We start from the raw sequence: 56,988 nt of genomic DNA on the forward strand, positions 1-56,988 counted from the left end.
GACGGGCACTGCCGGCATTCGGGCGTATAGAGCGGGATGACATGGTCGCCCTTCCTGACCGAGGTCACGCCCTTGCCAACATCGACCACGATGCCGGCGCCCTCATGGCCGAGGATGGCCGGGAACAGCCCTTCCGGATCGGCGCCCGACAGCGTGAACTCGTCCGTATGGCAGATGCCGGTCGCCTTGACCTCGACCAGGACCTCGCCGTCGCGCGGCCCTTCGAGGTCCACCTCCATGATCTCGAGCGGCTTTCCGGCGGCGACGGCAACGGCGGCACGCGTTTTCATGAGGCACTCCTCCCAGGGCAATCTGTAAGTTTCAGCTAACGGCAAGCTGTTCGTGGCGAATGGCAGCCTGCCATCCGTTCGGCGTCACGGGCAAGCTTAGCGAGTTCCGCGCTGGCGGCCAACGTCTGTTGCGACGTTTTTCGGCGCGGTTCCTGCAATCGGTGCCAGCCGTGGGAGCCGGCCCGCGGGCACTTGAGGCGGGCCGGAATTGTCCATAGAACAGGACCGCTTCGCCGGAGGAACGACATCCGAATGTTCAAGAAAATCCTGATCGCCAATCGCGGCGAGATCGCCTGCCGTGTGATCAAGACGGCGCGAAAGATGGGGATCGCCACCGTCGCGGTCTATTCGGACGCCGACCGCGATGCCGTGCATGTCGAAATGGCCGACGAAGCGGTGCATATCGGACCTTCGCCGGCGGCGCAGAGCTATCTGGTCCCTGAGAAGATCATCTCCGCCTGCAAGGAGACCGGCGCGGAAGCCGTGCATCCGGGTTATGGCTTCCTGTCCGAGCGTGCCTCCTTCTGCGAGGCGCTGGAGAAGGAAGGCATCGTTTTCATCGGACCGAAGCCCAAGGCCATCAAGGCGATGGGCGACAAGATCGAATCGAAGAAGTTCGCCAGCGAGGCCAAGGTCTCGACCGTGCCTGGATGGCTGGGCGTCATCGAAGACGCCGACCATGCCGAACGGATCGCCGGCGAGATCGGCTATCCGGTCATGATCAAGGCCTCCGCCGGCGGCGGCGGCAAGGGCATGCGCATCGCCTGGAGCAAGGCGGAGGTGCGCGACGGTTTCGACCGGGCGCGTTCGGAAGCGAAAAGCTCCTTTGGCGACGACCGCGTCTTCATCGAGAAGTTCGTCGTCGACCCGCGCCATATCGAGATCCAGGTGCTGGCAGACGCGCATGGCACCGCGCTCTATCTCGGCGAGCGCGAATGCTCGATCCAGCGCCGCAACCAGAAAGTGGTCGAAGAGGCGCCGTCGCCATTCCTCGATGCCAAGACCAGAAAGGCGATGGGCGAGCAGGCGGTGGCACTGGCCAAGGCCGTCGACTACCAGAGCGCCGGCACGGTCGAGTTCATCGTCGACAAGGACAAGAACTTCTATTTCCTTGAAATGAATACGCGATTGCAGGTCGAGCACCCGGTGACCGAGCTCGTGACCGGCATCGACCTGGTCGAACAGATGATCCGCGTCGCCGCCGGCGAGAAGCTCGACATCAAGCAGAGCGACGTGAAGCTCAACGGCTGGGCGGTGGAAAGCCGCCTTTACGCTGAGGATCCTTTCCGCAACTTCCTGCCCTCGATCGGCCGGCTGACCCGTTACCGGCCGCCGGAGGAGGGCACGTTCGGCGATGTCGTGGTCCGCAACGATACCGGCGTCGCCGAAGGGTCGGAAATCTCGATGTTCTACGACCCCATGGTGGCCAAGCTCTGCACCTGGGCGCCGACCAGGCTTGAGGCGATCGACGCCATGTCGGAGGCGCTGGACAGTTTCGTCGTCGACGGCATCGAACACAACATCCCTTTCCTTTCGGCGCTGATGCAGCACCCGCGCTGGCGCGAGGGGAGGCTGTCGACCGGCTTCATCGCGGAGGAATATCCGGACGGCTTCGCGCCGGTCGAGCCGGATGGCGGGGAGAGGGCGGTGTTCGCCGCCGTCGCAACCGCGATCGAACTGCTGCGCCGCGACCGGCTCGACCGCCTGAGCGGCCGGCTGGCGCCGCATTCCGGCCATCTCAAGCGCGACTGGGTGGCGAAGATCGACGCTGACTATCTTCCGGTCGAAATCGTCGACGGCATGGTTTCCATCCCGATGGAGGTCGATCTGTCGATCGATGGCGGCAGGCCGCTGACCGTCGCTTCGGACTGGCGGCCGGGCGACGCGATCTGGCAGGGCACGGTTGGCGGCAAGAACATCGCCGCCCAGATCCGCCCGATGCTGAACGGTTTGCGCATCGCCTGGAAAGGCATGTCGGTGACGGCGCAAGCCATGCCGCCGCGCACCGCGGAGCTCGAAAGGCTGATGCCGGAAAAGCTACCCCCCGACACCTCGAAGATGCTGCTCTGCCCGATGCCTGGGCTGGTCGTCTCGATCGCCGTAGCCGAGGGCCAGGAGGTCAAGGCCGGCGAGACGCTGGCCGTGGTCGAGGCCATGAAAATGGAGAACGTGCTGCGCGCCGAACGCGACCTCACCATTGCCAAGCTCAACGCCAAGCCGGGCGACAGCCTGGCGGTCGATGCGGTGATCATGGAGTTCGCCTGAGACGAGGCGATACGGGGCCGCAAGCCTGTGGTCTGTGGGTCGATTGTGCTGGACTGGCATGGCCCCGTCCGGGACAATACATCTGCATGTATTTGAGTCTTTGGGACGGCGCGAAAAAATATGGCGGATGAACGACTTCCACGCGACCCGTTGCAGCGCGAAGCAGCCGTGAAGGCCGCGCGGCCGGAAGCGCCGGCGCGGACCTTCATCCATCTGCGCGTGCATTCGGCCTATTCGCTGCTGGAAGGCGCCTTGCAGCTTGGCGCGATCGTCGGCCATGCCGTCAAGGACGAGGCGCCGGCGATCGCGGTCACCGACACCAACAATTTGTTCGGGGCGCTCGAATTCGCCCAGAAGGCGGTCAAGGACGGCATCCAGCCGATCATCGGCTGCCAGGTCGATCTCGCCTTTTCCGGCGAGGCGAGCGACGGCCAGCGAGACCGCCGCCGGCATGGACCGGAAATGTCGCCTGTCGTGCTGATCGCCGCCAGCGAGGCCGGCTATGCCAATCTCGTGCGGCTGATCAGCAAGGTCTATCTCGAGACGCCGCCCGGCGAGCCGGTGCACCTGACCAGCACGATGCTGGAAGGCGGAAGCGATGGCCTGATCTGCCTCACCGGCGGGCCGCGCGGCCCGATCGGCGCCGCTCTGAAGGCCGACCGGCGCGATCTCGCCGAACAGCGGCTGCTCTTCCTCAAAGACCTGTTCGGCGACAGGCTCTATGTCGAACTGGAACGGGTCGCCGGCTATGACCGCATGGTCGAGAAGTCGACGGTCGACCTTGCCTACACGCATGAACTGCCGCTGGTCGCCACCAACGAGGCGTTCTTCTCCAAGCGCGACGACTATGAGGCGCATGACGCTTTGATCGCCATCGCCGAGGGCTCGGTGGTGGCCGCCGACAACCGCCGGCGGCTCGCCGCGGACAATTTCCTGCGCAGCCAGGCCGATATGGCGCGGCTCTTCTCGGACCTGCCGGAAGCGATCGACAACACGGTCGAGATCGCCATGCGCTGCTCCTACTATCCGAAGAACCGCAGCCCGATCCTGCCGCGCTTCACCGGCGCCGACGCCGCAGACAAGGACGCGGCCGAGAAGGCGGAGGCGGCCGAGCTCGCCCGCCAGGCGCGCGAAGGGCTGGAGGCGCGGCTTGCCGCGCACGGGCCGACGCCCGGCTACACGGTCGAGCAATATCGCGAACGGCTCGAATTCGAGCTTGGCATCATCGAGAAGATGAAGTTCCCGGGCTACTTCCTGATCGTTGCCGACTTCATCAAATGGGCGAAGGCGCAAGGCATTCCGGTCGGGCCGGGCCGCGGTTCGGGCGCCGGCTCGCTGGTCGCCTATTCAACCACCATCACCGACATCGACCCGCTGCGTTTCTCGCTGCTGTTCGAGCGCTTCCTCAATCCGGACCGCGTCTCGATGCCCGACTTCGACATCGACTTCTGCCAGGACCGGCGCGAGGAGGTCATCCGCTACGTCCAGCAGAAATACGGCCGCGACCAGGTCGGGCAGATCATCACCTTCGGTACGCTGCAGGCGCGCGCCGTGCTGCGCGACGTCGGCCGTGTGCTGCAGATGCCCTACGGCCAGGTCGACAAGCTCTCCAAAATGGTGCCGCAGAACCCGGCCAATCCGGTCAAGCTGGCGGATGCCATCGCCAACGAGCCGCGCTTTGCCGAGGAGGCGGAGAAGGAACCGATCGTGCAGACGCTGCTCGACACGGCGCAGAAGCTCGAAGGCCTCTACCGCCACGCCTCGACGCATGCCGCGGGCATCGTCATCGGCGATAGACCTTTGTCGGAACTGGTGCCGATGTATCGCGATCCGCGCTCGGACATGCCGGTCACCCAGTTCAACATGAAATATGTCGAGCAGGCCGGCCTGGTGAAGTTCGACTTCCTCGGCCTGAAGACGCTGACCGTGCTGGAGACCGCGGTGAAGCTGATCCGCCGGCGCGGCGTCGACATCGATCTCGCGACGATCCCGCTCGACGACCCAGACACCTACGCCATGCTGTCGCGCGGCGAGGTGGTCGGCGTGTTCCAGGTTGAAAGTGCCGGCATGCGCAAGGCGCTGATCGGCATGCGGCCGGACTGCATCGAGGACATCATCGCGCTGGTGGCGCTCTATCGCCCCGGTCCGATGGAGAACATCCCGACCTACAACGCCAGAAAGCATGGCGAGGAGGAGATGGCCTCGATCCATCCCAAGATCGACCATCTGGTGAAGGAGACCCAAGGCGTCATCGTCTACCAGGAACAGGTGATGCAGATCGCGCAGGAGCTGTCCGGCTATTCGCTCGGCGAAGCCGATCTTTTGCGCCGCGCCATGGGCAAGAAGATCCGCGCCGAGATGGACAAGCAGCGCGAGCGCTTTGTCTCCGGCGCGGTCGAGCGCGGCGTCTCAAAGCCGCAGGCCGATTTCATCTTCGACCTCCTGGCCAAGTTCGCCGACTACGGCTTCAACAAGTCGCACGCGGCGGCCTACGCGGTCGTTTCCTACCAGACCGCCTACCTGAAGGCGCATTACCCGGTCGAGTTCCTTGCGGCGTCGATGACGCTCGACATGAGCAACACCGACAAGCTGGCCGATTTCCGCCAGGACGCCATGCGCCTCGGCATCGAGGTGGTGGCGCCGTCGGTGATGTCGAGTTTCCGTCCCTTCGAGGTTGGCGAAAACAAGATCTTCTATTCCCTTGCGGCGCTGAAGGGCGTCGGCGATGCGGCGGTCGAGCACATCGTCGAGAAGCGTGGCCAGAAGCCGTTCAAGAACCTTGCCGATTTTTGCGAGCGGGTCGATCCGAAGATCGTCGGCAAGCGCGTCTTCGAAAGCCTGATCATGGCAGGCGCGCTCGATTGCTTCGGCCACGACCGCGCGCAGATGATGGCCGGCGTCGAGCGGATGATGGGCCTGGCCTCGCTGGCGCAGCAAAACGCCATCTCCGGCCAGGCCGACATTTTCGGCGCTTCGCTTGGGAGCCAGTCGCAGGCGCTCAACCTGCCGGCGACCGATCCGTGGCTTGCCGCCGACAAGCTGCACCGTGAATTCCAGGTGGTGGGCTTCTACCTCTCGGCCCATCCGCTCGACGAATACAAGGCGGCACTCCAGAAGATGCGGGTGCAGAACTGGGCGGAATTCTCGGCTGCGGTCAAACGCGGCGCCGCGGCCGGACGCCTCGCCGGCACGGTCACCTCCAAGCAGGAGCGCAAGACCCGCACCGGAAACAAGATGGGCGTCGTGCAGTTTTCCGACACGACGGGACAGTATGAGGCTGTGCTGTTTTCCGAAGGTCTGGCACAGTATCGCGACATGCTGGAGCCCGGCAGTTCGGTGGTGATTATGGTTGCAGCCGAAGACAGGCCTGAGGGCGTAAACCTGCGCATTAACTCGGTGCAATCACTGGACGACGAAGCCAGCCGCATCCAGAAAGCGCTACGCATTTTTGTCAGAGACGATGGACCATCATCGATCATTCAATCGCAGCTCAAACAGCGTGGCGACAGTCAAGTCAGCATCATCGTGCTCAAGGGAGAGGCGCAGGGCGAGGTTGAGATCGGCTTGGGGAATTATCGCGTCTCGCCGCAAATCGCCTCTGCCATGCGTGCGGTGCAGGGCGTGGTGGAAGTGGAGTTGGTCTAGCTCAGGGCGTTGCCGCCTCCGCCTCTGCCACTTGCGGTGTCTTGCGCTGCAGGTTGAGCAAGTTGCCGGCGAGGATCAGGGCGGCGCCGCCGGCGGTGAAGACGTCGATCTGCTCATGATAGAGCAGCCAGCCGACCAGCGCCGTCAGCGGCACGCGCAAAAAATCCATCGGCGAGATGATCGTGGCGTCAGCGTGGGTGAGAGCGCGCGCCAGGCAGAAATGCGACGACATGCCGGTGAAGGCGATGACGAAGATCCACGGCCAGAGCCCTGGCGAAGGGTTGTGCCAGCTATAGAGAGCGGGGATCAAGCCAACCACCGACTGGATGATCAGCATCCAGAAGATGATGCGCACCACGCTTTCGGTTTTGGTCATCGACTTCACCAGCACCATCGAGATGCCGAAGCAGACTGCGGCGCCCAGGACGACGACGTGGCCGGGGTCCATCGAACCGGCGCTTGGGCGCACGATGACGACCACGCCGATCAGACCAAGCACGATCGCCGTGAGCTTCGACCGGGACAGTCTTTCCCCCAGAAAGCTGACGGCGAGGATCGCTGTCCAGATCGGCGTGGTGAACTCGATCGAGATCAGCACGGCGAGCGGAATGAGCGTCAGCGCGTAGAGCCAGGCGGCCTGGCCGGTATAGTGGATCATGTTGCGGGCGATATGGGCGACGGACGCTCGGTGCGCATCGCGGCAAAACCGCCGCTCATCATCACCAGCGGCAAAAGGATGAAGAAACCGATCACCGAGCGCAGCTCCAGCACCTGGAAGACGTTGAGCTCGGCTGTCGTTTCGCGGCCGGCAACCGACATCGCCAGCATCGAGGCGATTGACAGAGCCATCCAGAACGCGGCTTTTGGGATCGAGGGAGCGGGCGCCATTTGGGGCCCTATGTCGCAAGCCCGGACCCGGGCCGCAACCGTTAGTGGCGTCATTCCACTGGGCCAGCGGATCGGGTGTGAAAAAAACCGTCATCGCCGCGGCGGAACCTGGCGCCTGGGCACCCGTTAAGTCCACGCTTCCATCGGAAGGCTATGATCGCAAGAGGGGACGTCTTGATGAAATCGACTGCTGCTTTGCTGGCCGCCGCCTGTCTTTTCTGCTCGACGGGCGCGCATGCAGACGAGGCGGCTTTCCTGCGCTCGCTGCAGGGAAAGTTCTCCGGCAAGGGAACGGTCAGGATCAGGACGAACACGCCGGTGATGAACATCAATTGCACCTTCACCTCGGACGCGACGGCGGACTCGCTGTCGCTTGACGGCACCTGCCGCGCGCTGCTGATCATGTCGCGGGAAATCAGCGCCGACCTGAAGGTCAGCGGGGAGAGCTACACCGGCAGCTATATCGGCTCGCGCAGCGGGCCTGCCGGGCTCAGCGGAAGCCGCAAGGGCGATGCGATCAACCTCGACATCCATTGGGCGAAAATCGTCAATGGCGACCGCGACGCGGAGCTGACGGTCGAGAAGATCGGGCCGGACAATATGCGCATGACGGTGACCGACATGGATCCGGCAACCGGCAAGATGGTGGTGACGAGCCGGATCGACCTCAAGCGGACCTGACCCCTCAATCCTCCAGCGGCTCGGGCGGATTGGCGGCGCGGCCCTTGCCGAATGTGTAGCCGGTCTCGACGGCTTTCCTGCCGAACTTGTCGCGCAGCGTGTCCATCGCGCCTTCCGCCAGCGCGCGCTTGCGCGACTGCATGTCGACAAGGTCCGGCGGATCGGCCTTTTCGTCGTCGGAGAGGTCGCTGACGCCGATGCCGAGCAGGCGGAATTTTGTGCCGTCGGCCTCGCGGCGCAACAGATCGAGCCCGGTCTGGAAAATGCGGTCGGCCAGGCGGGTCGGGTCGCCGAGCTGGCGGTTGCGGGTGCGGAGCTTGAAATCCTGCGTCTTCAGCTTCAGCACCACGGTGCGCCCGGCAATGCCTGATTTCTTCAACCGCGCCGAGACCTTTTCCGACAGGCCGCGAAGCACCGGCACCAGTTCCGCCAAGGCGGCGATGTCGGCGTCGAAGGTGGTTTCGGCAGAGACGCTCTTGGCATCGCCGCCGGGGTCGACCGGGCGATCGTCCTCGCCACGCGACAGGCGATAGAGCCTGTCGCCCATCACGCCGTAGCGCCGCATCAGGTCGCCGCGCTCCATGCGCTGCAATTGCGCAATCATGCGGATGCCGTCGCGCTCCAGCGTCGCGGCAAGCGCCTTGCCGACGCCCCAGATCATGGTCACCGGCTGTGCGGCGAGGAAGCTTGGCGCCTCGGCTTCGCCGATCACCGAAAAACCGCGCGGCTTGCGGAAATCCGAGGCGATCTTGGCCAGGAACTTGCAGTAGGAGAGGCCGGCCGAAACGGTGATGCCGAGCTCCTTTTCCACCGTCTGCGCGAAGCGCGCCAACACCAGCGCCGGCGGCATGCCGTGCAGCCGCTCGGTGCCAGCCAGGTCGAGAAAGGCCTCGTCGATCGACAGCGGCTCGACCTGCGGCGTCAGCGCCAGCATCAACGCGCGGACCTCGCGCCCGACGCCGACATATTTTTCCATGTTGGGCGGGATCACCACCGCTTCGGGGCACAGTTCGAGCGCCTTGAACATCGGCATGGCCGAGCGCACGCCCTGGATGCGGGCGATGTAACAGGCAGTGGAGACGACGCCGCGCCGGCCGCCGCCGACGATCACTGGCCTGTCCTTCAGCGCCGGATTGTCGCGCTTTTCGATCGCCGCATAGAAGGCGTCGCAGTCGATATGGGCGATCTTGAGCCGGTAGAGCTCGGCGTGGCGGACAAGGCGCGGGCTGCCGCAGCGATCGCAGCGACGCGTCTCGGAGCGCTGGAAAGCCAGGCAGTCACGGCAAAAACCGTGTTCGGGATTGTTGACAGGAGCCGCCATCGCTGCGAACATAAAGAGAACAGATGCAATGGTACGACAGCGCAAGGCTGGCAACAAGCTTGGCCTGGGGAGAACGCATGAGCACGACCATAGCACCGCTGACCCCCGAGCGCTGGCCCGATTTCGAGGACCTCTTCGGCAAGCAGGGCGCCTGTTACGGGTGCTGGTGCACGCATTTCCGGCTGGCGCCGGCGCAACGGCGCGCCAGCGACAAGGAGCGCAACAAGGATCTCATCAAGGCGCGAATCGAAACGGGCCCACCGCCGGGGCTTTTGGCGCTCGAGGACGGCAAGGCCGTCGGCTGGATGCAGATCGGGCCGCGCGCCGACGTGCCCGAATGGAACAACCAGGGCAGGGGCTCGGCGCCGGTCGATCCGGCCGATGCCGGCGATCCGGACGTGTGGGCGATCTCGTGCTTCTTCATTCGCGTCAAGGCGAGGGGAAGGGGTGTCACGCATCGTCTCGTCGAGGGCGGCATCGCCTTCGCGCGCGAGAACGGCGCGCGGCTGCTGGAAGCCTGCCCGATCGACCTGTCGCGCGATTCGCGCTCGATCGGGCTTTTCGTCGGCTCGTCGCGGGTGTTCGAGAAGGCCGGCTTCCAGAGGCTTGTCGAACGCAAGCCCGGCCGGCCGCTGATGCGGCTGGTGCTTTAGCCGGATGCGCTTTTGGCTTACAGTCGGCGTCTTGCGGCTGTAACGCTTCTTGCCTACCAGAAGCACAATCTTTCCGAGATCACGGAGAACCGACGTGAAGCGTATTTTGCCACTTGCCTTTGCCCTTGCGCTCAGCGCGCCGGCTTTTGCCCAGACTGTCGACAATCAAGGCGCCAAGGAGCTGTCCGACAATCTGGCGCGTTATTTCGGCAAGCAGGCGTTCGACAAGGGCGTGCTCAAGGTTTCGGTCGAGGGCGACGCCTACAAGATCGCGTTTGACGTCAAGTCGCTCGTCAATGCGCTGCCGGAGCAGAAGCTCCTCAAATTCGACATGGCGCCATATGCCTTGATGGTGAAGCCGCGCAGCGACGGGTCCTGGGACGTCTCGTCGAATTTCTCCCAGGGTGCGTCCTTCGAGTTCGATGGGCCGGAAGGCCGTCAGAGCATGGAATTCACGATCAAGGACGGTAAGCTGACCAGCGTCTACGATCCGGCGCTTGCCGCCTTCACCAACGCCACCAGCTCGTTGGCCGGGATGACCATGACGTCCCGGGAAGCCAAGCAGCAGGCCGATGTCTCGACCGGCGCCGGCACCGCCACCGTTACGGCGACCAAATCCGCCAATGGCGGCGTCGACTTCACGGCCACCCAGAAAGTTTCGGACTTCGTCGAGAAGATCAAGATCGACGATAACAACAGCGGAATGAATTTCCCGCTCACCTTGAAAACGCCGGAACTTTCGGTGGATGCAAACGGCAAAGGCGTGCGGACGAAGCCACTGCTCGACCTGCTTGCCTTTGCCGTGGCCAACGAGGACGAAGCCAAACTCAAGGCGAACCAGGCTGAGCTCAAATCGCTCATGCTGGCCGCGCTGCCCATCTGGGAAAGGGTCGACGGCAACTACGGCTTCAAGGATTTCGAGGTGGAGAGCCCTGTCGGCAAGTTCGGGGCCGCGCAATTCAGCACCGCATTCGGCATGGACGGCGTCTCCCAGAACGGCAAGGTCGATTACACGATCAAGGCCTCCGGGCTGACGATCCCGCACCAGACGCTGCCTGAATGGACGGTGCCGCTGTTGCCGACGGACATCGACCTGAACTTCGGCGGCGCGAATATCGATCTCGATACGATGGCCAGGAAGACGATCGAAGCCTTTGATCTCAATAAGAATCCGCCGCTGCCGGATGAATTCGGCAAGGCCCTGGTCAACGATTTCAAGGCCAAGAAGCCCAAAGTCGTGTTCAAGCACTCGACGGTGAAGAATGGCGATATCGAAGTCGCCATGGAAGGCGAGGTGTTTTTCCCGGATAGCAAGAAGCCAGATGGGAGCGTGACCATCGACATCGGCGGCTACGAAAAGATCGTCGACGCCCTGAAGGAAGCGGCCAAGAGCGATGAGCAGATGGCGCAAGCCTTCCCGTTCGCGTTGGCCGTCAAGGGTTTTGGCAAGACGCTGCCGGACGGCCGTCTGGAATGGGTGATCGACACGAAGGCCGACGGTTCGGTCAAGGTGAACGGCGCCATGCTGAAAGGCCCGGATGCCGCCCAGGGCGATAGCGGCGAGCAGAATGACGGTGCCGACATGAACGACAATTCGAGCGGCGATGACAACGCAACCAGCGGTGACGACTCGGACGGAGGCGATAATGGCGGGGCGGGCGCGAAGCTGCAGCCTTAGCGGGGCGTTAGGCCCTCACCGCGCGGGACCCTGATCTCATCAAGAGGAGAATATTGTGAGCCGTGCGTTGTCACTCGCCCTGCTGCTTGCGTTGAGCGCGCCGGCTTTCGGCCAGACCGTCGACAGTCAGGGGGCAAAGCAGCTTTCAGACAATCTGGCGCGCTACATCGGCAGAGCGGCGATCGACGAAGGCATCCTGAAGGTTTCTGTCGACGGCGATGCCTACAGGATCGGCTTTGACTTCGGCGCATTGCTCAAGAAGAACCACAGCAACGATCCGCTGACGTTCAATCTTGAGCCTTTTGCTCTGCTGGTGAGGCCACGCAGCGACGGAACCTGGAGCCTGTCATCCGATATCACGCCTGATGCGTTTCTCGATGTCGGAGGCCCCGGCGGGGCGCGCCTGTCGGTTTCCGGCGCCACATTCAGCGCCGTCTACGACCCGGCATTGGTGGCCTTCACCAGCGGGGCAAGTTCGATTGCCGACACGAAGCTGGTATCGAGGGATCCAAAAGACCCCGTCGATCTAAGCATCGGCGCCTTTACCTCTAGCTTGAATGCCAGCAAAGCTGCGGCCGGCGGCATTGATTTTACGATGAATCAGACGGCCGCTGACTTCGTCGAACACTTCACTTACGACGCGGATGAGATCGGCGTGAAGGTCCCGGGCACGCTCAGTTCGCCGAAAGTGTCGGCGGAGATTAGCGGCAAGGGGGTGCACTCGAAGACGCTTCTCGAGCTTTTGGACTTCGCCCTCGCCAATCGCGATGATGCATCGCTGAAGATCAAGCAGGGGGAACTGAAGAAGCTTTTGACCAATGCGTTGCCGTTGTGGGACCGATTGGAGGAAAGCTACCGTTTCCACGGTTTTACCGCCGAAAGTCCGGTCGGCAAATTCACTGTGGCGGACCTCAGCGCACGGACCGGCATTGACGGGATTTCGAAAAATGGGAAGGTAGACTACACCATCAAGATGGCAGGCTTGACGCTGCCCGAGCGGTCTTTGCCAAGCTGGAGCGTGGCCTTGCTGCCCACCGATGCCGAATTGCACGTCAGCGGCGTCAACATCGACCTCGACAGCCTCGCAAGGAAAACAATCGAGGCCTTTGATCTTGCCAAGGATCCACCTCTGTCCGATGAATTTGGCGAAGCCCTGGCCGCCGATTTCATGGCCAAGACCCCCAAGATCGTGCTTGACCATAGTACAATCAAGAACGACAGCGTCGAAGTCGCTATGGAAGGCGAGGTGACGTTCCCGGGAATGAAACCGCAGGCCAGCGTAATTGTCGATATAGCGGGTTATGACAAGATCGTGCAGGCTGTTCAGGAAGGCGCCGAGACTGATCCGCAAGCTGCGCAAGCCTTCCCTGGCTTGCTCGCCATCAAGGGTTTTGCAAAGACGCTGCCGGATGGTCGCTTTGAATGGGTGGTCGACGCCAAGGCTGACGGCTCGGTCATTGTCAACGGCGCGATGTTGAAGCCGGCCGATGCTGTTCAGGATAACCCCATTATCGACCCAAGCGATGCTACCGTCCCGGACAATGACCCGGACGGCGGTGACAATGGCGCGAAGCTCCAGCCCTGAGCGTCTGAGCTAAAGCCCGAGAGCGTCGGCGATCTTGGGTCCTGCCTCGCGCCAGTCCTCGACCGAGATGATGTCTTCCGGCGTTGGCGGCAAGAAGGCGCGCAGCGCGTTGTCGGCCATCAAATGGAAGAGGTGGGCATCCGCGACGGAATTGCGCGCCGAGATCAGGTTGGAGGGCTGGTCGTCGACGAAGGCGACGGGCCGGCCCTTGACGCCGCGCAGTTTCGCGATTGCCGGTCCCTTGGCCATTTCCGTCGTCAGCAGCGGATAATTTAGCCCCAGCGCATCGAGATGCGCGCGGCGCACGTCGCGGTGCTTGTGCGGCATGGCGGTCAGCATGACGATCTCGGCGCTTCGGCCGAGCATCGCCAGCGCATCCGCGGCGCCGTCGGCGATGCTTTGCCAATCCGCCTGGGCATCGAAGAATTCGCCCAGGAGCGCCGTCACCTCGGGTTGCTCGATCAGCCGGCCGGTTGCCGTCTCGGCGATGTTGCCGGTCAATCGGAAGGAAGCGAGCGTCAGGCCGAAACCGCGCGACTTCAGGTAGTGCGGAAACGGCCGGATGAATTCCAGCACGACGTCGTCGACGTCGAGCACCAGCAGCGGCCGGTCATCGGCGGCAAGTTCTTCGATCTGCCGCGCCGTCTCGGGATCATCGCTCATGTCGAACGCTCGTGGTCGTCGTTGCCGAGGGGAAGCGCGCGCAGCGCCTTGCCGACGGCGGCTGGCGGGGTACCGGTCTCCTCGGCGAAGCGCAGCAGCGTCGGCTCGTGGGCGAGGATGAACTGCAGAACGCCGGCAAGGAAGCCGGGCTCGGCTGCGGCTTTGCGGATCGAGTTCGCCTCGATGCCGGTGATCGCCAGGAAGCGGGGCAGAAGTTCGGGATCGGCGGCGACGAAGCCCAGAGCCCTGACGGCAATGGTTTCCGCTTCCTCGCGCATTGACGCTGCGTTCGCCATCATTACCTTTGGAATGGTGGATTTTTTCGAGTCTCCTTCCGCAGTAACGGCAAGCGTCGCTTGCGGCAAGCCTCCGCTCTTTCCCGTACAACGTCTGACGGTGGAATTGGTGCAGCTTTCCAACCTCCGGTTTCCGTTTCGTCAATCATATTGGGCTAGAGTGGAAAAGGGTTGGGTGCGGTCCGAAGGGGACGCATTGCGACGGCCTTCGGTTTCGAGGCGGTCGGGACGGGACACTGATGGCTAAGAAGGTAATGATCGTCGAGGACAATGAGCTTAACATGAAGCTCTTTCGGGACCTCATCGAAGCCAGCGGTTACGAGACGGTTCGCACGCGTAACGGGCTGGAGGCGCTGGATCTCGCGCGCCAGCATCGGCCGGACCTGATTCTGATGGACATCCAGTTGCCCGAAGTCTCCGGCCTGGAAGTGACGAAATGGCTGAAGGAAGACGACGAATTGCATTCGATCCCCGTCATCGCCGTCACCGCCTTCGCCATGAAGGGCGATGAGGAGCGCATCCGCCAGGGCGGCTGCGAGGCCTATATCTCCAAGCCGATCTCGGTGCCGCGCTTCATCGAGACGATCAAATCCTACCTGGGCGACGCCTGATGCCCGAGACCAGCAGAGCCGGAGTTTGTTGAGATGACCGCGCGGATCCTCGTCGTCGACGATATCCCCGCCAATGTGCGGCTGCTGGAGGTTCGGCTGCTTGCCGAGTATTTCGAGGTGCTGACGGCCAGCAACGGCCTGGATGCGATCGAGACCTGCGAGAACGGCAAGGTCGACGTGGTGCTGCTCGATGTCATGATGCCGGACATGGACGGGTTCGAGGTCTGCAAGCGCCTGAAGAGCGATCCGGCGACCTCGCATATCCCCGTCGTCATGATCACCGCGCTCGACCAGGTGTCGGACCGGGTGCGCGGCCTCGAGGCGGGCGCGGACGATTTCCTGACCAAGCCGGTCAACGACCTGCAACTGATGACGCGCGTGAAGAGCCTGGTCAGGCTGAAGTCGCTGACCGACGAATTACGGCTGCGCGCCTCGACGACGCGCAATATCGGCATCGAAGAGCTTCTGAGCCGCGATTTCGCGACCGAGGACGCCAAGCCGAGGGTGCTGCTTGTCGACGAGCGCAAATCTTCCGTCGAACGCATCCAGAAGATGCTGCGCAACAGCGCCGAGCTGGATGTCGCGACCGATCCGAATGCCGGGTTCTTCCAGGCGGCCGAGGCGGCTTATGAATGCGTGCTGGTGTCGACCGCCTTCTCGAATTTCGATGCGCTGAGGCTCTGCTCGCAGCTGCGTTCGCTCGACCGCACCCGCTTCCTGCCGATCATGCTGCTCGCCGACGAGGGCGAGGAGGGCCGCATCCTGCGCGGGCTGGAACTCGGCATCAACGACTACCTGATCCGGCCGATCGACCAGCACGAGCTGACAGCGAGACTGCGCACGCAGGTGCGGCGCAAGCGCTACAACGACCAATTGCGGGCCAGCGTCGCCCAGACGATCGAGATGGCGGTGATCGACGGGCTGACCGGGCTGCACAACCGGCGCTACCTCGACAGCCATCTGCAGACGCTGTTCGACCGCGCCGTGGCTCGGCGGCGGCCACTGTCGGTGATGATCACCGATCTCGATCGCTTCAAGTCGATCAACGACACCCATGGCCATGACGGCGGTGACGACGTGCTGCGCGAGTTCGCCCGGCGGCTGCGCAAGAATGTGCGCGGCATCGATCTCGCCTGCCGCTTCGGCGGCGAGGAGTTCGTCGTGGTGATGCCGGACACCGACGGCGCGGTCGCCGAGAAGGTCGCCGAGCGCATCCGCGCCGAGATCGCGCAGGCGCCTTTCGCGATCGGCAACGACGGCAAGATGATCGAGGTCACGGTCAGCGTCGGGGTGTCGTCGGTCCTGAAAGGGACGGACAGCGTCGCCGCGCTGATGAAGCGCGCCGACCTGGCGCTCTACGAGGCCAAAAGCGGCGGCCGCAACCGGGTGGTCGCCAAGGCCGCCTAGGCTGTGTTGATATTCAGGTGATGCCGGCCTGCGAACGATGGTTTCCTGCGCTTCCGGTGCTCACGTACTTTAAGTACGCTCCGCTCCGGTTCTCGGAAACCAACGTTCTCGGCTCGGCCTGACCTGAATCTCAACACATCCCAAAAACGCGTCGCGATCTTTCACACCCAGCACGCGCCTGTCTTTGTCCCGAAACCGGTTTCCACTCTCGGGAGACATGCTCGGCAAAAAGGCGACGATTCTCGGCCGTCCCAACAGGGTTACGAATTTACCTTAACCCAAGCGATTCGCGAGCGGTGGTTAAGAAATGGTTGATTTTTATAAGGTCTTGCGCAAATCTGCGATGCATAGACAGAAGCCGAGGCCGGCGCGAGGGTAGACGAGCCGGCTCGATCCAAAAAATACCCCATGATGCTCAGGTCCGCCGCATCTCCTGGGTCCGTGGGGTCGGCCGGCCGGCGCTGGCGCATAGTGGCCTCCTCGTACCGCTGCCAAACGCCGACCGGCCCCCTTTTCTCAAAAACCGACATCGGAAGCTTGCGCAGACAGTCGTGCAGGCTCCCCAGCCGTTCGGTCTTTCCGTCTGCCGGGAAACCGTGTCGGACTTTTCCTGGAATTGCTCCAAAACAAAACGCCGCCCGAGGGGCGGCGTTTTGATTTCTCGGGATAACCAGATTACTTGATCTTGGTTTCCTTGAACTCGACGTGCTTCTTGGCGACCGGGTCGTACTTGCGGAACGAGAGCTTGTCCGTCTTGGTACGGCTGTTCTTGCTGGTGACGTAGAAGAACCCGGTGTCGGCGGTCGACAGAAGCTTGATCTTGATGTTTGCGGCTTTGGCCATGATTTTCGTCCGTTAATGTTCGTGGAGTTTTGGCCGCTGGAGCACGGGGAAAACACCCGGACGCGGGAAACTTGGCGCGACACATAAAGAACGCGCCCGGAAAGTCAAGCCCGGGCGCCTTCCCTGCCCCATTTGGACATGGCCGATCTCGCCGCTTCAGGCGTTCTCGCCGACCCGCTGAGCCGTTTTTTTCCAGTCGCCCGTGGTGTTCCACCAACGGTTGGGATTGGCATGGTCGTCAAGACCCTTGGAACGGCTGGCGAGTAGCGGTTGGATGCGGATGACGGGCTCCTGATAGGAGTGGGCCTGGAATATCGCCTCGACGACACGAGCGGCGAGCGGCTGGTCGTCGGCGATCTCGAACGATACTTCAACGGTGCCGGGCCGCCGGCGCAATTCCGTCTCGGCGCCCGCGGCGGCGCCCTCGAGCGGCCGATAGCGCTCGACGCCTTGCGCCGACTGATAGGCGTTGCTGTCATATTTGCCCATGCGCAGCGGCGTGATCGCCACCACCGCCTCCATGATGCGCTCGACATCGGCGGCCGGCGCCTGGAATGTGACGAGCAGAAGCAGTTCCATCCTGAGGGATTTGGTTTCAAAGCCGCTGTCGACCATCGCAATTCTCCTACTTCGCGCTGAAGACAGGGTATAGCAGGGGTGCTGCTGACACGGTGATGTCAGGATGCCCGACGCTGCAGCGGCATTTGCCTACAGAATCTTGCGCACCAGCCTGACCAGGATCAGAGCCATGTAGGCAGCGAAGAAAAAGGCCAGCGACCAGCCGAAGCCGGATGGACCGAAGGCATCCATGCCGATGCCGATCGCCTGCGGACCCAGCACCATGCCGACGCCATAGCAAAGCACGAAGGCAGCATTGGCGGATGCCAGTTCGTGGCCGGACAGCTGCGAGCCGAGATGGGCAAGGCCGATCGTGTACATGGCGGCGACGACGCCGCCCCAGACGAACAGGAGGGCCGCCATCAGATGCCAGTTCTGTGCGAAGAACGGCATGAAAACCGTGCCGATGAGGCCGACCGTGGCGCAGGCCAGCAGCAGGTAGCGCCGGTCGGAAACGCGGTCGCTGATCATGCCGATCGGGATCTGCAGAAGCACATTGCCGAGCCCGATCATTGTCAGGAGCAGCGCGGCGTCGGCTTCCGAATAGCCGATACGGCTGCCATAGACGGGGAAGAGTGAGAAACCGCCGGTCTCGACGGCGCCGAAAACAAGCACGGCGAAGGTCGCGGTCGGCACCAGCCAGATGTAGCGCAGGAAGCGGCTGGTCTCGCTGTCGGCGACGATGGTCGGACTCTCGTTGCGGGCCGCCAGCACCGGAATAGCGGCAAGCGTCACCAGTACTATGGTGACGCCGAACGGCAGGAAGCCCGTGCTGCCGAGATGGGCGAACAGCCAGGGTCCGGCGGCAAAGCCGAGCGACAGCACGGTGGCGTAGATGCCAAGCACAAGGCCGCGCCGGTTCGGCGGGGCGGAGGTGCTGATCCAGAATTCCGACAGGATGAACAGCACCGTCAGCGAGATGTGCAGGGCGACGCGGAGCGGAAACCACATCCAGAAATCCGGCGCGAAATGGAAGCCGACAAAGGCGAGCGCGCCGATGGCAATCATCAACAGCATGGTCCAGGCGACGCCGAGCCGCATGGCAAGCGGGGTGGCGAGCGGCGCGCCGGCAATCGAGGCGAGACCGGCGACGGCCGTGTTGAGGCCGATCATCGAAGCGGAATGGCCGCGGCTTTCCAGAATGACGCTGAGCAGCGGCATGCCGAGGCCGATGGCGATGCCGACGACGCTGATCGAGGAGATCGCCGCGATCATCGGCAGCCAGTGTACGCGTTCGTCGCCCTGTTCTTGGGTATCGACCGTCATGGGATCAAAATGCTCTGCTTCTAAAGGACTTCGCGGACAAAGCGGTTGCGGACGAGCCGGAAGAACGGCACGGCGCCCCCCGGCCGAAGCAAGGGATCGTCGGCAAGCCGACTTTCCAGTTCTTCCAGGATCATGCCGGTAATGTCTGGGATGTCGGCCTTGCGGGCATCGGCAAGCGGCAGCCAGACGAGTTCTTCGAGCTCGTTGGTCGGACCGCCGCCGGGCAACTCCACGGCAACGTCGTGGCGCCAGGCGCTGAAGAAACGCGTATCGAAACGGCGCACGCGATTGGGCGGGGTGATGGCGCGGGCGATGAAGCGGAGCACGTCCAGCGAGGGGACCACGCCATGTTCGGCGAAACCCTGCCAGTCGCGCTTCGCGGTCGAGAAGGCGCCCTTGCGGCCGATCAGCAGGCCGGCTTCCTCATAGGTCTCGCGAATCGCCGACAGGGCGATTGCGCGCGCCCGCGCCGCGCTCGCGCGGCCGGGGCCTGAGACCAACCTACTTTCTTCCTCATCGGGCAGAGGGGCGGCGACGGGAATGCGGCTGTCGGCGGGATCGGTGCGGCCGCCGGGGAAGACGAATTTCCCGGGCATGAAGGCGTGCCCGGCATGGCGCCGGCCCATCAGCACCAGAACGTCCTTGCCCCGGCGATCGAGCAGAATGAGGGTCGCGGCATCGCGCGGACGCAGCGCCCGGCCGTTGCGCACGGCCAGGCCCTTATCGAGCTTGTCGACATCCGCCTTGGTCATTCGTTCCATGCGCTCGACCTAGCGGAAACTTCCCGGATGCGAAAGTGGCTTGCGCGTCGCGGCCTTTGCACCAGGGCCGGCAGCGGCGTGACCTGGCTTATCAATGGCTCTCGAATTCGTCTTTCTCGTCGCCGAAGCCGTGCATATAAAGCGCCCATTGCAGGCCGATGACGGCGCCCTTGACCGGCTGCAGCAGCACGAGCGCGAGAATGATGGTCAACGGCACCCAGATCAGCGCGTGCTGCCAGGTCGAGAGCGTGGTGGCGGCCTCCACCGCCATGAATGAGCCAACCACGATATGGCCGACGATGACGATAACCAGATAGGCAGGCAGGTCGTCCGCGCGATGGTGGTGCAGTTCCTCGCCGCAGACCTCGCACTTGTCCACGGGCTTCACGAAAGCGTGGAACAACTTTCCCTTGCCGCAATGCGGGCAACGGCCGAGCATGCCGCGCTTGATCGCCGCCCACAGCGGGCGCGCGCCGCGGCCTGAGTGGTGCTCGCCGCCGAAAACTTGTTCTTCCACCCGCAAATCGCCTGGCATCATCTTCTCCTGCCGCGCGGACCGACGCGCGATTGCGACGCGCGGGCGCGGCCTTTGGCCTTGTGGAACGACCGCTTTGAGCCGGGCAAGGGCTTCGGGTCGGTCAGCATCTCGAAACGCATCGCACCGGCCATCGGCGCGACCTCGACCAACCGGACTTCGACGCGGTCGGCAAGCTGAAAGCCCTTGCCGGTGCGTTCCCCGAACAGCGATCGGGCGGTTTCGTCATAGATATAGTAGTCGCCGCCCAGAGTTGACACCGGAATAAAGCCGTCGGCGCCGTACTGCGGCAATTGGACAAAGAGCCCCGCCTTGGTGACGCCGGAAATGCGCGCGTCGAACGTGTCGTTGACGCGCTCGGCGAGATAGGCGGCGATCAGCCGGTCGACCGTATCGCGCTCGGCGGCCATGGCGCGGCGTTCCGTGGCCGAGATCAGGGCGGCGGCCTCTTCCAGCCTGTCCGCCTCCTGCTGCGTCAAGCCGCCGGGACCCAGACCAAGCGCCGCGATCAATCCGCGGTGCACGATCAGATCTGCATAGCGGCGGATCGGCGAGGTGAAATGCGCGTAGCGCCTGAGGTTGAGGCCGAAATGGCCGATATTCTTCGGCGAATACTCGGCCTGGCTCTGCGAGCGCAGCACCACTTCGTTGACCAGCGCCTCGTTGTCGGCGCCGCGCACCCGCTCCAGGATGCCGTTGAATTGGCTAGGCCGCATCTGCGCGCCGCGCGCCAAGGACAGGCTGAGCGTCTGCAGGAACTCGCGCAGCGATTCCTGTTTGGCGAGCGACGGCGCGTCATGGATGCGATAGACGAGCGGCTCTTTCCTGCCCTCCAGGGTTTCGGCGGCGGCAACATTGGCCTGGATCATGAACTCTTCGATCAGCTTATGCGCATCGAGTCGCTCCGGCACGGTGACCCGGTCGACCGTGCCGTCGGGCTTCAACAGGATCTTGCGCTCCGGCAGGTCGAGCTCCAGCGGCTGGCGGGCGTCGCGGCCGCGCTTCAGCACCGCGTAGGCGTCCCAGAGCGGCTTCAGCACGCCATCGAGGATCGGCCGCGTCTTGTCGTCGGGCACGCCGTCGATCGCGGCCTGCGCCTGCGGATAGGCGAGCTTGGCGGCCGACTTCATCATGACGCGGTGGAAGGAGTGCCTGAGCTTGCGGCCTTCCGAGGAGAAGGTCATGCGCACGGCGATGGCCGGCCTGTCCTCGCCTTCGCGCAGCGAGCAGAGATCGTTGGAGATGCGTTCGGGCAGCATCGGCACGACGCGGTCCGGAAAATAGACCGAATTGCCGCGCTTCAAGGCTTCGCGGTCGAGCGGCGTGCCATAGCGCACATAGGCGGCGACATCGGCGATCGCCACGGTGACGACGACGCCTCCGGGATTCTTCTCGTCCGCATCGGGCGTGGCGAAGACGGCGTCGTCATGGTCCTTCGCGTCGGCCGGATCGATGGTCACCAGCGGCAGGTTGCGCCAATCCTCGCGGTGATCGAGCGTCGCCGGCTTCACCGCTTCGGCCTCGGCAATCACGTCCGCCGGAAAGACATGGGGAATGTCGTGGGCGTGGATGGCGATCATCGAGACAGCCTTCTCGCTGCTCAGCGATCCCAGCACCGCCAGCACTTTCGCCCTGGGCAGTCCGTAACGGGATGCCCGCGCCGGCTCGACCTCGACCAGGTCGCCGTTTTTGGCGCCGTTCTGGAATTCCTTGTCGACGATCAGTTCCGGCTGGCGCCGTTCGACGGGCTCGATGCGGAACGTGCCATCCTTCAGTACGCGGAAGACGCCGAGCACCGCATCGCTGCGCTTCTCGAAGACCTTCATCACCCGCCCGGTATAGGCGGGGCCTGACGGATCGTCGGTCGGGAAGGTCTTGGCAAGCACGCGGTCGCCGATGCCGGGCACCGGGCCGTTGGCGCCGCGCGAAATGCGAATGGCGATGACGGGCGGCGAGCCGTTGCCAGTGTATTCGTTCGGATGCGCCAGAAGCATGCCGTCATCGTCGCGGCCGAAAATGTCGAGCACCGCGACATGAGGCACGGCGCCCGCGCGGGTGAGTCGCTTGCGCTCCTTGTTGAGGAGGCCTTCGTCCTGCAGGTCGCGCAACAGGTCTTTCAGCCAGATGCGATCCTCGCCGCGCAACGCGAAGGCCTTGGCGATCTCGCGCTTGCCCGAGCGGTCGGGATTTTCGGCGATGTAGCGCAGGATTTCGTCGCGAGAAGGTCGATAGTCGTCTTTGACCTTGGCCCTGGTGTCGGCGTGGCGCGGATCGCCGTGGCTTCTTCCGGAGATCCTGCGCGCCACGTCCGCTATCCCTTCTTCGCCGCCCTGCGGAAGGGCTTTTTGCCGCCTCCGCCCTTGGCCTCCCTTTCGGCAATCAGGGTGAGCGCCTCTTCCATCGTCACCGATTGCGGATCCTTGCCCTTGGGCAGCGTCGCATTGACCTTGCCGTAGTTGACATAGGGCCCGTATTTGCCGTCGCGCACGACGATCTTGCCGCCGCCGTCGGGATGGTCGCCAAGCTCCTTGAGCGCCGCGGCGGTGCCGCCATTGCGGCCGCCCTTGCCCTTCTGCTGCTTCTCGGCAATCACCGAGACGGCGCGGTTCAGACCGATCGAGAACACGTCCTCGATGCTTTCCAGATTGGCATAGGTGCCGTCATGCAGCACGAACGGGCCGTAGCGCCCGAGGCCGGCCGAGATCATCTTGCCGGTTTCGGGATGTTTTCCGACGTCACGCGGCAGGGCCAGCAGCGCCAGCGCCTTTTCGTGGTCGATCGACTCGGGCGTCCAGCCCTTGGGCAGGCTCGAGCGCTTGGCCTCCTTGCCTTCGCCACGCTGGATATAGGGCCCGAAACGGCCGCTCCTCAGCGTGATTTCCTCGGCGGTGTAAGGATCCTTGCCGAGCAGCTTGACGCCGTCGTCGCCATTGCCGTTCTCGCCATTGGGGTTGGCGGCGTCGCCGAGCTGGCGGGTGTAGGAACACTCCGGATAATTCGAGCAGCCGACGAAGGCGCCGAACTTGCCGAGTTTCAGCGAAAGGTTGCCTGAGCCGCATTTCGGGCAAATGCGCGGGTTGGAGCCGTCCTCGCGTTCCGGGAAGACAAGCGGCGCCAGTTCTTCGTTGAGCGCATCGAGCACGTCCGTGACGCGCAGTTCCTTGATGTCGTCGACGGCGCCGGAAAAATCCTTCCAGAAGTCGCGCAGCACGTCCTTCCAGGCGAGCTTGCCGTCGGAAATCTCGTCGAGCTTTTCCTCGAGCGAAGCGGTGAAATCATACTCGACATAACGCTCGAAGAAGCTTTCGAGGAAGGCAGAGAGCAGCCGGCCCTTGGCCTGCGGCACCAGCCTGCGCCGGTCGATGGTGACGTAGTCGCGATCCTCGAGCGTCTTCAGGATCGCGGTGTAGGTCGACGGCCGGCCAATGCCCAGCTCTTCCAGCTTTTTGATCAGCGACGCCTCGGAGTAGCGCGGCGGCGGCTCGGTGGTGTGCTGGGTGGCGTTGATCGCCTGACGGGCGAGCTGCTCGCCGGAACGGATCTCGGGCAGACGGCGGCTCTCCTCGTCCTCCGCGTCCTCGTCCTTCTGGTCGGTATAGGCGGCGATGAAGCCGTCGAAGCGGATAACTGAACCGACGGCGCGAAGCTCAGCAGTGCGAGCGCCATTGACCGCCTCGATCTCGACCGTGGTGCGTTCGATCTCGGCCGGCTGCATCTGGCTGGCGATGGCGCGCTTCCAGATCAGCTCATAGAGGCGGGCCTGGTCGGCGTCGAGATACTGCCTGACCGATTGAGGCGTGCGGTTGAAATCGGTCGGGCGGATCGCCTCGTGCGCTTCCTGGGCGTTCTTGGCCTTGGTGGTGTAGTAACGCGGCTTTTCCGGCAGGTATTTCGCGCCGAACTCGCTGACGATGGCGCTGCGGGCAGCCTCGATCGCCTCGGGCGCCATCTGCACGCCGTCGGTTCGCATATAGGTGATGAGGCCGGCGGTCTCGCCGCCGACATCCATGCCTTCATAGAGCTTTTGCGCCACCTGCATGGTGCGCGTGGCCGAGAAGCCGAGCCCGGAGGAGGCGGCCTGCTGCAGCGTCGAGGTGGTGAAGGGCGGGCCGGGATTGCGCTTGGTGGGCTTGGCCTCGACCGACAACGCCTTGAAGGTCGCGCCCTCCAGCATCGCCTTGATGTCGTCGGCCTGAGCCTTGTTGGCGATGTCGAGCTTCTGCAGCTTCTTGCCGGCAAAGGCGGTCAGCCGCGCTTCGAAACTGTCCGTGCGCGGCGTGTCGAGGATGGCAGCGATCTGCCAGTATTCCTCGCGGATGAAGCGTTCGATCTCGGATTCGCGGTCGCAGACCAGGCGCAGCGCCACCGACTGCACGCGGCCGGCCGAGCGGGCGCCCGGCAGCTTGCGCCACAGCACCGGCGAGAGCGTGAAGCCGACGAGATAATCGAGCGCGCGGCGAGCGAGATAGGCGTCGACCAGCGGCGCGTCGATCTGGCGCGGATTGGCCATGGCATCGAGCACCGAGGCCTTGGTGATGGCGTTGAAGACGACGCGGCTGACCGGCTTGTCCTTCAGCGCGCGCTTCTGCTTCAGGACTTCCAGCACATGCCAGGAAATCGCCTCGCCCTCGCGATCCGGGTCGGTGGCGAGGATCAGCCCGTCGGCATCCTTGACCGCCTTGGCGATGTCGGCGAGGCGCTTGCCCGACGCGGTGTCGACCGACCAGGACATGGCGAAGTCCTCGTCAGGGCGGACCGAGCCGTCCTTGGCCGGCAGATCGCGGACATGGCCGAAGGAGGCCAGGACCTTATAGTTCTTGCCCAGATATTTGTTGATTGTCTTCGCCTTGGCCGGCGATTCGACGACGACGACGTCCATGAGGTCTCTTAATCAGCTGTGAGGTGGCGGAAGAACTCCGCGATGCACGACGAAATCCCACTCTTTTCGTCGCTCACATGGCCGCGCTTTTGCAATCGGTCAAGGGGAGGCGGGCAATTTGGGAAGCGGCCGCCGGCAATACACTCTTAGAGTGTATGGCAAAGATCACATTTTTTGGGGATGGAGGCGTGCGCGCCTCGTATCACGCCGGGACGGCCTGTGCCGGCCAGTCGAGTCGAGGGACAGTGACGAGGCGCTGGCCCCGCCCGGAAAGATCCCTGGCCGCCAAATCAAACCAATTCGGCGGCCAGGCAGTCTTCCGCATGCCAGCGGTGGGAGAAACTCAATCTGCCTTGACGACGTGCCAGGCGCCGGCAACGCCTTCGCCGGTCATGTCGCCGGCCTTCTTGTCCTTGACGAAGGTATAGACCGGCTTGCCGTCATAGGCCCACATCTTGCTGCCATCGGTGCGGTCGACGATCGTCCATTCATCGTCGGCCTTGGCGCCGGCCTCGGCCTTCAGCGGCGGCCAGTTGGCGGCGCATTTGTCGTAGCAGCTGGATTTACCCTTCTTGTCCTTGTCGAACGTGTAAAGCGTCATGCCTTTGGCGTCGGTATAGATCTTCTTGCCGCCGACTTCAGCTTCCTTCCATGCTTCGGCGGCATGGGACGCTGCAGTGCCGAGCAGTAGGGCGGCAAACCCGAGTGCGATCGATTTCATGACAATCTCCCTGAGAACGAGCGCACGGCAATCGCGCGCCTATTCCGACAACGCATTGGCGCGGCTATTTCTTCCTTGGCGAAGCGGCGACGTGCCACACAATGGTGATTGGCAGGCGCGCGCCTGCATCGCTATATCGACGCCAGCACAATCGGGACTCATTGGATGGCATTGGACATCGGCTATGTCAGCGCGGTCGGAGCAGGGGCGATCTCTTTCCTGTCGCCTTGTGTGCTACCGCTGGTGCCGCCCTATCTCTGCTACATGGCCGGCGTTTCGGTCGACGATTTCCGCGGCAACCAAAGCGTAACGGCAAAGGAAGGCGCGCGTGGCGCGCTGCTCTACGCTTCGCTCGCCTTCGTGCTCGGCTTTTCCTCCGTCTTCGTGGCGCTCGGGGCCGGCGCCTCGACCATCGGCCGCCTGCTGCGCGTCTGGCAGGAGCCGCTGGCGATGGCGGCGGGCGTGCTGATCATCATCATGGGCCTCAACTTCCTCGGCATCCTGCGCATTCCGCTCCTGTCGCGCGAGGCGCGCTTCCAGTCGCAGGGCAAGCCTGCCAGCATGATCGCGGCCTATGTCATGGGGCTGGCCTTCGCCTTCGGCTGGACGCCTTGCATCGGCCCGGTGCTGGGGCCGATCCTGACTTTAGCCGGCGGGCGCGAGACCGTTGGCGAGGGCGCGCTGCTGCTTGCCGCCTATTCGCTGGGTCTAGGCATCCCGTTCCTGATCGCGGCGCTGTTTTCCGGTGCCTTCATGCGTTTCCTCGGCAAATTCCGCGTCCATCTCGGCCGTGTGGAAAAGGCGATCGGCGCGCTGCTGGTCGTCGCCGGCGTGTTCTTCCTGACCGGCGGCGTGCAGAGCGCGTCGTATTGGCTGCTGGAGAATTTTCCGGTGCTGGGACGGCTGGGGTAGCGGTCCGGCGCCCGTTTTGTGAGTCGTCAGAAATGAGGCTCGACACGCTGGAAAACGCAAATGGTCTTGAACCCATCAGCAAGCGGCCGGACGAGGACAGCGGTGGGGCGCTGGTCCCGGTTGGAAGGTTGGGCCAGCAAGTAAAGCCGTCCATCGATCCGCTGCGTATCGAAGTGCACGTAGCGCCGGCTTACATTCGGGTAGAGGCGGGGGAGTTGGCCTGATATGACGCTCCATCCCGAGGGCAATTCGTCCGAAAACGTGTCGCCGTCGTCAAGCATACTCTCTTTCAGGACTGTCGATGGATCAGCTGCGAGCGGCGCCAAGAGCATGACATCGCCGTCGAAATAATGATTGGTTCCACTCCAGCGGACAAGCTTGCGACGCACGCCGGGCGAGACCTCGATCGTCGCCACCTTGATGTCGAGATCTTGCTGCGCGGTGTCCGTGGGAAAGACGTTGGCGTTGTCGTTCGTGGAGGTGCTGACGTTCTCAAATCCTTCCTGTCGAAGACGCAGGAATTTTCGACAAAGACGCGGCTCAGTCGTTCCATGCGTCAGCAATATGGTGCCAACCGGTGGCCGGCGACCCGACGGCGCATATTCGACGCGATCGACCTTGTACCGGTTCAGTTGGAAAGGCTCATCCAGGCAGACAATGGGTCCCTTGTCCGGCGCCTCGTCTCCGACGACATGACAATAGCTAAGCCGATCCGGCCTGATCACCATCCCGATCAGCCAGCGCTTTTTGTCCGTCGCGTAGCTAGGCTTCCACTCTTTGCGCGAAAAAATCTTTCGCTTCGCAATCCAAAGGCTGAAGAAGGCTGGCGGATCGGCGCCGCCCTGACCATACCCAAAAGCCTGGTCTTGCCCATCACGGAGGCGGATCGTCCAGCCATTGACCATGGTGCAATTCGATCGACCCGTGGTAGGCGTCGCCGATAATCCCTGATCGACGCTGGTGGGCAGTCGGCGATACCCGACCGGATCTTCGTCCATCGTCAGGGTAAAGCGGATCAGCGCGACGTTACGGCCGGGTTGGCAAACAACCTCGGCATGCGGAGTGGTGTAATCGGCCCGAGCCGTGCCCGGACAGATCGATATGAAAATGAAAAAAATAAACACGGCGAAAGCTTCAAAGCCGTGGCTCAACATCTGAAGCCTTTCCTTCAGTGCACGCCGGCGCCATAAACGGGGCGACCAGATGAATGATGACGACGGTATCTAACACAAACTTTTTCCCGAAATTTCTGCAATACCAAGGACCACTGAGAAACTGTTGGAAAATTTTGTGCATGGGCGGTTGGCTTGATACCCAGATCGGAACGATGCCGAAAAGCCGACGTTGCCGAATCGCAAGCACAACACCGATAGCGAGGCGATAATGGTAGCCAAGGCGGACGTGCAAAAGTTCTTCAAGACCTACGAGAAGGTCTACAACGACGCGATCGCCGGCAATGTCGACATGGACGATTTTGGAGCGATGTATTCGACCGGATTTGTCTCGGTCACCCCGGCTGGCGTCATGGTCGGCGAGAACGGCAAGAAATTTCAAGATACGATGAGGAAGGGTTTTGAAGCCTATCGGGCGATGGGCAGCAAGACGATGACCTGCAAGGATGTCTCGGTGACGGCCATCGATCAGGACCGTTGCGTGGCCAAGGTAGAGTGGTCGGGCGAATACGAACGCAAGGACAAAAGGCTCGTGACCATCGATTTCGAAGTCGATTATCTCGTCGAAAGGCGCGAAGGCAGCCTGAAGGTGTTTGGCTGGATCGCCGGCGACGAGCAGGCGGAATTCAATAAGCACGGGCTGTTGTAAGCTCTGCCCGTCGGATTTGGTCGTGGACCAGCTGATTAAGAGTCAGCCGCTCCACCATCTCACCGGAATTTAACCGCATTGGTGCAGCATAGCGCCAATGCTAAGTGTGCCTTGATACCAAACCTTTTCATACGGTTGCCCCTATATGAGCCAGAGATCCTGCCTGTCCGTCATCCTCGCCGCCGGCGAGGGCACGCGCATGAAAAGCGCCACGCCCAAGGTGCTGCACGCCATTGCCGGCCTGCCGATGGTGGCGCACGTCGTGAAGGCCGCCGAGGCTGCCGGTGCAACCGGCGTGGCGCTGGTGATCGGCCACGGCGCCGACGAGATGCGCAACGCGGCGCAGAAATTCGCGCCCAAGGCGGAAACGTTCGTGCAGGAGAAGCGGCTCGGCACCGCGCATGCCGTGCTTGCTGCTCGCGAAGCGATATCAAAGGGTTATGACGATATTCTCGTCATGTTCGGCGACACGCCGTTGATCGATGCGCAGGCGCTGGCGGCTGCGCGGCAGAAGCTGGCGGAGGGCGCTGCCGTCGCCGTCATCGGCTTTCGTCCGCCAAGCCCGACCGGCTACGGCCGTTTGATCGAAAAGGGCGGCAAGCTCGTCGCCATCCGCGAGGAGAAGGACTGTTCCGAGGCGGAAAAGAAGATCGGCTTCTGCAATGCCGGCATGATGGCGGTGGCGGGCAAGCATGCGCTGCGGCTGCTCGACAAGGTCGGCAACAAGAACGCCAAGGGCGAGTTCTACCTCACCGACATCGTCGAGATCGCCGGCGCGGAAGGCCTCGATGTGGTGGCGACGGAAGCCAGCTTCGAAAGCGCGCTAGGCATCAACAACCGGGCCGAGCTTGCCGAGGCGGAATCGATCTGGCAGGCGCGGCGGCGGCGCGAGGCCATGCTTTCCGGCGTTACGCTGATCGCGCCCGAAACTGTCTATTTCTCGCACGATACCGAAATCGGCGCCGACACGATCGTCGAGCCGAATGTCTGGTTCGGCCCGGGCGTCAGGATCGCGTCGGGCGCCAAGATCCACGCTTTCAGCCATATCGAGGGCGCGACGATCGCCTCGAACTGCGATGTCGGGCCGTTTGCGCGGCTCAGGCCCGGCGCCGATCTTCGAAACAAGGCAAAGGTCGGTAATTTCTGCGAGGTCAAGCAGGCGACGATCGAGGAGGGCGCCAAGGTCAACCACCTGACCTATATCGGCGACGCGCGCGTGGGTGCCGCGGCCAACATCGGCGCGGGCACCATCACCTGCAATTATGACGGCTACTCGAAATTCTTCACCGACATCGGCGAGGGGGCCTTTGTCGGCTCGAATTCCTCGCTGGTGGCGCCTGTCACGATCGGCAAGGGCGGCTATATCGCCTCCGGCAGCGTGATCACCGAGAGCGTGCCGGACGACGCTCTGGCCTTTGGCCGCGCCCGCCAAAAGACGATCCCCGGCAAGGGCAAGGAACTGCGCGAGCGCTTCGCCTCGGCCGCCGCGGCGAGGAAGAAAGCGGCGGAATGATTTTCAGCGCTTCCTTGCGGAGGCGGTTGCAACTCGGTCAGATATGAACGAGTGGAAACCAGGGCCCTGAAAACCCGAGTGGTTCAGGTAACCGGATTGCAAGCGCAGTCTGGCATTGTGCACTGGCAAAGAACCGTTCCGCTGACACGGAACGAAACGCAAAGTGACTTTCGCGGCAAACCGGCAGTCCCTAGATAACGCCGGGTTTTCCGCTCGGAATCGGGGGCTATCGCATGTGCGGTATCGTTGGAATCGTCGGCCGAAGCCAAGTCGCGCCGCTCATCGTCGATGCGCTGAAGCGGCTTGAATATCGCGGCTACGACTCGGCCGGTGTCGCCACCATCGAGAAGGGCGAGCTCGGCCGCCGCCGCGCCGAAGGCAAACTCGTCAACCTCGAACGCCGATTGAAGGACGAACCGCTCGACGGCACGATCGGCATCGGCCACACGCGCTGGGCAACGCATGGCGTGCCCAACGAGACCAACGCGCATCCGCATTTTTCCGAAGGCGTCGCCATCGTCCACAACGGCATCATCGAGAATTTCGCCGAGCTGCGCGACGAGCTCACCCGCGACGGCTACAGCTTCGCCTCGCAGACCGACACGGAGGTCGTCGCGCATCTGGTGGCGCGCGAGCTCGCCAAGGGGCTGAAGCCCGTGGAAGCCGCGTATGCGGCGCTGAAGCGGCTCTCCGGCGCGTTCGCGCTGGCGATCATGTTCAAGGGCGACGAGGACCTGATCGTCGGCGCCCGCAATGGTCCGCCTCTGGCCGTCGGCCATGGCGATGGCGAGATGTTTTTGGGCTCGGACGCGATCGCGCTGGCGCCCTTCACCAACTCGATCACCTATCTCGAGGACGGCGACTGGGCGGTGGTGCGCCGCGAAAGCGTTGCGATCTACGACATCGACGGCAACAAGGTCGACCGCAAGCGCCAGCAATCGCTGTCGACCAGCTTCATGGTCGACAAGGGCAACCGCCGGCATTTCATGGAAAAGGAAATCCATGAGCAGCCGGAGGTGATCTCGCACACGCTGGCGCATTACGTGGATTTCGTCTCGGGCGTGTCGAAGCCGCTCGACCTACCGTTCGACTTCGCCAAAATCGGCCGCCTGGCGCTCTCGGCCTGCGGGACCGCCTATCTCGCCGGGCTGATCTCGAAATACTGGTTCGAGCGCTATGCACGGCTGCCGATCGATATCGATGTCGCCTCGGAATTCCGCTATCGCGAGATGCCGCTGTCGGCCAACGACGCGGCCTTCTTCATCTCGCAGTCTGGTGAGACGGCCGACACGCTGGCCTCGCTGCGCTATTGCCGCCAGGCCGGCATGAAGATCGGCGCGGTGGTCAATGTGCGCGAATCGACCATGGCTCGCGAATCCGACGTCGTGCTGCCGACACTTGCCGGGCCGGAGATCGGCGTCGCCTCAACCAAGGCTTTCACCTGCCAGCTGTCGGTGCTGGCCTCGTTGGCGGTGCGCGCAGGCGTGGCGCGCGGCACGATCTCGCGCGACGAGGAAAAGCGGCTGGTGCGCGAGCTTTCCGAGGCACCGCGCTTCGCCACCCAGGTGCTGAAGCTCGACGAGCAGATCGAACGCATCTCGCGTGAGTTGTCGCGCTACAAGGACGTGCTCTATCTCGGCCGCGACACCAATTTCCCGCTTGCCATGGAAGGGGCGCTGAAGCTCAAGGAGATTTCCTACATCCACGCCGAAGGCTATGCCGGCGGCGAGCTGAAGCACGGGCCGATCGCGCTGATCGACGAGAACATGCCGGTGATTGTCATCGCGCCGCATGACCGCATCTTCGAAAAGACGGTCTCGAACATGCAGGAAGTGGCGGCGCGCGGCGGCAAGATCATCCTGATCACCGACGCGAAGGGCGCCGCGCAGGCAGGCATCAAGACGATGGAGACGATCATCCTGCCCGAAGTGCCGGAGATCATCTCGCCGATCATCTACGCCCTGCCGATCCAGATGCTGGCCTATTTCACCGCCGTCTTCATGGGCACCGACGTCGACCAGCCGCGCAATCTGGCGAAGTCGGTGACGGTGGAGTAGGTTTCGCTACCGTTGCAAGTTGCGGATGACGCCAACGGCCCCACTTCGTCATCCACGGGCGGAGCAGGAGCGAAGCTCCTGCGCAGACCCGAGGATCCATTCCGTGGCGCAAGCCAAAGAATGCAACCCATCAGAATGGTCGCGTGATCATCCATCCGTTATCCGTCATGCATGACGGGTTATGTTTATATGACTGCGAGCAAGAAGCGCGGCACCATCTACATCGGGGTCACAAACGATCTTAGCCGTCGGATGCCGGAGCACAGATCCGGCGAAGGCTCGCGCTTTACCGGGCGCTATGGTGTGCAACGCCTGGTCTGGTACGAGGAATATTTCGACATCCGAGACGCCATCCAACGCGAGACGTCGCTGAAACGCTGGCCGCGCCAATGGAAGATCGAACTAATCGAGAAGGCTAACTCCAGAGTGGTTCGAGCTTTTCCGCGGCACGGGGTGGTAGCGCCTAATTCTGCAATGATTTGATCCGCCGCAAACGTCACGGAATGGATCCTCGGATCTACGCGCGTCGCTTCGCTCCTTGCTCCGCCCGTGGATGACGAAGGAAAGGATGTTTCGGCTAATCGTGAACGGAAGCAGCTTCCGTTTGGAACGTAAAGAGCTGTGATCTTGGCTCTGTATCATAGCATGGTACATGTCGCGAGGAGGGCCGCCCGCCTAACCTTTGAGGATACTGGGTTATGCTCAAATTTGCACGCCCCATCCACCCCGGAGAATTCCTGCGCGAGGAGTATCTGGTGCCGCTCGGCATGAGTGCCGGCGTGCTTGCGAAGAAGCTTAATCTTCCGCGCACCCGGATCGAACGCATCGTCAAGGAGGAGGTCGGTCTTACTCCGGATACGGCGCTTCGCCTCGCCAGGTTCTTCAACACCACGCCCGAGTTCTGGATGAACTTCCAGAAGGCCTATGAGTTGGAGATCGAAGCGAGCAAAATAGCATCGGAACTCGAGAAGATCGTGCCGCTGGATACAGCGGCATGACCAGCGCTCTTTAAAAACTTCGCAGTTCCAAAGCGGCTCGCGGTTCACTAATCTTAGCGACGCAACCTGCGCCGCGGTGAACCCATGTCCGACCCCCTGAAGACCTCTGGCATGACCCGGCTGAGGAACTATTTCCTGACCGGCTTTGTGGTCTGCGCGCCGCTGGCGATCACGGCCTACATCGCCTGGTCGCTGATCGGTTGGGTCGATTCCTGGGTGAAGCCCTACATTCCGGTCCGCTACAATCCCGACACCTATCTGCCGTTCCCGGTTCCGGGCTTCGGGCTGATCGTGGCGCTGGTGCTGATCACGCTGATCGGTTTCCTGACGGCGAATATCGTCGGCCGCGCCATCGTCAATTTCGGCGAAAGGCTGCTTGGCCGCATGCCGCTGGTGAGGGGCATCTACGGCTCGCTAAAGCAGATCTTCGAGACGGTGCTGTCGAACAAGGGCGACATGTTCCGCCAGGTGGGCCTCGTCGAATATCCGCGCAAGGGCGTGTGGTCGCTGGTCTTCGTCGCCAGCGAGAAGGAGACCGAGATCAACCAGAAGCTCGACCAGGAAGGCGATCCGCTGATCGCGGTGTTCATGCCTTGCACGCCCAATCCGACCACCGGCTTCCTGATGTATGTGCACAAATCGGAGATCGTGCCGCTCGACATGTCGATCGAGGACGGAGCCAAGCTGATCGTCTCGGCCGGCATGGTGGCGCCGGAGGTCAAGGCCAAGCTGGTGACGCTGAATGGCGAACCGGTCGAAGGACCGCTCGCCAATCCGCCGCTCGGCGCTCAGCCGGCGCGCAGCAGCCGCACCGCCTCGTCGCGGCCGAACAGGTAAAGCAGCAGGCGCAGCGCCTCGCCGCGCTCGGACTGCAATTCCGGGTCGCGCGACAGGATCAGCCGCGCGTCGTCTCGTGCCGCTTCCAGCAGGTCGGCATGGAATTCGATCCGCGCCACCTGGAAGCCGGGCGTGCCGGACTGCCTCGTGCCCAGCAATTCGCCTTCGCCGCGCAGTTTCAGGTCTTCCTCGGCGATCTTGAAGCCGTCCTCGGTCTCGCGCATCACCGAAAGCCGGCGTTTGGCCGTCTCGCCGAGCGGCTCCTTGTAGAGCAGCACACAGGAGGACGGCTTGTCGCCGCGCCCGACCCGGCCGCGCAACTGGTGCAACTGGGCAAGGCCGAAGCGTTCGGCATGCTCGATGACCATGATGGTCGCGTCAGGCACGTCGACGCCGACCTCGATGACGGTGGTGGCGATCAGGATGCGCGTTTCGCCCTGCTTGAAGGCGCGCATCGCCTCATCTTTCTCCGCACCCTTCATGCGACCGTGCACCAGGCCGATCCGGTCGCCGAAGAGTGGTTTCAGCGAAGCGAAACGGTCCTCGGCCGACATCAGCTTGATTTCTTCGGATTCCTCGACCAGCGGGCAGATCCAGTAGATTTTTTGCCCCTCGGCGACCGCATCGCGCATGCGTCCGACCAGTTCGTCCAGCCGCTCCATCGGCAAGGTCACGGTGCGGATCGGCTGCCGGCCGGCCGGCTTCTCGGTCAGCTTCGAGACGTCCATGTCGCCGAAGGCGGTCAACACGAGCGTGCGCGGGATGGGTGTGGCCGTCATCACCAGCATGTCGGGCGCGTCGCCCTTGGCGGTGATGGCCAGGCGCTGGTGGACGCCGAAGCGGTGCTGCTCGTCGACGACGGCCAGCACGAGATCATGGAACGTCACGCTTTCCTGGAACAGCGCATGCGTGCCGACGACGATGTCGATCGCGCCACTGGCAAGACCGGCAAGAGTCTCCGTGCGTTCGCGGCCCTTTTCGCGCCCGGTCAGAATGGCAAGGCGCAGGCCGACTTTCTCCGCCAGCGGCGCGATGGTCGCCAGATGCTGGCGCGCCAGGATTTCGGTCGGCGCCATCAGCGCCGCCTGGCCGCCGGCCTCGACCGCGCGCGCCATGGCAAGCAGGGCCACCACCGTCTTGCCCGAGCCGACATCGCCCTGCAGCAGGCGCAGCATGCGTTCGGGATCGGCAAGATCTGCGTTGATTTCGCCAAGCGCGAATTCCTGGCTGGGTGTGAGCTTGTAGGGCAGGGCCGCGCGCAGTTTCTCGACGATGCTGCCGTCGCCGACCAGCGGCCGTCCTGACAGGCGTCGCACCTTTGCCCGCACCAGCGCGAGCGACACCTGACCGGCCAGCAATTCGTCATAGGCAAGGCGCCGCCAGGCCGAGCCTTCGACGGCGACGTCGATCGGATCCGCCGGATGGTGGACACGGGCGAGCGAATCGCCAAAGGCGGGGAAGGTCTGGCGCCGCATGAAGGCGTCGTCCTGCCACTCCGGCAGCTCCGGCAGGCGGCCCAGCGCCTGACCGATGGCGCGGCGCAATACCTTGGCCGACAGCCCGGCGGTCAGCGGATAGACAGGCTCGACCAAGGGCAGGCCGTCGGCCTCGCTGGCCAAAGCGATATGATCTGGATGGACCATGGTCGGGCAGCCGTTGAACCACTCCATGCGGCCGGACACGACAACATGCTCACCAACCGGCATTGCCTTTTCGAGATAGGCGGCATGGGCATGGAAGAAGGTCAACGCGACCTCGCCGGTGTCGTCATGGGCGTAGACCCGGTAGGGCACCGACCTGTTGCCGCGCGGCGGCGGCTGGTGGCGGTCGACGCGCACTTCGAGCGTGACGATCTGGCCCTCGGCCGAAAGCGCGATGCCGGGCCGGTTGCGGCGGTCGATCACGGTGTTGGGCAGAACGAACAGAAGGTCGGCCGCGCGCGCGGCGCGGTCGCCGAGATCGGCCGGCACCACACGCTCGATCAGCAGACCGACTTTCGGGCCGACGCCGGCAAGCGAGGTAATCGGAACGAACAGGGGATCGAGGATGGTGGGACGCATCCTGTCAGCTTATGTCGCGACGGCGGCAGCGCAAAGGCTGACACCGCCCTCTATCCACGCTATATGCGCCGCTTTGGACAGGGATGCGGCGACATGACCGGAACACAGCGATCAAGCGAGGGGCTCGACGCCCGCCGCCGCAAGCTTCTGTTCCGATCCTGGCATCGCGGCATGCGCGAGATGGACCTGATCCTCGGTTCCTTCGCCGACGCCGAGATCGGCGCCTTGACCGGCGATGAAATCGACCAATATGAGAGGCTTCTCGAAATCCCCGACACCGAATTCCTGCCGATGGTCACCGGCGAACGCCCGGTTCCGCCCGATATCGACTGCGCGGTTCTGCGGAAGATCCTGGCGTCGCGCCGGACCATGACATTTTGAAAAACGCATATTCATGAGCCTCATTCCTTCCATTGGCCTGCCCAAGGGCCGCGCCGGTCAGTTCATCGTCGACGGCGTCGCCGACGGCTACGAAGCCTTCGCCCTGGTGCAGACGGCGCAGGAGATCGCGCCCGACAAGCCGGTGCTGTTCGTCGCGCGCGACGGCCAGCGGCTGCCGGCGATCATCGAGGCGCTCGCCTTTGCCGCGCCCGGCCTGCCGGTGCTGGAGCTGCCGGCATGGGACTGCCTGCCTTACGACCGCGTTTCGCCCGGCGCCGATGCCGCTGCGCGACGGCTCGACGCGCTTTCGGCCATGATCGCGCTGGCGAAGAAGCCGCATCGCGCCGTGATCCTCACCACCGCCAATGCGCTGTTGCAGCGCATCCCGCCGGCCGAGCTGATCCAAGCGCAGACTTTCCATGCCAAGCCGGGCAACCAGATCGACATGAACGCGCTGATCGCGCGGCTCGAGATCTCCGGCTTCGAGCGCGTGCCGACGGTGCGCGGCCTTGGCGAATTCGCGGTGCGCGGCGGCATTCTCGACCTTTTCGCGCCGGGCTGGAGCGAGGCGCTGCGCCTCGATTTCTTCGGCGACACGCTGGAATCGATCCGCGTCTTCGACGTGGCGACACAGCGCACCACCGGGCAGCGCAAGTCGATGTCGCTGCAGGCGATGAGCGAGGTGGCGCTGACGCCCGAAACGATCAGCCGCTTCCGCCGCTCCTATATCGAGGCTTTCGGCGCGCCGTCGCGCGACGACGCGCTCTATGCGGCGGTCAGCGAAGGCCGGCGCTTCGCAGGCATGGAGCATTGGCTGCCCTTCTTCTACGAGCGGCTGGAGACGGTGTTCGACTATCTGCCGGATGCGCCTGTCGTCTTCGACCATCTGGCGCATGAGGCGCTGGCCGAGCGCCACACGCTGATCCTCGACCACTACGAGGCGCGCCGGAAACAGGCCGACAGCGCGCTGAAGGACGCCGTGCCCTACAAGCCGGTGGCGCCGGACCTGCTCTATCTGTCGCCGGACAATCTCAAGGCTTCGCTCGGTCCGCGCGAAGACATCGACTTCACGGTCTTCGACTCGCCGGATGTCGGCGCCAAGAAGGTTTTCCACTGCGGCTCGCGGCAAGGCCGCAGTTTTGCCGAGGAGCGCGCCGACCCGAACATCAATGTCTTCGACGTCGTCGTAAAACACATTGCCGACGAGCGCGCCGCGCGCCGCCGCGTCATCGTCGCCGGCTGGACGGAAGGTTCGCTCGACCGTCTTGGCCAGATCCTCGCCGAACATCACCTCGGCAACCTGAAGCCGGTCGCGACGCTTGCCGACGTTGAAAAACTGGAACCGGGGCAGGCTGGTCTTGCCGTGCTGCCGCTCGAATCCGGTTTCGAGACCGACGATATGGTCGTCGTTGCCGAGCAGGATATCCTTGGCGACAGGCTGATCCGGCGTTCGAAGCGCAAGAAGAAGGCTTCCGACTTCATCGCCGAGGCCTCGTCGCTGTCGGCGGGCGACATCGTCGTCCATGCCGACCATGGCATCGGCCGCTTCATCGGCTTGCGCACCATCGAAGCGGTCGGTGCGCCGCATGACTGCCTCGAAATCCATTATGCCGGCGACGACCGGTTGTTCCTGCCGGTCGAGAATATCGAGCTTCTGTCGCGCTATGGCTCCGATTCGGCCGAAGCGACGCTCGACAAGCTGGGTGGCGGCGCCTGGCAGGCGCGCAAGGCGCGGCTGAAGCGGCGCCTGCTCGACATGGCCGGGCAATTGATCCGCATCGCCGCCGAGCGGCAGATGCGTGCAGCGCCCGCTATGATCCCGGCCGAAGGGCTTTATGGCGAGTTCGCGGCGCGTTTCCCCTATGAGGAGACCGACGACCAACAGACGGCGATCGATTCCGTCATGGATGATCTCGGCGCCGGCAAGCCGATGGATCGGCTGGTCTGCGGCGACGTTGGCTTCGGCAAGACGGAAGTGGCGCTGCGCGCCGCCTTCATCGCGGCCATGGAAGGGTTCCAGGTCGCGGTCGTGGTGCCGACGACGCTGTTGTCGCGGCAGCACTTCAAGACCTTCTCGCAGCGCTTTTCGGGCCTGCCGATCCGCATCGCGCAGGCGTCGCGCCTGGTGGGCTCAAAAGAATTGGCGGAAACCAAGAAGGGCATTGCCAAGGGCACGGTCGACATCGTCGTCGGCACGCATGCGCTGCTTGGGTCTTCGATCTCGTTCAAGCGTCTCGGCCTGCTGATCATCGACGAGGAGCAGCACTTTGGCGTCAAGCACAAGGAGCGGCTGAAGGACCTCAAGTCCGACGTGCATGTGCTGACGCTTTCGGCGACGCCGATCCCGCGCACGCTGCAACTGGCGCTGACCGGCGTGCGCGAACTGTCGCTGATCGCGACGCCGCCGGTCGACCGCATGGCGGTGCGCACGTTCATCTCGCCCTTCGATCCGCTGGTCATCCGCGAGACGCTGCTGCGCGAGCGCTATCGCGGCGGCCATTCCTTCTATGTCGTGCCGCGGATCAGTGACCTTTCGGAAATCCATGATTTCCTGAAGGAATCCGTGCCGGAGCTGAAGGTGGCGGTGGCGCATGGCCAGATGCCGCCGGGCGAGCTCGACGACATCATGAACGCCTTCTACGACGGCCAGTACGATGTGCTTCTGTCGACCACCATCGTTGAATCCGGGCTCGATATCCCGACCGCCAACACGCTGATCGTCCATCGCGCCGACATGTTCGGCCTGGCGCAGCTCTACCAACTGCGCGGCCGCGTCGGCCGTTCCAAGGTGCGCGCCTACGCGCTGTTCACGCTGCCGGCCAACCGCAAGCTCACCGATACGGCCGAGCGCCGGCTGAAGGTGCTGCAGTCGCTCGATACGCTGGGCGCCGGTTTCCAGCTCGCCAGCCACGACCTCGACATCCGCGGCGCCGGCAATCTTTTGGGCGAAGAGCAGTCGGGCCATATCAAGGAGGTCGGTTTCGAGCTCTACCAGCAGATGCTGGAAGAGGCGGTGGCCGAGGTGAAGGATACCGGCGAGGCGCAGGACGGCGGCTGGTCGCCGCAGATCGCGGTCGGCACCGCGGTGATGATCCCGGAAAGCTACGTGCCGGACCTGCAGCTCCGCATGGCGCTCTACCGGCGCCTCGGCGATCTCGAAACCACGGAGGAGATCGACGGCTTCGGCGCCGAGCTGATCGACCGGTTCGGGCCGCTGCCGGAAGAGGTGACGCATCTGTTGAAGATCGTCTTCATCAAGGCGCTCTGCCGCAAGGCCAATGTCGAGAAGCTCGATGCCGGGCCCAAGGGCGTCGTCATCCATTTCCGCAAGCGCGAGTTCCCCAATCCGGTCGGGCTGGTCAAGTTCATCGGCGAGCAGGGCTCGCTGGCCAAGATCCGCGCCGACCATAGCGTCGTCTTCATGCGCGACTGGCCGAATGCCGAAAAACGCCTGGCGGGATCGGCGGTGGTGATGACGCAACTGGCCCGGCTCGTCGACAAGGCCGCATAGGCACGTGAACCAGGCCTGCGGCCTGTTGCAGCGGCAGGCGCACCCTCGCAAGGAAATAGTAACCCACCCGAAAGAACGAGCGCACTTGCAGGGCGTGCGACGATTATGACCATTGCAGTATTTGTACTTGAGAGCTTCAATAGGCCAATCTAATCATCGCTGCAGGGGCTGCTTATGAACCCGCAAACTTTCGATGAATACTGGCTCGGTTACCTTGCCGGCCATTCAAAACCTTCAACCCGCTTTATCCATTACCTCGGCCTCTTCTTTGCGCCGATCGCCGGCGTCGCGGCATCCTTCCTCGTGACGTGGTGGGCCTTTCTGGTCATCATTCCCGTCTTCTACCTTGCGGCGTTGTTCACCCATCCCCTGCTTGAGCACAACAGCAACAAACCTTTCGCGGAACGGCCCTTGTGGAGCGCCATTGCGCTGCTTCGCATGCTCGCGCTCGATTTGACGGGCGGTCTTGGCCGCCAGCTCAGACGTCTGAAGGACGCCGGCAGATAGGCATGGAAACCGCGGTTGTCGCTGCCTGTTCGGCCGTGCTGATGCTTGGCGCCGGATTCCATGTCTACTGGGCCTTCGGCGGCCGCATCGGCGCCGGCGTTTCACTGCCTCAACGCGAGGACGGCAGTCCGGCGGTGAAGGAGACGGCCGTCGGTGCCCTGGCGGTCGGTCTGGTCCTGGCGCTGGTCCTGCTTCTCCTTCTTGGTTTCGCCGGCCTGATCCGCCTGCCGCTGCCGCACTGGCTGCTGAAGACGGCCCTTATCCTGTGGGCGGCCATATTCACCCTGCGGGCATTGAGCTGGTCGCGATATTTCGGGCTGTTCAAGCGGGTCAGGAACACGCGTTTCGCCAGATATGACAGCCTGCTTTACAGCCCATCTTGCCTGTTGTTGGGGTTGGGCTTGTTCCTGCTCGCGCTGGCGGACACGGCATAGCGAGGCGGTGGAACCATTCGCCACTGCTGAAAAACCCGGCTAGAATAGGCAATCGGCTTCGTGTAAGGAGCCGCGACCTCTTATCGAGGCTGGAATGGCGGGCAAGCGCGTTCGCCGGTTTGTTTTGACGCAATTCCGACGGAAATTTCACAGTTTTCCCGGGGGTTGCTCCGAAAGGGCGTTTGGGTGCAGCGATGACGAAATGGTCGCCGAATTCGTGGAGAGCAAAGCCGATCAAGCAGGTCCCGGCCTATCCGGACCTTGCCGCTCTGAAGGCCACGGAAGCACAGCTTGCCACCTTCCCGCCGCTGGTTTTTGCCGGCGAGGCGCGCAAGCTGAAGAAGCAGCTGGCGGCGGTGGCCGCCGGCGAAGCCTTCCTGCTCCAGGGCGGCGACTGCGCCGAGAGCTTTGCCGAGCATGGCGCCGACAACATACGCGACTTCTTCCGCGTCTTCCTGCAGATGTCGGTGGTGCTCACCTTCGCCGGCGCGCAGCCGGTGGTGAAGGTCGGCCGCGTCGCCGGCCAGTTCGCCAAGCCGCGCTCGTCCGACAACGAGACCAAGGCCGGCGTGACGCTGCCGAGCTATCGCGGCGACATCATCAACGGCATCGAGTTCGACGCAAAGTCGCGCATTCCGGATCCTGCCCGGCAGGAGATGGCCTACCGCCAGTCGGCCGCGACGCTCAACCTTCTGCGCGCCTTCGCGCAGGGCGGCTATGCCAGCCTGGAGAATGTGCATCGCTGGATGCTCGGCTTCGTCGCCGACAGCCCGCAAGGCGAGAAATACGGTGCGCTCGCCAACCGCATCACCGAGACAATGGAGTTCATGCGCGCGGTCGGCATCACGTCGGAAACCAATTTCGCGCTGCGCGAGACGGATTTCTACACCAGCCACGAGGCGCTGCTGCTCGGCTACGAGGAGGCGCTGACGCGCGTCGATTCGACCTCCGGCGACTGGTACGCGACCTCGGGCCATATGATCTGGATCGGCGACCGCACCCGCCAGCCGGATCACGCGCATATCGAATATTGCCGCGGCATCAAGAATCCGCTCGGCCTGAAATGCGGTCCGTCGCTGACACCGGACGGCCTCATGGAACTCATCGACCTGCTCAACCCCGACAACGAGCCGGGCCGCCTGACGCTGATCGCGCGCTTCGGCTCGGACAAGGTCGCCGAGCACCTGCCGAAGCTGGTTCGGGCGGTCAAGAAGGAAGGTCGCAACGTCGTGTGGTCGTCCGATCCGATGCACGGCAACACGATCGAGGCGGCGGGCTACAAGACGCGGCCGTTCGATCGCATCCTCAAGGAAGTGCAGACCTTTTTCGAGGTGCACCGCGCCGAAGGCACGCATCCGGGCGGCATCCATGTGGAGATGACCGGCAAGAACGTTACCGAATGCACGGGCGGCGCCCGCGCCATCACGGCGGAAGACCTGCAGGACCGCTACCACACCCATTGCGATCCGCGCCTCAACGCCGATCAGGCGATCGAGCTCGCCTTCCTCGTCTCGGACCTGCTCAAGAAGAGCCACCCGGTGCAGCACAAGCAGGCCGCCATCGCCTGAACAGGGCCTGATGCCGGATCATCATCGGAGGCGCTGGCGCGAAGCCGGCGCCTTTTCAATTTGGGCAGGTAGGTTTCAACCGCCGGCTATTCGGGGTCGGCTCATTCCGGATCGGGCGGTCCGGGAGGATTGCCCGGGAAGCTGGTTCTACCGGGCGGAATGACGGCAAAGTTGATCTCCAGGGGCGGTCCCTTGAGCGACCAGTTGAATGCCACCGTCTTGACCGGCAGGCCAGCGGTCCAGGCCTCCTGTTGCGGAGAAAGTTTCCAGCCGCGCGGCCATACAAGCAGCATGCCCTGATCCCGCAGCCGCTGGTCCGTGATCCAGGGGGCGAGACGCCTGTCGAGGGTCGTGAAGATCGAAGGCTGGTCCGGGGCTTCCAGTCCGGCAAGCCTGGCCGTGCCATCGTCGCCGCCGACAATGCCCAGCGGCGCGGACACCGCCTCGTGCCAGATTGCATCGGCCGTCAGCGAAATCGGCCGCGCCGGCCAGCACATTGGCTGCAGTCGGCCGAGTATGTTGCAACTGGTCCAGCGGGTCGCCGCATAGGCGCTCGACACGCCGACCACGCATAGCAGCGCCAGCACCGCCAGCCGGCGCAATTCCGTTGGTCCCAGCCGCCGGCCCAGAAGCGCGATCGCCAGGACGCCGACGAGATTGTACATCGTCGCGCCCCAGGCTTCGCCGGTGCCGGTAAACAGCGATGCGGCCATGATCAGGAGCGCCGGCCCTAGACCCATCCATGCCAGGTAGGCAACCGCGCGCCGCTCGGGAGCAAGGTAGGCCGGCAAGGGGTCTTGCACGGGCCTGGGCTGCCGTCGCAACAGGCCGGAAATAGCCAGAACGACGGGAACAGCGGCAAGCCCGGCAAGCTGAACGCCGATATAGTAGAGCCGGGCGCGGTTGGCGATCACCCAGGCGTTACGATGCTCGGCATAGGTCAGCGGCAGGAAATCGAGGCGGACGAGCGCCACCGCCAGCGGCGCCACGACGCCAAGAAAAACCGCGAGGCCGAGCCACGGCCATGGCGTGGCGAGCCGGCTTCGGGCACGGGTGTCGCACAAAATCCAGATGCCGCCGAAGGCCAGCAGAAGAGCCGTCGAGAACTTGGCGTAGAGCCCAACGCCGGCAACGAGGCCGAGGGCGAGCCACCAGCCCGGCCGCCCGTCGCGCGCCGCGCGCCATAGCAGCCAAGAGGTCGCGGCCCAGAAAGGCATCTGCGCGTAGTCATGGTTGAATTGCGGGGTGGGCCAGCCGAAGAAATAGATCGCGGGCATCAACAACACGGCGGCGAGCGCACGGGTCGGGCCCATGATGTCGCGCGCGAGCAGATAGACCAGGACAAAAGTCGTCGAAACCATCAGCTGCGACAGCATGTATTGCGGCCAGCGGAACGAGCCGGTCAGGAGATGGCTGATCTCGAGCAGCCAGCAGGGAAGCTGCGGGTGCTTGTAGGTCAGCAGCACCCATTCGCGACCCCACAGGAAACCTTCGACGACGTCGCGCGGCGGTCCAACATTGACGATCGCCGGCATCACGGTCCAGCAGGCGATCTGAATCAGACACAAAAGCGCCAGCAATCGCCATGGGTGCCGGACCAGGCTGTTCCAGATCGAAGACAGATCGTCTTCAGCCGCGGCCGCGGCAGGCCAGACATTCACGGATTCGCTGGTTCTCGACATGCGGGCCTAAAATCACACCGGTGGATTGCTGAACAGTCCGATAGCAAAAGCTTACGAAAATGTATGCTGCCGCAACATTGTAAAGCCAAGATTGCTATGGAACCCGTCGCCGGCGCTTCGGGCAGGGACCGCCGGCTGATCGTTGCCGGAGCCGGCCCAGGGGCGCCGCCGTTCCAGCAATACAGGTGCCTCCATGCGCCACCAGCATGCCGTCATTCATCACCGCGGGCTCGATTTCTGGTCGGCGCGCGCCGCGGTTCTCGTCATCATCTGCCTTCAGCTTCTGGTCATCAACAACCTGTCCTTCGGTCCGCGCTGGCTCGCCCCGACGGTGGAAGCGGCGCTGCTGGTGCCCCTGTCGATCGCGACGGCCTGGACGCAAATGGCGACGCGCAAGGCAGTCGATCACGAGCATTGGTACGCGATCGGCCAATTGCGCCTCTATATCCGCCGCACGGCATTGGTGATGACCGGCGTCATCAGCATCATGAATTGCGGGTCGCTGGTTTACCTGGTGCGGGCGCTGCTGGAAGGGCATGCCGGCGCCGGCACGACGCTGCTCGTCGACGCGCTCAACATCTGGGTCACCAATGTGATCGTCTTTGCGCTGTGGTTCTGGAGCACCGACCGGGGCGGTCCGCCTACCTGTGGTCTGGTCAAGCGTGCGCAGGCCGACTTCCTGTTCCCGCAAATGACGCTGCCCGATCGCGAGATACAGGGCTGGCTGCCGGGTTTCGTCGACTATGTCTTCCTGGCCTTCACCAATGCCACGGCCTTCTCGCCGACCGACACCTTGCCGCTCACGCAGCGCGCGAAGCTGCTGATGATGGCCGAGGCGATGATCTCGCTGTTGACGATCGCGCTGGTGGCCGCGCGGGCGGTCAACATCCTGGCCTAGCAGGAACTTCAGCGGCGCTCCCAGCGCATGACGGCCAGTCGCGGATCGGCAAAGGCGGTGCGCGAGAATTCGAGCCGCTTGTCCGGAAATTCACAGATCGCCTGGATGCCGAACGAGCCAATACGGATGCGCCAAGTCTGCGGCTCCAGCGGCTTTGGCCTGGCAAACCCCTTGCATGTCAACAGCGCGATGTTGGCGCCCTTCGGATCGCGCACCGAGCGATAGCGGATCGCCTGCATTTCGGCTTCGCGCGCGACATCGGCGATCGCCTGGCAGGCGGTGTAATCGGTGGGCTGGGTCCAGGCTTTCTCGTCGCGATCGAGCGGCGGCCGTGCCAGGTCGATCGCGCGATCGCATTTTATCGCGGCGGCGAAGGCGGTGTATTCCGCGGCGTCGTTCGGCCATGGCGTCGCGGGCGATTCCGCGAAGAACAGCAAGCGGTAGAAGGCCATTTCCGCCACCGCCGTCAGCACCGTCTCGGCGGCATAGTAGACGCCTTTGGTCTTGCCGGCGCGGCGGAAGCGCGAGCCGTATGGGTAGACGGAGCCATAGCGAAAAGGCGTCGCCAGCAGGTAATGAAGATGGCGGCATTCCATCGGGATCTGCGGCTTGGTGTCCTCGATGAGGTCCTCCAGCAGCGCCTGCTCGTCGAGCGTGTCGACGAGCTTGAGGGTCGAGACACGGTGCTGCGCCTCGACCATCCGCCAGTACTTGCCTTCGAGCTTGACGGCCTCAGACGAGAGCGCGCCGGGAGTCCAGGTAGGCAATGACATCGACAAGTCCGGCAATCGTCAGGATTTTCTCGAGCGGCGTGCCGTCGAGCGTGGTGTTGGGGCTCTTCAGCCACGCCCGGGCGACGGTCTCGTCGCCGCCGACGATGGCGTCGAGCGAGCGGAACAGGCGAACGAACAGCACCGCCAGCTCGAACGGCTTGGTGCCGCGTTCAAGCAGGAATTCCTGCCGGCGCATGCGCGAGACCGTCGCTTCCGACACGCCGATGACCAAAGCGAGCGTCCTGGCGGTGATGTCGAGCAGGTCGGCCGCGCGCAGCGTGGCCTTGGTGATGACGGCGTTTTCGGCCGCCGTCGCGGCCGCGACTGGACGTTGCATGAGCGCACCCTTTTCATTTCTATGGAAAATATAATCCACAAAAATTCGTCTGGAAAGGGGCTTGTCAGTCTTTCTTGTAAAGCAGCCAGCCCTTGGCGGGGCGGCCCGCCGTCGTCGAATGCCTGGTGACGCGGTTGCGGCCGCCGACCTTGGAGCGATAAAGCGCCCGGTCCGCCTTGGTGTAGAGGTCTTCGGGGCTTTCCGCCTCCGAAGCCATGCAGATACCCAGCGATACGGTAACGGTGCCGTAGTTGATGCCGCTCTGGCTGCTGGCGAACGGGGTCTGCTCGATGAGCGCGCGGATGCGCTCGGCGATCTCGTAAGTGGCTTCCTCGCTGGCGCCCTCGACGATAAGCGCGAACTCCTCGCCGCCGGTGCGCGCGACAAATATGTCGGAACGCACGCTGGACTGGAAGATCTCGGCGATGATCTGCAGGATCCTGTCGCCGACCGGATGGCCGTAGCGATCGTTTATATCCTTGAAATGGTCGATATCGGCAAGGATCAAGGCGTTGAACAGGATGCCGCGATTGCTGTTGTAGATCCGGGTGATCTCCTTGTCGAAGGCGCGGCGGTTCCACAGCTGCGTGAGCGGATCCGTGTCGGCCAGCCGCTTGTATTCCTCGAGCTTCGACTTGACGCTTTCAAGCTCGGCCGTCTTTTCGCTGAGCGTGCTGGCGATCTGGCGGCCGTGGTCGATCGTCGAGTTGGTGGCGGCCGACATCGCGCCGGCGATCTTTTGCAGGAGCTCTTGAGAAAGCAGGCTGCGATTGCTTAGGCCGCTCGATGTCTCGTCGAGGATGCGGCCGTACTTCTCGATATGCGAGTGCTCATTGCGCAACAGCATGGCAATGTCCTCAAGCTCCTTGGCCACCATCTCGCGGGCGTGCTCGACAATGGTGGGGCCGTGGTGCTGCGGGAAGAAGGTCCGCCCGATGCGATCGAGGTCCTCCTGGGTGGGACGGTTGTTCAACGAGACGACGGCAAGGCTGAGCTCGCGATTGCTGCCGCTCAGCGCCTCGTAGAAGATTTCATAGTTGCGCGGCAGGCCGAGCACGCCGAGCTGTCGCATCGTCGCCACGATGGTGCTGGCGATGTCGGTATTCCTGTCGGTCGAAATGGCTGCCGGCTGCATGTTGTTTTCACTTCCCCTTCAGTGCGACCGGAGACCTGCCACCGCCGGGAGTCGCTTACGCGGGGATTTGAATCAGAATTGCGGTTGCGATGGCGCGTCCCCAACACGACCATTGCTTGTGGGAATCATAAATGCGGTCCCGCTAAAGTTTCCTTAATAGCCGGCATTTCCTCATTGTCTCTGCTACCACAGGGTGCAAAGCGGGTGCAGGCGCGGCTTCTGAAACGCGTCGCTCCGGTGTCGCATTTGCCGGTGCCCAGCCATTTCAAAACTGAAATTCTATTCCGCAAAGAACGGGACAGATGATGTCGACGGAGGCCGGAATGGACGAAAACCATAGCGGATCGTGCCTGTGCGGGGCGGTGCGTTTCAGGACGAGCGGGCCGTTGCGCGGCGTCGTCTATTGCCACTGCTCGCAGTGCCGCAAGCAGAGCGGGCATTTCTACGCGGCGACCAATGTTCCAGATGCCAATATCGCGATTACCGGCGCGGAAAACCTCACCTGGTACGAAGCCTCCGATTTTGCCAAGCGCGGCTTTTGCAAGACATGTGGATCGGCGCTGTTCTGGAAGCCAAGGGACAACGCGTATGTGTCGGTTCTGGCCGGGTCTTTCGACGAACCGACGAGCCTACAGGGCGACTGCCACATCTTCGTCAGCGACAAGGGCGATTATTATTCGATCGAGGATGGGTTGCCGCAGTTCGAGAAATCAACGCCGTCGATAAAGGTCGCGGACGGATGAATTTTGCGGCGGCTGCCTTATTCCCTTGATCCCGCCATTGCGATATCCCCTGCCGGTGACTCGCAAAGGGGCAGAGGCATGCAGCGGCTGATCGATGCTTTCATCAATTCGGTGCGGGCTTTCCGCAAGCTGGCCGCCCACGAAAAGGCGTTCCAGCAGGAATTGCTGTTGCTTGCTCTTGCCTTGCCGGCCGGCTGGTTCATCTCGGTCTCCTGGCGCGGCTATGCCCTGCTGATCGGCGCGGTGCTGCTGCTGATCATGGTCGAAGTGCTCAACACCGGTATCGAGGCGGCCTGCGACGCGATCTCGCGCGAGTTCCACATCGACATCCAGCTTGCCAAGGATTGCGGCTCGCTGGCGGTGCTGATTTCGATCGTGATCGCCGGCGGCGTCTGGGGCGTCGCCCTCATCGAACGCCTTGTCGGCGCGCCGATCTGATCCTCGCGGATTGATCACGATTCCGCCCGGTTTTCCCTGGCGCGTTCGCGCTTCGCGAAGTGATGGCCTACCAACCAGGCGACCACGGCGACAACGATGCCGACCCCAAGGGCGATGAGCAGGCGCTCATGGCGAGCAAACGCCTCGCCCACCATGTGCTCCGCGCCCAGGCCGAAGACATAGCCTATGCCGCTGAACAGGGCCGCCCAGGCCGCGGACGAGATGGCATTCAGGATGACGAAACGCGGCATGGACACGGTCGACAGGCCGGCGGCGATGCCGCCGACCAGGCGCATGCCGTAGATATAGCGGTTGGTCAGCACGAAAATATTGGGATGGGTGTTGAGCAGGCGGTAGGCGCGGCTGAAGCCCGGACGCCTGCGCAACAGTCTCACATAGCGATGTTCGGCGAAGCTGCGCCCCATGGTGAAGAAGAAGGTGTCGCCGGCGAAGGCGCCGACAAAGGCGGCGAGGAAAGTCTGCCACAACACGAAAACATGCTGATGAGCGAAGAAGCCGCCGAGGATCGCGGCGCTTTCGCCTTCGGCGACGCAACCCAGGAAGACCGCGATCAGCCCATATTGCTCGATGAGGTGGTGGATGGTCTCGCTCATTCTGTTGCGGACCGCGCCGACAGTTTCTCGTCGATACGCCTGATCTGCTCGGCCATGCGCAGGATTTCGTCACGCATGCCGATGATCTCGCTGTGGCGCAACTCGTCGAGCTTTTCATGCAGGGCCATGATCTCGATCTCGGCCTTCAGGTTGACCTCGTAGTCATGCGCCGCGTCGATGCGGTCGCGCTCGGTCTGGCGGTTCTGCGACATCATGATCACCGGCGCCTGGATCGCCGCCAGCATCGACAGAACAAGGTTGAGGAAGATGAAAGGGTAGGGGTCGAAGGCGTCGCGCGTGAGCAGCCACACATTGCCGACGGTCCAAATAACGAGAAAGGCAAGGAAGCCGAGGATGAACGACCAGGAGCCGCCGATCCTGGCGATGCTGTCGGCGACGCGGTCGCCATAAGTCTCGTGGAAGGCGACGGCCTTGTTGGTGTCGCGCGCGATGGTGGTGCGCTCGAGGGTCGACTGCAGCACGCGGCTCTCGAGCGGACCGAAACCTTCCGGCTTTCGCTTGAGCAAACGGTTCGCCATGTCCTCGACGATCTTGTTCATCTGCCTTCTCCTTCGGCCGGGCGTCGATAGAGGTAGAGGCTGCCGGGCCGGACGTGAAGTGCTAGATTGCGGCGAACAGGCGAGGAAAACGATGCTCGAATTCCAGAAAATCCATGCGCGTGCGGCAAAGCGCAAGGGCGGGGAGGCCGTGTTGGCGCCGTTGCTCGGCCCGGCGCCCGACAACACCGCGGTGGCGAAAATCCCTGACGACCGCATTCTCTCGACCATGGCCGAACGCATTTTCGCCGCCGGTTTCGTGTGGCGCGTCATCGAACAGAAATGGCCGGGTTTCGAGGAAGCGTTCCTCGGCTTCGAACCGAAGCGGCTCTTGTTCCAGCCGGACGACTTCTGGCACGATCTGGCGTCCGACAGCCGCATCGTGCGCAATCCGCAGAAGATCAAATCGGTGCGCGACAATGCCGCTTTCGTCGATCGCGTCTCGAAGGAGAATGGCAGCTTCGGCAAATTCATCGCCTCCTGGCCGGCGGACGATCAGGTCGGCCTGACCGCTTATCTGGCCAAGCATGGCAGCCGGCTCGGCGGCAACACCGGACAGTATTTTCTGCGCTGGATGGAATGGGACACGTTTGTCGTCTCCACCGACATGGCGGCGGCTTTGCGCGACGCTGGCCTCGATATCGCCGAGAACCCGACCTCGAAGCGCGATCTCGACAAGATCCAGGCGCAGATCAACCAATGGTCGGCCGAGACCGGCCTGCCGCGCCGCCACATCTCGCGCATCCTGGCGATGTCGATCGGCGAGAACCGGTCGGCGGAGGCGTTGCGCGAGTACATGGGCGATTAGGCTGAGCGCATTCGTGCGCACCTTGGATTGGCACAAGCAATCGCCATTGCGGGGCGATTTCAGCCACGCTAAATCCGTTCCATGACCAAGACCGCTCCCGATATCCTGCGCATCGCCGTTGCCCAGCTCAACCCGACCGTCGGCGACGTTGCCGGCAATCTGGCCAAAGCGCGCGAGGCGAGGGCGGACGCGGCGCGCCAGGGCGCCGATCTGGTGCTCTACACCGAGCTCTTCCTCGCCGGTTATCCGCCGGAAGACCTGGTGCTGAAGCCGTCCTTCTTGAAGGCTTGCGAGAAGGCGGCGCAGGATTTCGCCAAGGACACGGCCGACGGCGGCCCCGGCGTCATCATCGGCACGCCGCTGAAGCGCAAGACCGGCACGCATAATTCCATCGTCTTCGCCGACGGTGGCAAGATCATCGCCGAGCGCTACAAGCTCGATCTGCCGAACTATGGCGAGTTCGACGAGAAGCGCGTGTTCCAGGCCGGACCGGAGCTGCAGGGGCCGGTCAATTTCCGCGGCGTGCGCATCGGCGTTCCGATCTGCGAGGACATCTGGGGCGACATCGCCGTCTGCGAGACGCTGGCCGAAAGCGGCGCCGAGATCCTGCTGGTGCCGAACGGCTCGCCCTATTACCGCGCCAAGATCGACGTCCGCCACCAGATCGTCATCAGGCAGGTCATCGAAACCGGCTTGCCGATGATCTACGCCAACCAGCTCGGCGGACAGGACGAGCTGATCTTCGACGGCGCGTCGTTTGCAATAGGTTCCGACAAGACGCTCGCCTTCCAGATGAGCCAGTTCGAGGACGCGGTCGACGTCACCACCTGGAAAAGAAAGGGAGACAGCTGGGTCTGCTCGGAAGGTCCTATGTCGAAGATCCCCGAGCGCGAAGAGGCTGATTATCGCGCCTGCATGCTCGGCCTGCGCGACTACGTCAACAAGAACGGTTTCAAGAACGTCGTGCTCGGTCTCTCCGGCGGTATCGACTCGGCAATCTGCGCGGCTTTGGCCGTCGATGCGCTGGGCGAAGAGCGGTTGCGGACCGTCATGATGCCCTACCGCTATACGTCGAAGGATTCGCTGAAGGACGCCGAGGACTGCGCCAGAGCGCTCGGCTGCCGCTACGACATCGTGCCGATCTCCGAGCCGGTCGAAGGCTTCAAGCACGCGCTGACCCAGCTCTTCGAAGGCACCCAGGAAGGCATCACCGAGGAGAACCTGCAGAGCCGCGCCCGCGGCACGATCCTGATGGCGATCTCCAATAAGTTCGGCTCTATGGTGGTCACCACCGGCAACAAGAGCGAGATGTCGGTCGGCTACGCCACGCTTTACGGCGACATGAACGGCGGCTTCAACCCGATCAAGGATCTCTACAAGATGCAGGTCTATGCGCTGTCGCGCTGGCGCAATTCGCACGTGCCGCCGGGCGCGCTCGGACCCTCCGGCGAGGTCATCCCGAACAACATCATCGACAAGGCGCCATCGGCGGAGCTGCGCGAAAACCAGACCGACCAGGATTCGCTGCCGCCCTATCCGGTGCTGGACGACATTCTGGAATGCCTGGTGGAGAACGAGATGAGCGTCGACGACATCGTCGCGCGCGGCCACGACCGGGCCACGGTGGCACGCGTCGAGCACCTGCTCTACATCGCCGAATACAAGCGCCGCCAGGCGGCGCCCGGCGTCAAGATCACACGGAAGAATTTCGGCCGCGACCGCCGCTATCCGATCACCAACCGGTTCCGGGATCGCGGCTAGTCCGCGAGATTGCGCCGCGCATGCAGGATATCGAAATCAGTTTCGACCTGTCGCGGATCGATTTCCGGGCGACCTCCGACCAGCTCATGCAAAGCTATTGGGGAGCGTCGCGAACCGACGAGGCGAACCGTCGCGCCTTCGACAATTCGCTTTGCGTCGGCGCCTATCTCGACGGCAGGCAGGTCGGCTTCGCCCGCGCGATCACCGACTACACGGTCTTTGCCTATCTTGCCGACGTCATCGTCTGGCCGGAGCGTCGTGGGCATGGCATCGGCAAACGGCTTGTGCAGGCACTGCTAGATCATCCCGATATGAAGACGGTTTCTCATTGGAGCCTCACGACCAGTGACGCTCACAGCCTCTACCAGAAGTTCGGATTCCGGGCGGAAGGGCGCTACATGCGACTGGATCGCTCACCCGCTGCCTGAGGCCTGGCACAACCCGCCGTTGTTGCAAATTCGTCTCAGTGCTCGGACCAGATGCCATTTCCGTGACGGGCCGACTTGGCGATCGGCTGATGCCTCCCTATAAGGGCGTTTCCGCGATTCCCTTCCGGGAGGACCGTATGGCAGGATTTGACATCGTTACGCGAGGCCGCGAAGCCTAGGTCTGCTCAGGCTTTCCGAAGATGATCGGAAAGCTGGATGCAGGAGAGGCGTTTGCCGCTGCCGGTCGCCGCCTTCGGGCGGGCGGCCTACCATACTGAACCTCCCGCTTTCAGAGACGCCGCAACGCGCGGACGCGGGTTTTCCAATTTGATTTTACCGGGACCGGGCTCGTTTGCGCCTGGATGACATCATGGCTCGTTTCAAGATCGACCTGCGCGCGAGCGCCTTTCGCAGTGTGCTTGGTTTTACGTTCAGTCACTGGCGCCACCAGCCGTGGCGGCTCTCGCTCATCATGGGCGCCTTCCTGCTCTCGACGCTCGCCGACGTGCTGACACCCTTTTATTCAGGCCGCCTGGTCGATGCGGTCGCCAGCGGCGCCGGAACCGACGCAGTCGCCTGGAATGCGGCGATGACGGCGTTCTCGACCCTGATGGCGCTGGCGCTGGCAGGCGTCGTGCTGCGCAACGCCGCCTTCCTGTGGATCGTCGAGCTGACGCTGAAGATGATGTCGGACATTGCCGCCGATGCCTTCCATCGGGTGCAGCGCTTCTCGACGGACTGGCACGCCAACAGCTTTGCCGGATCGACGGTGCGCAAGATAACGCGCGGCATGTGGGCGCTGGACCTGCTCAACGACACGATCCTGATCGCGCTTCTGCCGTCGGTCGTCATGCTCGTCGGTTCGACGCTGCTGCTCGGCTGGTTCTGGCCGCTGATGGGGGCTGTGGTGGCCGCCGGTTCGGTGCTGTTCATCGCGGTCACGGCGATGCTGTCGCTCGGCTATGTCGCGCCTGCCGCGCGGCTCGCCAACAGCTGGGACACGCGGCTGGGCGGCTCGCTGGCTGACGCGGTGAGCTGCAATGCCGTCGTCAAGGGCTTCGGCGCGGAGGCGCGCGAGGAAGCGCGGCTGGCGCGCGTCGTCGCCAAATGGCGCCTGCGCACCGGACGCACCTGGATGCGCGGCACCGCCAACGGCACCACGCAAGGGGCGCTGCTGCTCCTGATGCGTGCGGCGGTGATCGGTCTTGCTCTCATGTTGTGGGCCTGGGGCCAGGCAAGCGCCGGCGACGTCGCCTTCGTGCTGACCTCGTTCTTCGTGCTGCAGGGCTATCTGCGCGACATCGGCACGCATATCCGCAACCTGCAGCGCTCAATCAACGACATGGAGGAACTGGTCGACTTCCAGTCCGAGCCGCTCGGCATCGAGGACCGCCCCGGTTCTCAGCCGATCCGGATCACCGATGGGCACATCGCCTTCGACAAAGTGACGTTCCACTACGGCAGTCACCTTCTGCCGCTCTATCGCGATTTCTCGGTCGATATCGCGGCCGGCGAGCGTGTCGGACTGGTCGGGCATTCGGGCTCGGGCAAGACGACCTTCGTCAAGCTGATCCAGCGGCTTTATGACGTGAATGCCGGGCAGATTCTGATCGACGGCCAGGATATCTCGCAGGTCGAGCAGGCGTCGCTGCGCGGCCAGATCGCCATCGTCCAGCAGGAGCCGATCCTGTTCCACCGCTCGCTTGCCGAGAACATTGCCTATGCCAGGCCCGGCGCCAGCCAGGCCGAGATCGAGCATGCGGCCAAACTCGCCAGCGCGCATGATTTCATCACCAACCTGCCCAAGGGCTATGGAACCCTGGTCGGCGAGCGTGGCGTGAAATTGTCGGGCGGCGAGCGTCAGCGCGTGGCGATCGCCCGCGCCTTTCTGGCCGACGCGCGCATCCTGATCCTGGACGAGGCGACGTCGAGCCTGGATTCGGAATCGGAAGTGCTGATCCAAAGGGCGATGGAGCGGTTGATGATCGGGCGCACGACCCTGGTGATCGCGCACCGGCTCTCGACGGTGCGGGCGCTCGACCGGCTGCTGGTCTTCGATCGCGGGCGTATCGCAGAGGAAGGTTCGCATGACGACCTGATCCGGCTGAACGGCGGCATCTACCGGCGGCTGTTCGAGCGTCAGGCGCTCGAATTGACCAAGGGCCTCGTGGCCTGAGGAAAGGGGACTGCGCCCGGCCCCGGCCGGGCGCAGCCGGAGCATCGTCTTCGGAGCGATCCGCCTGCCAACTCGACTGTTACAACCGCCTTCACGTTATGCGGATATGGCTGCATAATGTTCTATTCAATTTTCTTTCTATACATTGAATATTTTAGTAGTTGCTCTCTTAAATTTGATCGTCTCGCGCTTTTTGAAGCAACATTCGTCGTATATTTACAGAAAAGCAAATCGGATGCGATAGGCGCTGGCCTCCAGGATTTTTTGTTTCTGTGGGAATGCCGGTTGAACGGAGATTTTCTTTGGGAAACATGACCGGCCCGGGAAAGGTGGCCGCGCCGTCGACGCTGGAGTCCCAGCATGGCTCGGTTCGGCCTTTGGCCGCCGGGGATCTCGAGCACGTCGCCGCGCTATTCCTGATGAAGTTCCGCCATCGTCGCCTCCAGCGCGATCGCGCGATCGCGCAGACGGCCGACTACATGAGGGAGCTTTACCTTGATGGGGATGAGAGCAAGGCTCTTGTCCAGATCGATCCGCAGGGCCGCCTAGGTGGCTTCATGGGCGTTCTGAAAGCCCGCTACGAGCTCAACGGAAGCGCGTTGAACGCGGCCATCATCGGTCCCTTCATGACCGACTCAAATACCGATCACGGTTGGGCCGGGCCGCAATTGCTGCGTACCCTGCATCAAGGCGAATTCGATCTCTACCTGACCGACTCCGCCAACCGCACATCCTTGGCCTTCGCGCGTCCGATGAAGTATCAGCTCCTGCCGGTGCACTGCCTGGAATGGACCTGTGTTTTCCGGCCGGGCGCCATGGCCGCCGCCGCGCTGCGCCGTAAATGGCCCGGCCTGCCCCGCCTTGCGCTCGATCCCTGCGTGAGAGCATTCGACGCTCTTGCAAGAAGAAGGTTCGAGCCATCGGCCCAGCACTCGTCTTCCCAACGGATCCACCGGGAACCGATCGATGCGGTCCGATTTGCGGAGCGACTGCCAATCCTCATGACCGATTACTCCCTGCGACCGAGTTGGAAGGACGGCGAGTTGCCGCGGCTGCTTGCGTTGGCGGCCGAGAAACGAGCCGACGGGCCACTCCATTTCGGCGGGACCTACGATGAAACGGGCAAGATGCTGGGCTGCTACGCTTTTTATGGCCAGGCCGGCGGCGTCGCGAACCTGCTGCAAATCCAGGCGTCCGGATCCCACTGGGGCGCGACGCTGGATGCTCTCATCGCGGCGGCGCGGGATATAGGATGCGTGGGCATTGCCGGGCAGTCCCAGAGCCGATTCATGCCGCAGCTCTTCGGCCACCAGCATGTGTTCTTCCGCTATGCCGGGGGAACGATGGTCCGCTCGCGCATTGCCGAGGTCGCGGAAGCGGTCCGCTCCGGCGACATCTTCATCGGCGGATTGATGGGCGATCGTTGGACCCGGCTCAGTTCCGATGATTTCGGCCGCGTCTGATGATCTTGCGATATGACACCATTCCGGATGGAAGGCCACGGCGAAGTTAGTTCCCCAGAAGAGGGATTTTGACCCGTCGGCTCTGTTTGCGTTTGGCAGGGGCATGCGTTGGAGATTGGCCTAAACGCCCGTCGCGATCGTCATTCCAGGGCGAAGCAGGAGCGAAGCTCCGTTGCGAAGACCCTGGAATGACGAGGTCGGGCGGCTTCGACAATCCCCGGCGTTTGCGCTGAAATCCTGCACAAGGCAACGACAGCCCTTCAAAATCCCTGTGTCGGGGAACTAGCCGCTTCACACTTTTCATGGAATTGCCTTTGAATCAGGCGAATTTGCGCGGCGCGGCGCAGAAGCTGGCGATGATTTGGCAAAGGTCGGGTTCGTTGACCATGCGGACGGCTTCGTTCGGGCCAACCCATTTGCGCGTTCGTGCGCGCTTCTCTTTCCAGCGATCCGCGACACGGTCGACATGCAGCGGAAAGACCAGGACCTCGCAAGGCACTTCCTCGCCGGAGGCGAGGACCTTGGCATAGAAATAGCGACCGGCTTCAAGATGCGATACCTTGCCGCGCAACCCGGCTTCCTCGCCTGCTTCACGGGCAGCCGCCTCGCAAAGCGGCTCCCTGGCCTCCGGCCAGCCCTTGGGCAGCACCCAGCGCCCGGTGTCGCGGCTGGTGATCAGCATGATCTCGACGCCGTTCTCGCCCTCGCGCCACGGCAAGGCGGCAACCTGCAGGCGACAAGGCGCGACGCCGAAGAGCCGCCGGACTCTTTCGGCCATCTGGTTGTGCGTCGTTGGCCTCGTCAACATGGTAAGAAGCTGCCCCAAGCCTCCAGAATCGTTTGCCACCTTACGAATCTTAGGACGAATTGTGGGCTTTAAAAGTAAAAAACTTCACTCCGCCGGAAAACCCCACCAGAAAAAGTCAGTCTCGCAAAGTAGTCGTGCCCGTCAACTCGACCACGCGACGCC

The 56,988-nt window shown here is 63.3% G+C and carries 48 protein-coding genes and 2 pseudogenes; 28 read left to right on the plus strand and 22 right to left on the minus strand.

Translation table 11 applies throughout. The annotated features are described in order from the left end of the window. Positions 1–290: alcohol dehydrogenase catalytic domain-containing protein (locus tag FJ417_RS09590; RefSeq protein WP_181183192.1), on the minus strand; the 290-nt coding region annotated here is incomplete at its 3' end. A 252-nt stretch (positions 291–542) separates the two neighbouring features. Between FJ417_RS09590 and FJ417_RS09595 the strand changes: the two genes are divergently transcribed. Both FJ417_RS09595 and dnaE read left to right on the plus strand, forming a co-directional pair. Continuing rightward, positions 543–2,555: an acetyl/propionyl/methylcrotonyl-CoA carboxylase subunit alpha gene (locus FJ417_RS09595; protein WP_140783227.1), complete on the plus strand. Its 2,013-nt coding sequence runs from the start codon at positions 543–545 to the stop codon at positions 2,553–2,555. A gap of 120 nt (positions 2,556–2,675) precedes the next feature. Continuing rightward, the gene (dnaE, locus tag FJ417_RS09600) at positions 2,676–6,200 is read left to right on the plus strand and encodes a DNA polymerase III subunit alpha (protein ID WP_140783228.1); all 3,525 of its coding nucleotides are present in this window, start codon (positions 2,676–2,678) and stop codon (positions 6,198–6,200) included. A 1-nt stretch (position 6,201) separates the two neighbouring features. Here the strand turns inward: dnaE and FJ417_RS09605 are convergent. After that, positions 6,202–7,088 (minus strand): annotated as a pseudogene (locus FJ417_RS09605) (DMT family transporter). Between the two features lie 177 nt (positions 7,089–7,265). Here FJ417_RS09605 and FJ417_RS09610 point away from each other — a divergent pair. Next, on the plus strand, positions 7,266–7,769 hold the full coding sequence (locus FJ417_RS09610; protein WP_140783229.1) for a hypothetical protein: 504 nt from the start codon (positions 7,266–7,268) through the stop codon (positions 7,767–7,769). Between the two features lie 4 nt (positions 7,770–7,773). On the opposite strand, the gene FJ417_RS09615 is transcribed toward FJ417_RS09610, so the two are convergent. Continuing rightward, the gene (locus FJ417_RS09615) at positions 7,774–9,102 is read right to left on the minus strand and encodes a DNA polymerase IV (protein ID WP_140783230.1); all 1,329 of its coding nucleotides are present in this window, start codon (positions 9,100–9,102) and stop codon (positions 7,774–7,776) included. Between the two features lie 65 nt (positions 9,103–9,167). Between FJ417_RS09615 and FJ417_RS09620 the strand changes: the two genes are divergently transcribed. The 3 genes from FJ417_RS09620 to FJ417_RS09630 all read left to right on the plus strand — a co-directional run bounded on the left by FJ417_RS09620 (position 9,168) and on the right by FJ417_RS09630 (position 13,006). Then, complete coding sequence (locus tag FJ417_RS09620) at positions 9,168–9,743, plus strand: GNAT family N-acetyltransferase (RefSeq protein ID WP_140651184.1); 576 nt, start codon at positions 9,168–9,170, stop codon at positions 9,741–9,743. 94 nt (positions 9,744–9,837) lie between these two features. Then, a complete protein-coding gene (locus FJ417_RS09625; protein ID WP_140783231.1) occupies positions 9,838–11,421 on the plus strand; it encodes a DUF2125 domain-containing protein in 1,584 nt (527 codons plus the stop codon). A 55-nt stretch (positions 11,422–11,476) separates the two neighbouring features. Continuing rightward, positions 11,477–13,006 carry a hypothetical protein gene (locus FJ417_RS09630; protein WP_140783232.1) on the plus strand — a complete coding sequence of 510 codons (1,530 nt, stop codon included), beginning with the start codon at positions 11,477–11,479 and terminating at the stop codon, positions 13,004–13,006. A 9-nt stretch (positions 13,007–13,015) separates the two neighbouring features. On the opposite strand, the gene FJ417_RS09635 is transcribed toward FJ417_RS09630, so the two are convergent. Together FJ417_RS09635 and FJ417_RS09640 are read right to left on the minus strand one after the other, a co-directional pair. After that, complete coding sequence (locus FJ417_RS09635) at positions 13,016–13,669, minus strand: hypothetical protein (RefSeq protein WP_140783233.1); 654 nt, start codon at positions 13,667–13,669, stop codon at positions 13,016–13,018. Next, the gene (locus tag FJ417_RS09640; protein ID WP_140783234.1) at positions 13,666–13,965 is read right to left on the minus strand and encodes a DUF3572 domain-containing protein; all 300 of its coding nucleotides are present in this window, start codon (positions 13,963–13,965) and stop codon (positions 13,666–13,668) included. Before FJ417_RS09640 ends, FJ417_RS09635 begins: the two co-directional genes overlap by 4 nt. 239 nt (positions 13,966–14,204) lie before the next feature. Here FJ417_RS09640 and FJ417_RS09645 point away from each other — a divergent pair, with 239 nt between their 5' ends. Continuing rightward, positions 14,205–14,576, plus strand: a complete 372-nt coding sequence (locus FJ417_RS09645) for a response regulator (RefSeq protein WP_027166515.1) — start codon at positions 14,205–14,207, stop codon at positions 14,574–14,576. Between the two features lie 33 nt (positions 14,577–14,609). Next, on the plus strand, positions 14,610–15,983 hold the full coding sequence (locus tag FJ417_RS09650) for a PleD family two-component system response regulator (RefSeq protein ID WP_140783235.1): 1,374 nt from the start codon (positions 14,610–14,612) through the stop codon (positions 15,981–15,983). Positions 15,984–16,658: 675 nt separating this feature from the next. Here the strand turns inward: FJ417_RS09650 and rpmG are convergent. From rpmG to FJ417_RS09695, 8 genes are all read right to left on the minus strand, one after another. Beyond that, positions 16,659–16,826: a 50S ribosomal protein L33 gene (gene rpmG, locus FJ417_RS09660; protein WP_006201775.1), complete on the minus strand. Its 168-nt coding sequence runs from the start codon at positions 16,824–16,826 to the stop codon at positions 16,659–16,661. A gap of 156 nt (positions 16,827–16,982) precedes the next feature. After that, positions 16,983–17,441 (minus strand): hypothetical protein, encoded by a 459-nt coding sequence (locus tag FJ417_RS09665; RefSeq protein ID WP_140783236.1) that lies wholly within the window; start codon positions 17,439–17,441, stop codon positions 16,983–16,985. A 93-nt stretch (positions 17,442–17,534) separates the two neighbouring features. Next, positions 17,535–18,710, minus strand: coding sequence for an MFS transporter (locus FJ417_RS09670; RefSeq protein WP_140783237.1), 1,176 nt, complete (start codon positions 18,708–18,710; stop codon positions 17,535–17,537). A gap of 20 nt (positions 18,711–18,730) precedes the next feature. Then, the gene (locus FJ417_RS09675; RefSeq protein ID WP_140651174.1) at positions 18,731–19,471 is read right to left on the minus strand and encodes an NUDIX hydrolase; all 741 of its coding nucleotides are present in this window, start codon (positions 19,469–19,471) and stop codon (positions 18,731–18,733) included. Between the two features lie 91 nt (positions 19,472–19,562). Next, entirely contained in the window at positions 19,563–20,006 is a 444-nt protein-coding gene (locus FJ417_RS09680; protein ID WP_140783238.1) for a DUF983 domain-containing protein, read from the minus strand. After that, a complete protein-coding gene (gene rnr / locus FJ417_RS09685) occupies positions 20,006–22,312 on the minus strand; it encodes a ribonuclease R (protein ID WP_140783239.1) in 2,307 nt (768 codons plus the stop codon). Before rnr ends, FJ417_RS09680 begins: the two co-directional genes overlap by 1 nt. A gap of 5 nt (positions 22,313–22,317) precedes the next feature. Next, a complete protein-coding gene (gene topA, locus FJ417_RS09690) occupies positions 22,318–24,885 on the minus strand; it encodes a type I DNA topoisomerase (RefSeq protein WP_140651170.1) in 2,568 nt (855 codons plus the stop codon). A gap of 343 nt (positions 24,886–25,228) precedes the next feature. Further along, positions 25,229–25,606: a hypothetical protein gene (locus FJ417_RS09695; protein WP_140651169.1), complete on the minus strand. Its 378-nt coding sequence runs from the start codon at positions 25,604–25,606 to the stop codon at positions 25,229–25,231. Between the two features lie 165 nt (positions 25,607–25,771). Here FJ417_RS09695 and FJ417_RS09700 point away from each other — a divergent pair, with 165 nt between their 5' ends. Further along, positions 25,772–26,518: a cytochrome c biogenesis CcdA family protein gene (locus FJ417_RS09700; RefSeq protein ID WP_140651167.1), complete on the plus strand. Its 747-nt coding sequence runs from the start codon at positions 25,772–25,774 to the stop codon at positions 26,516–26,518. 26 nt (positions 26,519–26,544) lie between these two features. Here the strand turns inward: FJ417_RS09700 and FJ417_RS09705 are convergent, their stop codons facing one another. Next, complete coding sequence (locus tag FJ417_RS09705) at positions 26,545–27,672, minus strand: hypothetical protein (protein ID WP_140783240.1); 1,128 nt, start codon at positions 27,670–27,672, stop codon at positions 26,545–26,547. 229 nt (positions 27,673–27,901) lie between these two features. Between FJ417_RS09705 and FJ417_RS09710 the strand changes: the two genes are divergently transcribed. The 6 genes and pseudogenes from FJ417_RS09710 (at position 27,902) to FJ417_RS09735 (ending at position 33,744) form a co-directional block, all read left to right on the plus strand. Next, on the plus strand, positions 27,902–28,339 hold the full coding sequence (locus FJ417_RS09710; protein ID WP_140646170.1) for a nuclear transport factor 2 family protein: 438 nt from the start codon (positions 27,902–27,904) through the stop codon (positions 28,337–28,339). Between the two features lie 145 nt (positions 28,340–28,484). Beyond that, positions 28,485–29,852, plus strand: coding sequence for a bifunctional UDP-N-acetylglucosamine diphosphorylase/glucosamine-1-phosphate N-acetyltransferase GlmU (glmU, locus tag FJ417_RS09715; protein ID WP_140783241.1), 1,368 nt, complete (start codon positions 28,485–28,487; stop codon positions 29,850–29,852). Positions 29,853–30,085: 233 nt separating this feature from the next. Next, positions 30,086–31,909 (plus strand): glutamine--fructose-6-phosphate transaminase (isomerizing), encoded by a 1,824-nt coding sequence (glmS, locus tag FJ417_RS09720; protein ID WP_140783242.1) that lies wholly within the window; start codon positions 30,086–30,088, stop codon positions 31,907–31,909. A 171-nt stretch (positions 31,910–32,080) separates the two neighbouring features. Continuing rightward, a pseudogene (locus FJ417_RS09725) lies at positions 32,081–32,369 on the plus strand (GIY-YIG nuclease family protein). 238 nt (positions 32,370–32,607) lie between these two features. Next, on the plus strand, positions 32,608–32,907 hold the full coding sequence (locus FJ417_RS09730; RefSeq protein WP_140627430.1) for a HigA family addiction module antitoxin: 300 nt from the start codon (positions 32,608–32,610) through the stop codon (positions 32,905–32,907). Positions 32,908–32,991: 84 nt separating this feature from the next. After that, a complete protein-coding gene (locus tag FJ417_RS09735) occupies positions 32,992–33,744 on the plus strand; it encodes a DUF502 domain-containing protein (protein WP_140783243.1) in 753 nt (250 codons plus the stop codon). Here FJ417_RS09735 and recG read toward each other — a convergent pair. Then, entirely contained in the window at positions 33,696–35,804 is a 2,109-nt protein-coding gene (gene recG, locus FJ417_RS09740) for an ATP-dependent DNA helicase RecG (protein ID WP_140783244.1), read from the minus strand. The two genes, FJ417_RS09735 and recG, sit on opposite strands and share 49 nt — an antisense overlap. A 93-nt stretch (positions 35,805–35,897) precedes the next feature. Between recG and FJ417_RS09745 the strand changes: the two genes are divergently transcribed. The 5 genes from FJ417_RS09745 to FJ417_RS09765 all read left to right on the plus strand — a co-directional run bounded on the left by FJ417_RS09745 (position 35,898) and on the right by FJ417_RS09765 (position 42,205). Beyond that, positions 35,898–36,185 (plus strand): succinate dehydrogenase assembly factor 2, encoded by a 288-nt coding sequence (locus tag FJ417_RS09745; protein ID WP_140646163.1) that lies wholly within the window; start codon positions 35,898–35,900, stop codon positions 36,183–36,185. Positions 36,186–36,198: 13 nt separating this feature from the next. Continuing rightward, the gene (gene mfd, locus FJ417_RS09750) at positions 36,199–39,696 is read left to right on the plus strand and encodes a transcription-repair coupling factor (protein ID WP_140783245.1); all 3,498 of its coding nucleotides are present in this window, start codon (positions 36,199–36,201) and stop codon (positions 39,694–39,696) included. Positions 39,697–39,870: 174 nt separating this feature from the next. Further along, complete coding sequence (locus FJ417_RS09755) at positions 39,871–40,203, plus strand: Mpo1-like protein (RefSeq protein WP_140783246.1); 333 nt, start codon at positions 39,871–39,873, stop codon at positions 40,201–40,203. A 2-nt stretch (positions 40,204–40,205) separates the two neighbouring features. Continuing rightward, positions 40,206–40,637 carry a DUF3995 domain-containing protein gene (locus FJ417_RS09760; protein ID WP_140783247.1) on the plus strand — a complete coding sequence of 144 codons (432 nt, stop codon included), beginning with the start codon at positions 40,206–40,208 and terminating at the stop codon, positions 40,635–40,637. Between the two features lie 194 nt (positions 40,638–40,831). After that, on the plus strand, positions 40,832–42,205 hold the full coding sequence (locus FJ417_RS09765) for a 3-deoxy-7-phosphoheptulonate synthase class II (RefSeq protein WP_140646160.1): 1,374 nt from the start codon (positions 40,832–40,834) through the stop codon (positions 42,203–42,205). A gap of 101 nt (positions 42,206–42,306) precedes the next feature. On the opposite strand, the gene FJ417_RS09770 is transcribed toward FJ417_RS09765, so the two are convergent. Next, entirely contained in the window at positions 42,307–43,887 is a 1,581-nt protein-coding gene (locus tag FJ417_RS09770; protein ID WP_140783248.1) for a glycosyltransferase family 39 protein, read from the minus strand. 193 nt (positions 43,888–44,080) lie between these two features. Between FJ417_RS09770 and FJ417_RS09775 the strand changes: the two genes are divergently transcribed. Beyond that, on the plus strand, positions 44,081–44,785 hold the full coding sequence (locus FJ417_RS09775) for a hypothetical protein (RefSeq protein ID WP_140646158.1): 705 nt from the start codon (positions 44,081–44,083) through the stop codon (positions 44,783–44,785). Positions 44,786–44,793: 8 nt separating this feature from the next. Here the strand turns inward: FJ417_RS09775 and FJ417_RS09780 are convergent, their stop codons facing one another. The 3 genes from FJ417_RS09780 to FJ417_RS09790 all read right to left on the minus strand — a co-directional run bounded on the left by FJ417_RS09780 (position 44,794) and on the right by FJ417_RS09790 (position 47,030). Then, positions 44,794–45,558, minus strand: coding sequence for an RES family NAD+ phosphorylase (locus tag FJ417_RS09780; protein WP_140783249.1), 765 nt, complete (start codon positions 45,556–45,558; stop codon positions 44,794–44,796). Further along, positions 45,518–45,895 carry an MbcA/ParS/Xre antitoxin family protein gene (locus tag FJ417_RS09785; RefSeq protein ID WP_140646156.1) on the minus strand — a complete coding sequence of 126 codons (378 nt, stop codon included), beginning with the start codon at positions 45,893–45,895 and terminating at the stop codon, positions 45,518–45,520. Before FJ417_RS09785 ends, FJ417_RS09780 begins: the two co-directional genes overlap by 41 nt. A gap of 64 nt (positions 45,896–45,959) precedes the next feature. Further along, the gene (locus FJ417_RS09790; RefSeq protein ID WP_140783250.1) at positions 45,960–47,030 is read right to left on the minus strand and encodes a diguanylate cyclase; all 1,071 of its coding nucleotides are present in this window, start codon (positions 47,028–47,030) and stop codon (positions 45,960–45,962) included. A 323-nt stretch (positions 47,031–47,353) separates the two neighbouring features. On the opposite strand from FJ417_RS09790, the gene FJ417_RS09795 reads away from it, so the two are divergent. After that, positions 47,354–47,773, plus strand: coding sequence for a GFA family protein (locus FJ417_RS09795; RefSeq protein ID WP_140783251.1), 420 nt, complete (start codon positions 47,354–47,356; stop codon positions 47,771–47,773). 78 nt (positions 47,774–47,851) lie between these two features. Beyond that, positions 47,852–48,211 carry a diacylglycerol kinase gene (locus FJ417_RS09800; RefSeq protein WP_140627450.1) on the plus strand — a complete coding sequence of 120 codons (360 nt, stop codon included), beginning with the start codon at positions 47,852–47,854 and terminating at the stop codon, positions 48,209–48,211. A 14-nt stretch (positions 48,212–48,225) separates the two neighbouring features. Here the strand turns inward: FJ417_RS09800 and FJ417_RS09805 are convergent, their stop codons facing one another. Beyond that, on the minus strand, positions 48,226–48,825 hold the full coding sequence (locus FJ417_RS09805; RefSeq protein WP_140783252.1) for a DedA family protein: 600 nt from the start codon (positions 48,823–48,825) through the stop codon (positions 48,226–48,228). Beyond that, positions 48,822–49,385, minus strand: coding sequence for a DUF1003 domain-containing protein (locus tag FJ417_RS09810; RefSeq protein ID WP_140783253.1), 564 nt, complete (start codon positions 49,383–49,385; stop codon positions 48,822–48,824). The genes FJ417_RS09805 and FJ417_RS09810 overlap by 4 nt, the downstream gene beginning before the upstream one ends. Positions 49,386–49,476: 91 nt before the next feature. On the opposite strand from FJ417_RS09810, the gene FJ417_RS09815 reads away from it, so the two are divergent. From FJ417_RS09815 to FJ417_RS09835, 5 genes are all read left to right on the plus strand, one after another. Beyond that, positions 49,477–50,190, plus strand: coding sequence for a DNA-3-methyladenine glycosylase I (locus FJ417_RS09815; RefSeq protein ID WP_140783254.1), 714 nt, complete (start codon positions 49,477–49,479; stop codon positions 50,188–50,190). 81 nt (positions 50,191–50,271) lie between these two features. Beyond that, a complete protein-coding gene (locus FJ417_RS09820) occupies positions 50,272–51,951 on the plus strand; it encodes an NAD+ synthase (protein ID WP_140783255.1) in 1,680 nt (559 codons plus the stop codon). Positions 51,952–51,971: 20 nt separating this feature from the next. Next, positions 51,972–52,379 carry a GNAT family N-acetyltransferase gene (locus tag FJ417_RS09825; protein ID WP_140783256.1) on the plus strand — a complete coding sequence of 136 codons (408 nt, stop codon included), beginning with the start codon at positions 51,972–51,974 and terminating at the stop codon, positions 52,377–52,379. A gap of 370 nt (positions 52,380–52,749) precedes the next feature. After that, positions 52,750–54,555, plus strand: a complete 1,806-nt coding sequence (locus FJ417_RS09830; RefSeq protein ID WP_140783257.1) for an ABC transporter ATP-binding protein — start codon at positions 52,750–52,752, stop codon at positions 54,553–54,555. Between the two features lie 311 nt (positions 54,556–54,866). Further along, the gene (locus FJ417_RS09835) at positions 54,867–56,018 is read left to right on the plus strand and encodes a hypothetical protein (protein WP_140783338.1); all 1,152 of its coding nucleotides are present in this window, start codon (positions 54,867–54,869) and stop codon (positions 56,016–56,018) included. Positions 56,019–56,337: 319 nt separating this feature from the next. On the opposite strand, the gene FJ417_RS09840 is transcribed toward FJ417_RS09835, so the two are convergent. Then, the gene (locus FJ417_RS09840; RefSeq protein WP_140646146.1) at positions 56,338–56,826 is read right to left on the minus strand and encodes an NUDIX hydrolase; all 489 of its coding nucleotides are present in this window, start codon (positions 56,824–56,826) and stop codon (positions 56,338–56,340) included. Positions 56,827–56,988: the final 162 nt, after the last annotated feature.

Source organism: Mesorhizobium sp. B3-1-7, from assembly GCF_006439385.1.
Lineage (GTDB): Bacteria > Pseudomonadota > Alphaproteobacteria > Rhizobiales > Rhizobiaceae > Mesorhizobium.

What these genes read in the sequence shown, in the direction of transcription:
- FJ417_RS09640 (WP_140783234.1), bottom strand. Translation starts at nt 13,965, where the DNA reads ATGGCGAACGCAGCGTCAATGCGCGAGGAAGCGGAAACCATTGCCGTC.
- FJ417_RS09680 (WP_140783238.1), bottom strand. Translation starts at nt 20,006, where the DNA reads ATGCCAGGCGATTTGCGGGTGGAAGAACAAGTTTTCGGCGGCGAGCAC.
- rpmG (WP_006201775.1), bottom strand. Translation starts at nt 16,826, where the DNA reads ATGGCCAAAGCCGCAAACATCAAGATCAAGCTTCTGTCGACCGCCGAC.
- FJ417_RS09775 (WP_140646158.1), top strand. Translation starts at nt 44,081, where the DNA reads ATGCGCCACCAGCATGCCGTCATTCATCACCGCGGGCTCGATTTCTGG.
- FJ417_RS09675 (WP_140651174.1), bottom strand. Translation starts at nt 19,471, where the DNA reads ATGGAACGAATGACCAAGGCGGATGTCGACAAGCTCGATAAGGGCCTG.
- FJ417_RS09770 (WP_140783248.1), bottom strand. Translation starts at nt 43,887, where the DNA reads ATGTCGAGAACCAGCGAATCCGTGAATGTCTGGCCTGCCGCGGCCGCG.
- FJ417_RS09615 (WP_140783230.1), bottom strand. Translation starts at nt 9,102, where the DNA reads ATGTTCGCAGCGATGGCGGCTCCTGTCAACAATCCCGAACACGGTTTT.
- FJ417_RS09820 (WP_140783255.1), top strand. Translation starts at nt 50,272, where the DNA reads ATGACCAAGACCGCTCCCGATATCCTGCGCATCGCCGTTGCCCAGCTC.
- FJ417_RS09765 (WP_140646160.1), top strand. Translation starts at nt 40,832, where the DNA reads ATGACGAAATGGTCGCCGAATTCGTGGAGAGCAAAGCCGATCAAGCAG.
- FJ417_RS09620 (WP_140651184.1), top strand. Translation starts at nt 9,168, where the DNA reads ATGAGCACGACCATAGCACCGCTGACCCCCGAGCGCTGGCCCGATTTC.
- glmU (WP_140783241.1), top strand. Translation starts at nt 28,485, where the DNA reads ATGAGCCAGAGATCCTGCCTGTCCGTCATCCTCGCCGCCGGCGAGGGC.
- FJ417_RS09805 (WP_140783252.1), bottom strand. Translation starts at nt 48,825, where the DNA reads ATGAGCGAGACCATCCACCACCTCATCGAGCAATATGGGCTGATCGCG.
- FJ417_RS09730 (WP_140627430.1), top strand. Translation starts at nt 32,608, where the DNA reads ATGCTCAAATTTGCACGCCCCATCCACCCCGGAGAATTCCTGCGCGAG.
- topA (WP_140651170.1), bottom strand. Translation starts at nt 24,885, where the DNA reads ATGGACGTCGTCGTCGTCGAATCGCCGGCCAAGGCGAAGACAATCAAC.
- FJ417_RS09810 (WP_140783253.1), bottom strand. Translation starts at nt 49,385, where the DNA reads ATGAACAAGATCGTCGAGGACATGGCGAACCGTTTGCTCAAGCGAAAG.
- FJ417_RS09835 (WP_140783338.1), top strand. Translation starts at nt 54,867, where the DNA reads ATGACCGGCCCGGGAAAGGTGGCCGCGCCGTCGACGCTGGAGTCCCAG.
- FJ417_RS09790 (WP_140783250.1), bottom strand. Translation starts at nt 47,030, where the DNA reads ATGCAGCCGGCAGCCATTTCGACCGACAGGAATACCGACATCGCCAGC.
- FJ417_RS09710 (WP_140646170.1), top strand. Translation starts at nt 27,902, where the DNA reads ATGGTAGCCAAGGCGGACGTGCAAAAGTTCTTCAAGACCTACGAGAAG.
- mfd (WP_140783245.1), top strand. Translation starts at nt 36,199, where the DNA reads ATGAGCCTCATTCCTTCCATTGGCCTGCCCAAGGGCCGCGCCGGTCAG.
- FJ417_RS09780 (WP_140783249.1), bottom strand. Translation starts at nt 45,558, where the DNA reads ATGTCATTGCCTACCTGGACTCCCGGCGCGCTCTCGTCTGAGGCCGTC.
- FJ417_RS09645 (WP_027166515.1), top strand. Translation starts at nt 14,205, where the DNA reads ATGGCTAAGAAGGTAATGATCGTCGAGGACAATGAGCTTAACATGAAG.
- FJ417_RS09815 (WP_140783254.1), top strand. Translation starts at nt 49,477, where the DNA reads ATGCTCGAATTCCAGAAAATCCATGCGCGTGCGGCAAAGCGCAAGGGC.
- FJ417_RS09800 (WP_140627450.1), top strand. Translation starts at nt 47,852, where the DNA reads ATGCAGCGGCTGATCGATGCTTTCATCAATTCGGTGCGGGCTTTCCGC.
- FJ417_RS09795 (WP_140783251.1), top strand. Translation starts at nt 47,354, where the DNA reads ATGGACGAAAACCATAGCGGATCGTGCCTGTGCGGGGCGGTGCGTTTC.
- FJ417_RS09610 (WP_140783229.1), top strand. Translation starts at nt 7,266, where the DNA reads ATGAAATCGACTGCTGCTTTGCTGGCCGCCGCCTGTCTTTTCTGCTCG.
- FJ417_RS09785 (WP_140646156.1), bottom strand. Translation starts at nt 45,895, where the DNA reads ATGCAACGTCCAGTCGCGGCCGCGACGGCGGCCGAAAACGCCGTCATC.
- FJ417_RS09650 (WP_140783235.1), top strand. Translation starts at nt 14,610, where the DNA reads ATGACCGCGCGGATCCTCGTCGTCGACGATATCCCCGCCAATGTGCGG.
- FJ417_RS09760 (WP_140783247.1), top strand. Translation starts at nt 40,206, where the DNA reads ATGGAAACCGCGGTTGTCGCTGCCTGTTCGGCCGTGCTGATGCTTGGC.
- FJ417_RS09665 (WP_140783236.1), bottom strand. Translation starts at nt 17,441, where the DNA reads ATGGTCGACAGCGGCTTTGAAACCAAATCCCTCAGGATGGAACTGCTT.
- dnaE (WP_140783228.1), top strand. Translation starts at nt 2,676, where the DNA reads ATGGCGGATGAACGACTTCCACGCGACCCGTTGCAGCGCGAAGCAGCC.
- FJ417_RS09670 (WP_140783237.1), bottom strand. Translation starts at nt 18,710, where the DNA reads ATGACGGTCGATACCCAAGAACAGGGCGACGAACGCGTACACTGGCTG.
- recG (WP_140783244.1), bottom strand. Translation starts at nt 35,804, where the DNA reads ATGCGTCCCACCATCCTCGATCCCCTGTTCGTTCCGATTACCTCGCTT.
- FJ417_RS09745 (WP_140646163.1), top strand. Translation starts at nt 35,898, where the DNA reads ATGACCGGAACACAGCGATCAAGCGAGGGGCTCGACGCCCGCCGCCGC.
- FJ417_RS09825 (WP_140783256.1), top strand. Translation starts at nt 51,972, where the DNA reads ATGCAGGATATCGAAATCAGTTTCGACCTGTCGCGGATCGATTTCCGG.
- FJ417_RS09705 (WP_140783240.1), bottom strand. Translation starts at nt 27,672, where the DNA reads ATGTTGAGCCACGGCTTTGAAGCTTTCGCCGTGTTTATTTTTTTCATT.
- FJ417_RS09635 (WP_140783233.1), bottom strand. Translation starts at nt 13,669, where the DNA reads ATGAGCGATGATCCCGAGACGGCGCGGCAGATCGAAGAACTTGCCGCC.
- FJ417_RS09700 (WP_140651167.1), top strand. Translation starts at nt 25,772, where the DNA reads ATGGCATTGGACATCGGCTATGTCAGCGCGGTCGGAGCAGGGGCGATC.
- glmS (WP_140783242.1), top strand. Translation starts at nt 30,086, where the DNA reads ATGTGCGGTATCGTTGGAATCGTCGGCCGAAGCCAAGTCGCGCCGCTC.
- FJ417_RS09735 (WP_140783243.1), top strand. Translation starts at nt 32,992, where the DNA reads ATGTCCGACCCCCTGAAGACCTCTGGCATGACCCGGCTGAGGAACTAT.
- FJ417_RS09755 (WP_140783246.1), top strand. Translation starts at nt 39,871, where the DNA reads ATGAACCCGCAAACTTTCGATGAATACTGGCTCGGTTACCTTGCCGGC.
- FJ417_RS09830 (WP_140783257.1), top strand. Translation starts at nt 52,750, where the DNA reads ATGGCTCGTTTCAAGATCGACCTGCGCGCGAGCGCCTTTCGCAGTGTG.
- FJ417_RS09840 (WP_140646146.1), bottom strand. Translation starts at nt 56,826, where the DNA reads ATGTTGACGAGGCCAACGACGCACAACCAGATGGCCGAAAGAGTCCGG.
- FJ417_RS09695 (WP_140651169.1), bottom strand. Translation starts at nt 25,606, where the DNA reads ATGAAATCGATCGCACTCGGGTTTGCCGCCCTACTGCTCGGCACTGCA.
- FJ417_RS09595 (WP_140783227.1), top strand. Translation starts at nt 543, where the DNA reads ATGTTCAAGAAAATCCTGATCGCCAATCGCGGCGAGATCGCCTGCCGT.